General features: G+C 74.6%; 54 protein-coding genes and 1 riboswitch (1 of these 55 cut by a window edge). Of the genes, 38 read left to right on the top strand and 16 right to left on the bottom strand.

The features are described 5' to 3' along the window. From ABD363_RS12755 to sucD, 5 genes are all read left to right on the top strand, one after another. Window positions 1-1,207: the 3' end of a DUF5682 family protein gene (locus ABD363_RS12755; RefSeq protein ID WP_344602685.1), read on the top strand. The gene continues 1,421 nt to the left of window position 1, outside the view; only the last 1,207 of its 2,628 coding nucleotides appear in the window; its start codon lies off the left edge, out of view; it ends in the stop codon at window positions 1,205-1,207. 115 nt (window positions 1,208-1,322) lie between these two features. Beyond that, window positions 1,323-2,486 carry a VWA domain-containing protein gene (locus tag ABD363_RS12750; RefSeq protein WP_344602683.1) on the top strand — a complete coding sequence of 388 codons (1,164 nt, stop codon included), beginning with the start codon at window positions 1,323-1,325 and terminating at the stop codon, window positions 2,484-2,486. 825 nt (window positions 2,487-3,311) lie between these two features. Next, window positions 3,312-4,028 carry a hypothetical protein gene (locus ABD363_RS12745; protein ID WP_344602682.1) on the top strand — a complete coding sequence of 239 codons (717 nt, stop codon included), beginning with the start codon at window positions 3,312-3,314 and terminating at the stop codon, window positions 4,026-4,028. An 881-nt stretch (window positions 4,029-4,909) separates the two neighbouring features. Further along, window positions 4,910-6,091: an ADP-forming succinate--CoA ligase subunit beta gene (sucC, locus tag ABD363_RS12740; protein ID WP_344602680.1), complete on the top strand. Its 1,182-nt coding sequence runs from the start codon at window positions 4,910-4,912 to the stop codon at window positions 6,089-6,091. Window positions 6,092-6,112: 21 nt separating this feature from the next. After that, a complete protein-coding gene (sucD, locus tag ABD363_RS12735) occupies window positions 6,113-6,997 on the top strand; it encodes a succinate--CoA ligase subunit alpha (RefSeq protein WP_344602678.1) in 885 nt (294 codons plus the stop codon). A 64-nt stretch (window positions 6,998-7,061) separates the two neighbouring features. Here sucD and ABD363_RS12730 read toward each other — a convergent pair whose 3' ends face one another. Next, a complete protein-coding gene (locus ABD363_RS12730) occupies window positions 7,062-8,198 on the bottom strand; it encodes a helix-turn-helix domain-containing protein (protein ID WP_344602676.1) in 1,137 nt (378 codons plus the stop codon). A 104-nt stretch (window positions 8,199-8,302) separates the two neighbouring features. Between ABD363_RS12730 and ABD363_RS12725 the strand changes: the two genes are divergently transcribed. Next, a complete protein-coding gene (locus tag ABD363_RS12725) occupies window positions 8,303-9,997 on the top strand; it encodes a cell division protein PerM (protein ID WP_344602674.1) in 1,695 nt (564 codons plus the stop codon). An 89-nt stretch (window positions 9,998-10,086) separates the two neighbouring features. Here ABD363_RS12725 and ABD363_RS12720 read toward each other — a convergent pair whose 3' ends face one another. Beyond that, entirely contained in the window at window positions 10,087-10,875 is a 789-nt protein-coding gene (locus tag ABD363_RS12720; protein WP_344602672.1) for a hypothetical protein, read from the bottom strand. A gap of 350 nt (window positions 10,876-11,225) precedes the next feature. Between ABD363_RS12720 and purN the strand changes: the two genes are divergently transcribed. Then, on the top strand, window positions 11,226-11,855 hold the full coding sequence (gene purN, locus ABD363_RS12715) for a phosphoribosylglycinamide formyltransferase (RefSeq protein WP_344602670.1): 630 nt from the start codon (window positions 11,226-11,228) through the stop codon (window positions 11,853-11,855). Continuing rightward, window positions 11,852-13,420, top strand: coding sequence for a bifunctional phosphoribosylaminoimidazolecarboxamide formyltransferase/IMP cyclohydrolase (gene purH, locus ABD363_RS12710; protein WP_344602668.1), 1,569 nt, complete (start codon window positions 11,852-11,854; stop codon window positions 13,418-13,420). The genes purN and purH overlap by 4 nt, the downstream gene beginning before the upstream one ends. 406 nt (window positions 13,421-13,826) lie before the next feature. Here purH and ABD363_RS12705 read toward each other — a convergent pair whose 3' ends face one another. Then, window positions 13,827-14,399: a hypothetical protein gene (locus ABD363_RS12705; RefSeq protein ID WP_344602666.1), complete on the bottom strand. Its 573-nt coding sequence runs from the start codon at window positions 14,397-14,399 to the stop codon at window positions 13,827-13,829. Between the two features lie 271 nt (window positions 14,400-14,670). On the opposite strand from ABD363_RS12705, the gene ABD363_RS12700 reads away from it, so the two are divergent. The 9 genes from ABD363_RS12700 (at window position 14,671) to ABD363_RS12660 (ending at window position 26,634) form a co-directional block, all read left to right on the top strand. Continuing rightward, window positions 14,671-15,525, top strand: coding sequence for a bifunctional methylenetetrahydrofolate dehydrogenase/methenyltetrahydrofolate cyclohydrolase (locus ABD363_RS12700; protein WP_344602664.1), 855 nt, complete (start codon window positions 14,671-14,673; stop codon window positions 15,523-15,525). Then, window positions 15,515-15,991 (top strand): DUF3017 domain-containing protein, encoded by a 477-nt coding sequence (locus ABD363_RS12695; RefSeq protein ID WP_344602662.1) that lies wholly within the window; start codon window positions 15,515-15,517, stop codon window positions 15,989-15,991. The genes ABD363_RS12700 and ABD363_RS12695 overlap by 11 nt, the downstream gene beginning before the upstream one ends. A gap of 569 nt (window positions 15,992-16,560) precedes the next feature. Then, on the top strand, window positions 16,561-17,625 hold the full coding sequence (locus ABD363_RS12690) for a helix-turn-helix domain-containing protein (protein WP_344602661.1): 1,065 nt from the start codon (window positions 16,561-16,563) through the stop codon (window positions 17,623-17,625). Between the two features lie 428 nt (window positions 17,626-18,053). Next, entirely contained in the window at window positions 18,054-19,043 is a 990-nt protein-coding gene (locus tag ABD363_RS12685) for a malate dehydrogenase (RefSeq protein WP_344602659.1), read from the top strand. A gap of 456 nt (window positions 19,044-19,499) precedes the next feature. Then, a complete protein-coding gene (locus tag ABD363_RS12680; protein ID WP_344602657.1) occupies window positions 19,500-21,020 on the top strand; it encodes an aldehyde dehydrogenase family protein in 1,521 nt (506 codons plus the stop codon). Between the two features lie 98 nt (window positions 21,021-21,118). Then, window positions 21,119-22,651 carry a GMC family oxidoreductase gene (locus tag ABD363_RS12675; protein ID WP_344602655.1) on the top strand — a complete coding sequence of 511 codons (1,533 nt, stop codon included), beginning with the start codon at window positions 21,119-21,121 and terminating at the stop codon, window positions 22,649-22,651. After that, entirely contained in the window at window positions 22,648-23,739 is a 1,092-nt protein-coding gene (locus ABD363_RS12670; RefSeq protein WP_344602653.1) for a quaternary amine ABC transporter ATP-binding protein, read from the top strand. The genes ABD363_RS12675 and ABD363_RS12670 overlap by 4 nt, the downstream gene beginning before the upstream one ends. Further along, window positions 23,739-25,682, top strand: coding sequence for an ABC transporter permease subunit (locus ABD363_RS12665; RefSeq protein ID WP_344602651.1), 1,944 nt, complete (start codon window positions 23,739-23,741; stop codon window positions 25,680-25,682). Before ABD363_RS12670 ends, ABD363_RS12665 begins: the two co-directional genes overlap by 1 nt. Before the next feature lies 1 nt (window position 25,683). Next, window positions 25,684-26,634 (top strand): ABC transporter substrate-binding protein, encoded by a 951-nt coding sequence (locus tag ABD363_RS12660; protein WP_344602649.1) that lies wholly within the window; start codon window positions 25,684-25,686, stop codon window positions 26,632-26,634. A gap of 6 nt (window positions 26,635-26,640) precedes the next feature. Here the strand turns inward: ABD363_RS12660 and ABD363_RS12655 are convergent, their stop codons facing one another. Genes ABD363_RS12655 through ABD363_RS12645 form a run of 3 tightly spaced genes read right to left on the bottom strand, consistent with a single transcriptional unit; the run spans window position 26,641 to window position 28,309 of the window. Beyond that, on the bottom strand, window positions 26,641-27,360 hold the full coding sequence (locus ABD363_RS12655; RefSeq protein ID WP_344602748.1) for an isocitrate lyase/PEP mutase family protein: 720 nt from the start codon (window positions 27,358-27,360) through the stop codon (window positions 26,641-26,643). Beyond that, entirely contained in the window at window positions 27,357-27,803 is a 447-nt protein-coding gene (locus ABD363_RS12650; protein ID WP_344602647.1) for a carboxymuconolactone decarboxylase family protein, read from the bottom strand. Before ABD363_RS12650 ends, ABD363_RS12655 begins: the two co-directional genes overlap by 4 nt. Further along, a complete protein-coding gene (locus ABD363_RS12645) occupies window positions 27,800-28,309 on the bottom strand; it encodes a carboxymuconolactone decarboxylase family protein (protein WP_344602645.1) in 510 nt (169 codons plus the stop codon). The genes ABD363_RS12650 and ABD363_RS12645 overlap by 4 nt, the downstream gene beginning before the upstream one ends. A gap of 47 nt (window positions 28,310-28,356) precedes the next feature. Here ABD363_RS12645 and pdxR point away from each other — a divergent pair, with 47 nt between their 5' ends. The 6 genes from pdxR to ABD363_RS12615 all read left to right on the top strand — a co-directional run bounded on the left by pdxR (window position 28,357) and on the right by ABD363_RS12615 (window position 35,009). Beyond that, window positions 28,357-29,751 carry a MocR-like pyridoxine biosynthesis transcription factor PdxR gene (gene pdxR, locus ABD363_RS12640; RefSeq protein WP_344602643.1) on the top strand — a complete coding sequence of 465 codons (1,395 nt, stop codon included), beginning with the start codon at window positions 28,357-28,359 and terminating at the stop codon, window positions 29,749-29,751. A gap of 77 nt (window positions 29,752-29,828) precedes the next feature. After that, window positions 29,829-30,161 carry a hypothetical protein gene (locus ABD363_RS12635; RefSeq protein WP_344602641.1) on the top strand — a complete coding sequence of 111 codons (333 nt, stop codon included), beginning with the start codon at window positions 29,829-29,831 and terminating at the stop codon, window positions 30,159-30,161. A 17-nt stretch (window positions 30,162-30,178) separates the two neighbouring features. Then, window positions 30,179-31,363 carry a glutathionylspermidine synthase family protein gene (locus tag ABD363_RS12630; RefSeq protein WP_344602639.1) on the top strand — a complete coding sequence of 395 codons (1,185 nt, stop codon included), beginning with the start codon at window positions 30,179-30,181 and terminating at the stop codon, window positions 31,361-31,363. Window positions 31,364-31,500: 137 nt separating this feature from the next. Then, window positions 31,501-31,598, top strand: a riboswitch (ZMP/ZTP riboswitch). Window positions 31,599-31,631: 33 nt separating this feature from the next. After that, window positions 31,632-33,080: a glycine hydroxymethyltransferase gene (locus ABD363_RS12625; protein WP_344602637.1), complete on the top strand. Its 1,449-nt coding sequence runs from the start codon at window positions 31,632-31,634 to the stop codon at window positions 33,078-33,080. Between the two features lie 94 nt (window positions 33,081-33,174). Further along, a complete protein-coding gene (gene trpS, locus ABD363_RS12620; protein WP_425577978.1) occupies window positions 33,175-34,239 on the top strand; it encodes a tryptophan--tRNA ligase in 1,065 nt (354 codons plus the stop codon). A 191-nt stretch (window positions 34,240-34,430) separates the two neighbouring features. Then, the gene (locus ABD363_RS12615; protein WP_344602633.1) at window positions 34,431-35,009 is read left to right on the top strand and encodes a 2'-5' RNA ligase family protein; all 579 of its coding nucleotides are present in this window, start codon (window positions 34,431-34,433) and stop codon (window positions 35,007-35,009) included. Here ABD363_RS12615 and dprE2 read toward each other — a convergent pair whose 3' ends face one another. Then, on the bottom strand, window positions 35,010-35,765 hold the full coding sequence (gene dprE2, locus ABD363_RS12610; protein WP_344602631.1) for a decaprenylphospho-beta-D-erythro-pentofuranosid-2-ulose 2-reductase: 756 nt from the start codon (window positions 35,763-35,765) through the stop codon (window positions 35,010-35,012). It lies immediately after the preceding gene. A 53-nt stretch (window positions 35,766-35,818) separates the two neighbouring features. Further along, window positions 35,819-37,198 carry a decaprenylphosphoryl-beta-D-ribose oxidase gene (gene dprE1 / locus ABD363_RS12605; RefSeq protein WP_344602629.1) on the bottom strand — a complete coding sequence of 460 codons (1,380 nt, stop codon included), beginning with the start codon at window positions 37,196-37,198 and terminating at the stop codon, window positions 35,819-35,821. 133 nt (window positions 37,199-37,331) lie between these two features. On the opposite strand from dprE1, the gene ABD363_RS12600 reads away from it, so the two are divergent. Genes ABD363_RS12600 through ABD363_RS12585 form a run of 4 tightly spaced genes read left to right on the top strand, consistent with a single transcriptional unit; the run spans window position 37,332 to window position 40,144 of the window. Further along, window positions 37,332-37,868 (top strand): phosphatase PAP2 family protein, encoded by a 537-nt coding sequence (locus ABD363_RS12600; protein WP_344602627.1) that lies wholly within the window; start codon window positions 37,332-37,334, stop codon window positions 37,866-37,868. Beyond that, on the top strand, window positions 37,861-38,805 hold the full coding sequence (locus ABD363_RS12595) for a decaprenyl-phosphate phosphoribosyltransferase (RefSeq protein ID WP_344602625.1): 945 nt from the start codon (window positions 37,861-37,863) through the stop codon (window positions 38,803-38,805). The genes ABD363_RS12600 and ABD363_RS12595 overlap by 8 nt, the downstream gene beginning before the upstream one ends. Next, the gene (locus ABD363_RS12590) at window positions 38,802-39,254 is read left to right on the top strand and encodes a GtrA family protein (RefSeq protein WP_344602623.1); all 453 of its coding nucleotides are present in this window, start codon (window positions 38,802-38,804) and stop codon (window positions 39,252-39,254) included. The genes ABD363_RS12595 and ABD363_RS12590 overlap by 4 nt, the downstream gene beginning before the upstream one ends. Then, window positions 39,242-40,144, top strand: coding sequence for a YihY/virulence factor BrkB family protein (locus tag ABD363_RS12585; protein ID WP_344602621.1), 903 nt, complete (start codon window positions 39,242-39,244; stop codon window positions 40,142-40,144). Before ABD363_RS12590 ends, ABD363_RS12585 begins: the two co-directional genes overlap by 13 nt. Here ABD363_RS12585 and ABD363_RS12580 read toward each other — a convergent pair. Further along, on the bottom strand, window positions 40,098-41,375 hold the full coding sequence (locus ABD363_RS12580) for a D-alanyl-D-alanine carboxypeptidase family protein (RefSeq protein WP_344602619.1): 1,278 nt from the start codon (window positions 41,373-41,375) through the stop codon (window positions 40,098-40,100). The two genes, ABD363_RS12585 and ABD363_RS12580, sit on opposite strands and share 47 nt — an antisense overlap. Before the next feature lie 172 nt (window positions 41,376-41,547). Here ABD363_RS12580 and ABD363_RS12575 point away from each other — a divergent pair, with 172 nt between their 5' ends. The 3 genes from ABD363_RS12575 (at window position 41,548) to ABD363_RS12565 (ending at window position 43,813) form a co-directional block, all read left to right on the top strand. Next, window positions 41,548-41,787 (top strand): SCO4848 family membrane protein, encoded by a 240-nt coding sequence (locus tag ABD363_RS12575; protein ID WP_344602617.1) that lies wholly within the window; start codon window positions 41,548-41,550, stop codon window positions 41,785-41,787. 43 nt (window positions 41,788-41,830) lie between these two features. Beyond that, window positions 41,831-43,183 carry a metallophosphoesterase gene (locus ABD363_RS12570; RefSeq protein ID WP_344602615.1) on the top strand — a complete coding sequence of 451 codons (1,353 nt, stop codon included), beginning with the start codon at window positions 41,831-41,833 and terminating at the stop codon, window positions 43,181-43,183. Window positions 43,184-43,411: 228 nt separating this feature from the next. Then, window positions 43,412-43,813, top strand: a complete 402-nt coding sequence (locus ABD363_RS12565; protein WP_344602613.1) for an ATP-binding protein — start codon at window positions 43,412-43,414, stop codon at window positions 43,811-43,813. Window positions 43,814-43,845: 32 nt separating this feature from the next. Here the strand turns inward: ABD363_RS12565 and ABD363_RS12560 are convergent, their stop codons facing one another. The 7 genes from ABD363_RS12560 to ABD363_RS12530 form a co-directional block, all read right to left on the bottom strand. After that, window positions 43,846-44,586, bottom strand: a complete 741-nt coding sequence (locus ABD363_RS12560) for a TetR/AcrR family transcriptional regulator (protein WP_344602611.1) — start codon at window positions 44,584-44,586, stop codon at window positions 43,846-43,848. A 40-nt stretch (window positions 44,587-44,626) separates the two neighbouring features. Then, window positions 44,627-45,037 (bottom strand): VOC family protein, encoded by a 411-nt coding sequence (locus tag ABD363_RS12555; RefSeq protein WP_344602609.1) that lies wholly within the window; start codon window positions 45,035-45,037, stop codon window positions 44,627-44,629. Window positions 45,038-45,208: 171 nt separating this feature from the next. Beyond that, a complete protein-coding gene (locus ABD363_RS12550) occupies window positions 45,209-45,970 on the bottom strand; it encodes a succinate dehydrogenase iron-sulfur subunit (RefSeq protein ID WP_344602608.1) in 762 nt (253 codons plus the stop codon). Next, window positions 45,970-47,724: a succinate dehydrogenase flavoprotein subunit gene (gene sdhA, locus ABD363_RS12545; protein WP_344602606.1), complete on the bottom strand. Its 1,755-nt coding sequence runs from the start codon at window positions 47,722-47,724 to the stop codon at window positions 45,970-45,972. The genes ABD363_RS12550 and sdhA overlap by 1 nt, the downstream gene beginning before the upstream one ends. Before the next feature lie 19 nt (window positions 47,725-47,743). Further along, window positions 47,744-48,226, bottom strand: coding sequence for a succinate dehydrogenase hydrophobic membrane anchor subunit (locus ABD363_RS12540; protein WP_344602604.1), 483 nt, complete (start codon window positions 48,224-48,226; stop codon window positions 47,744-47,746). 5 nt (window positions 48,227-48,231) lie between these two features. Then, window positions 48,232-48,612, bottom strand: a complete 381-nt coding sequence (sdhC, locus tag ABD363_RS12535; RefSeq protein WP_344602602.1) for a succinate dehydrogenase, cytochrome b556 subunit — start codon at window positions 48,610-48,612, stop codon at window positions 48,232-48,234. Window positions 48,613-48,804: 192 nt separating this feature from the next. Continuing rightward, window positions 48,805-49,341: a 2-oxo-4-hydroxy-4-carboxy-5-ureidoimidazoline decarboxylase gene (locus tag ABD363_RS12530; protein WP_425577980.1), complete on the bottom strand. Its 537-nt coding sequence runs from the start codon at window positions 49,339-49,341 to the stop codon at window positions 48,805-48,807. A 203-nt stretch (window positions 49,342-49,544) separates the two neighbouring features. On the opposite strand from ABD363_RS12530, the gene ABD363_RS12525 reads away from it, so the two are divergent. The 8 genes from ABD363_RS12525 to ABD363_RS12490 all read left to right on the top strand — a co-directional run. Beyond that, window positions 49,545-51,167 carry a beta-N-acetylhexosaminidase gene (locus ABD363_RS12525; protein ID WP_344602600.1) on the top strand — a complete coding sequence of 541 codons (1,623 nt, stop codon included), beginning with the start codon at window positions 49,545-49,547 and terminating at the stop codon, window positions 51,165-51,167. A gap of 105 nt (window positions 51,168-51,272) precedes the next feature. Beyond that, window positions 51,273-51,776 (top strand): hypothetical protein, encoded by a 504-nt coding sequence (locus ABD363_RS12520; RefSeq protein ID WP_344602598.1) that lies wholly within the window; start codon window positions 51,273-51,275, stop codon window positions 51,774-51,776. A gap of 156 nt (window positions 51,777-51,932) precedes the next feature. Beyond that, the gene (locus ABD363_RS12515; protein WP_344602597.1) at window positions 51,933-52,328 is read left to right on the top strand and encodes a hypothetical protein; all 396 of its coding nucleotides are present in this window, start codon (window positions 51,933-51,935) and stop codon (window positions 52,326-52,328) included. A gap of 166 nt (window positions 52,329-52,494) precedes the next feature. Further along, window positions 52,495-52,944, top strand: a complete 450-nt coding sequence (locus tag ABD363_RS12510; RefSeq protein WP_344602595.1) for a hypothetical protein — start codon at window positions 52,495-52,497, stop codon at window positions 52,942-52,944. Window positions 52,945-53,107: 163 nt separating this feature from the next. Further along, complete coding sequence (locus tag ABD363_RS12505; RefSeq protein WP_344602593.1) at window positions 53,108-53,725, top strand: RNA polymerase sigma factor; 618 nt, start codon at window positions 53,108-53,110, stop codon at window positions 53,723-53,725. A gap of 87 nt (window positions 53,726-53,812) precedes the next feature. Next, window positions 53,813-54,760 (top strand): hypothetical protein, encoded by a 948-nt coding sequence (locus tag ABD363_RS12500; RefSeq protein ID WP_344602591.1) that lies wholly within the window; start codon window positions 53,813-53,815, stop codon window positions 54,758-54,760. A 436-nt stretch (window positions 54,761-55,196) separates the two neighbouring features. Beyond that, window positions 55,197-55,859, top strand: coding sequence for an RNA polymerase sigma factor (locus ABD363_RS12495; RefSeq protein WP_344602589.1), 663 nt, complete (start codon window positions 55,197-55,199; stop codon window positions 55,857-55,859). Further along, window positions 55,859-56,824, top strand: a 966-nt coding sequence (locus ABD363_RS12490; protein ID WP_344602587.1) for a hypothetical protein, incomplete at its 3' end; no start/stop codon positions are given. The genes ABD363_RS12495 and ABD363_RS12490, both read left to right, overlap by 1 nt.

Genomic DNA, 56,824 nt, shown 5'->3' with positions numbered 1-56,824 from the left:
CTGGGGCGAGCCGGCCGCCTCGCGCGGGAGCACGGGCACCTTCCGGGAGACCTGGCGGCTGCGCTGGGAGCCGGAGCTGTCCGTGCGGGTCGCCGAGGCCGGGGTGTGGGGGACGACCGTGCCGGCCGCCGCGACCGCCAAGGCCGAGGCGGACGCCCTCGCCGCGCCGGACCTGGCCGGGGTCACCGCACTCGCCGAGCGGTGCCTGCGGGCGGAACTGCCGGACGCGCTGCCCACGGTGATGCGGGCCCTCGCCGAACGGGCGGCGCTCGACTCGGACGTCGGCCGTCTCGCCCGGGCCCTGCCGGCGCTGGTCCGCTCCCTGCGCTACGGCGACGTGCGCGGCACGGACACCCGGGCGCTGGCCGAGGTCGCCGCGGGTCTCGCCGAGCGGATCTTCGTCGGCCTGCCCCCGGCCTGCACCGCGCTGGACGCGGACGCGGCCGAGGAGATGCGGCGCCACGTCGACGCGGTGCACCGGGCGGTGGGCCTGCTCGGCGACGACCCCGCGCCGGTCCGCGGTGACCTGCGGATCCGCTGGCGGGCGGTGCTGCGCGCGCTGTCCGCGCGGGACACCGTGCCCGGCGTCATCCGGGGACGGGCCGTACGGCTGCTCCTGGACGACGGGGAGCTGGCGCAGGGCGAGGCGGCGCGGCTGATGGGACTGGTGCTGTCGCCGGGGACGCCGCCGGCGGACGCGGCGGCGTGGATCGAGGGCTTCGTCGGGGGCGGCGCCGGCGGCGGGATGCTCCTGGTTCACGACGAGCGACTGCTCGGACTGGTCGACGCCTGGCTGACCGGGGTGCCGGCGGAGGCGTTCACGGACGTGCTGCCGCTGCTGCGGCGCACCTTCTCGGCGTACGAGCCGGGCGTGCGCCGCACCCTCGGCGAACTGGTCCGGCGCGGCCCGGGACAGCGGGGGAGCGGCGCGGTGACCGGTTCGGACAGACCGGGGTTCGCGCCCGGCCTCGACACCGGGCGCGCGGACGCCGTGCTGCCGGTGGTGCGGCTGCTGCTGGGCCTGGACGGCGGCCGGGACGGAGCGGGCCAGGACGCCGGAGACGGCGAGGACTCCAGGAACGACGAGATGACCGAGGGCGGTGAGGTCTGTGCGGACGTCGGGGTCTTCGAGGGCGTCGAGGTGACCGGGGACGGTGAGAGGGCCGGAGGCGGCGAGGACACCGGTCTCGTCGGGGTGACGCGATGACGGCCGGGGCGAGGGGAAGGGGCGGCGTGCGGATGCCGTACAGGGCCGGGCGCGTGCCGAACGAGCCGGTGGACGGGTCCGGGTGCCGGACCGGCGAGCGGGCGGGGGTGGGCGTGTGACGGCCGGATCTGCGGACCCGGCGCAGGAGCGGCTGCGGCGGTGGCGGCTGGTGCTCGGCGGCGACGCGGCCGACGGCACCGGGTGCGCCCTGGCCGGGCGGGACGCGGCGATGGACGGGGCGCTCGCCGCGCTCTACGGGAAGGGGGGCGGAGCGCAGCCGGGGCGGGACCGCGCGGCGGGGCTGGGAGCCTCGGCGCCGTCCGTGGCGCGGTGGCTGGGTGACATCCGGACGTACTTCCCCTCCTCCGTCGTGCAGGTCATGCAGCGCGACGCCATCGACCGGCTCGGGCTGGCCACCCTCCTGCTGGAGCCGGAGATGCTGGAGGCGGTGGAGGCCGACGTGCACCTGGTCGGCACGCTGCTGTCGCTGAACAAGGCCATGCCGGAGACGACGAAGGAGACGGCGCGGGCCGTCGTGCGCAAGGTCGTCGAGGACCTGGAGAAGCGCCTCGCCACCCGCACCCGGTCCGCCCTCACCGGCGCCCTCGACCGCAGCGCCCGCGTCAGCCGGCCCCGCCACCACGACATCGACTGGAACCGCACGATCGCGGCCAACCTCAAGCACTACCTGCCGGAGCACCGGACGATCGTGCCCGAGCGGCTCGTCGGCCACGGACGCGCCTCCCGGTCGGTGATGAAGGACGTCGTCCTCTGCGTCGACCAGTCCGGGTCGATGGCGGCGTCCGTCGTGTACGCGTCGGTGTTCGGGGCGGTGCTGGCGTCCATGCGGTCGATCAGCACCCGGCTCGTCGTCTTCGACACGGCGGTCGTCGATCTCACCGACCAGCTCGACGACCCGGTGGACGTGCTCTTCGGCACCCGGTTGGGCGGCGGCACGGACATCAACCGGGCGCTGGCGTACTGCCAGGCGCGGATCACCCGGCCCACGGAGACGGTGGTGGTGCTGATCAGCGACCTGTACGAAGGCGGGATACGGAACGAGATGCTGAAGCGGGTCGCGGCGATGAAGGCGTCGGGGGTGCAGTTCGTGACGCTGCTCGCGCTGTCGGACGAGGGCGCGCCCGCGTACGACCGGGAACACGCGGCCGCGCTCGCCGCGCTGGGCGCACCGGCGTTCGCCTGCACGCCCGACCTGTTCCCCGAGGTGATGGCGGCGGCGATCGAGAAACGGCCGCTTCCGGTACCGGAGACGCCGTGACGTCCCGGGACCGGCGGCGCCGGGCCGGGCGGCGGCGGTCGGGCCGGGCGGCGGGCCGGGCCGGACCCCGGCTGCCGGATACGGCCGCCGGGTCGTGCGCGGGAGGCCGGTGCGGGCGACGGCGCCCGCCGACGATGCGCCGGCCCGCCGACCTGCCGGACCGCCGCTCCGCCGGACCGCCGGCCCGGCGGAGCCGGCCCGTCCGGATGCGGCCGGCGAAAACGGACATGACTACCCATCGGTAACGAGGGGCTTGCGCGATCTCGGGAGCCCCGTGCGAGGATCGACGTCCCGGTGGCGCGGCGCCGCGCTCCGCAGGCCCGTGCCTGTCGTGCGGACCCGTCGCCGTAAGCCGTGACGCGTCGACCGCCCTCACACGCCGGCCGTCGCCACACGTCACCCGTTCCGCCGCACGGGAGGAACATCCCCGCCTTGATCCGGCAAGCAGCCCCGGCCGACGCCGCTGTACGCGTGCTGCGCACAGCGGCCGGACGGTGCGCCCTCCGGGCCGTTCTCCTGGTGGGCGGGGTGTTCGCGGCCGGACTCCTGTGCGGAGGACCGGCCCAGGCCGCCGAAGGCCGGACACCAGAGGCCCCGATGACGGCCCCGGCGCCCGCGGTGGCCCCGGTGACCGTGCCGGCTTCTGCGCAGGACGCGCGGCCGTCGACGGGAAGCACGGCCGGGAAGCCGGCCGGGGCTCCGGCCGGCGACCGCGTGCCCGCGGCGGAGCAGGACAGCGGATCCGGCCCGCGCACCGCCCCGGGCCGGCAGCGGACCTCTTCCGGCGGCCTCCTCCGCCCGGTCGTCGAGGGCGTCGTCCCTTCCGTGGACGCACGTGTCGTGCGGCCGGCCGGCGGCCTGGTGCGGACGGTGACCGAGGGACTGGCCGAAAGGATTCCCGAACTGTCCCCCGGCCCGTCGGCGGAGCTGCCCCGCCTCCCCGGTCCGCCGACACTGCCCGGCACCCCCGGTTCGCCCGGCGTTCCGGATCTGCCCGGTGAGCCCTCGGTGCCGGCACTCCCGGACGTACCGGGGGCGCCGGAGCTGCCGGAGCTGCCCGACGTGCCCGCTGCTCCCGCGGTGCCGGGACACCCGCTGCCCACACTCGTCACCCCGGCCCCGCAGCCGGGCTCCCCGGCCCCGCAGCCGGGCTCCCCGGCCCCGCAGCCGGCCTCCCCGGCCGTCCCGTCGGCCGGCGATGGCCACACCCCCGACAGGCGGGGCGGCGCGGTGGCGGGAACCGATGTCCACGGGCCGCGCGCCGACGTCGTACCGGAGGCGTCGGCGCACGGCGGCGCGCACCGGCAGCGTGCCGCGTCGCCCAGCGATCACGTTCCCGTCCACCGGGCGCCCGCCGGTGAGCCGGACGGGGCGCTGGGCAACCGGTCGGCGGCCGACAGCGGCACCTCGCGCCACGGCGACGTCCAGGCCGTCACCCCGGACCACCGGGCTGCGCCGCGGTTCGTGCCCGGCACCACCGTGTCCGCCGACGCGGCCGGGATCCAGGACCGGTACCGGGACGTCCCCGTCTCCCCCGCATAGGGCAGGCCCTCCTCCGCCGTGGATCCGGCCGCAGGACGGAAGGGGCCTGCCCGTCCGTCCGGCCCCCTCCGTTCCCCGGACGGAGGCCGCCGAAGCCGTGACCGGGTCCGCGGTCCCCGCCCGGAGACCTGCCGTTCTCCAGGAATCTCCCGCCCCAGGGGTCTCCCGCGCTCAGCGGGTCTCCTGCTCCCAGGAGGTCCCCCGCGCTCAGGAACCTCCTGCTCGCGGGACCCCTGGGCAGAGGGCTCTCCGCTTCGGGGACCGCGGCACCGGCCGACCGCCGCCCGGCGGGCCGACCGCCGTGATCCCGCACCGGCCGCAATCACCGCAAGTCCTGAGACCCCCAAGCCTCGATCCCCCAGTCCCAAGCCCCGACTCCAGCCCCCAGCCCTCCCAGCTCCCACACCCCGGAACTCTCCGCCACACCCCGGGCGGAGCCGACTCCGCGGAGTCCGAGGCCCGGACGGCCGAAAGCCGTCGGCCTGTTCGGGCGGAGGCCCGCGGACGGGGGCGGCGGGTCCCCGATGGGGTGGGGACCCGCCGCCCGCGGCCCGGAGAGCGGACGGAGCAGGGCGTCACGGCCCTTCCGCCGCCCTTCAGGGCTGTTCCACGGCCTCACCGGGCCAACCCCAACCCGGTGAGGCCCCCCACCCCCGGCACTCCGTGCCGGAGAACCCGGCATCATGTGACAGGTATCACCGCTCACGTGTGAGATGTGATTTAGAGAGCCCTGCCCGGCGGCGATAACCTGCGAGACGGACATGCCGCGCGCTCGGACACCGTGTGCGCCTCCCTTGTGACACATGCGGTCGTCACGTTGCCCTTCGCGGCACGCCCACGCATCCAACGAACCGCTAGATCACTGATAGGGACGGAAGCGCGTGGACCTGTTCGAGTACCAGGCGAGGGACCTCTTCGCCAAGCACGGTGTACCGGTGCTGGCCGGTGAAGTCATCGACACGCCTGAGGCGGCGCGCGAGATCACCGAGCGGCTGGGCGGCAAGTCGGTCGTCAAGGCCCAGGTGAAGGTCGGTGGTCGCGGCAAGGCCGGTGGCGTCAAGCTGGCCGCCACCCCGGACGAGGCCGTCGCCCGTGCGACGGACATCCTCGGCATGGACATCAAGGGCCACACGGTCCACAAGGTCATGATCGCCGAGACGGCTCCGGAGATCGTCGAGGAGTACTACGTCTCCTTCCTCCTCGACCGTGCCAACCGCACCTTCCTCTCCATCGCCTCCGTCGAGGGCGGCATGGAGATCGAGGAGGTCGCGGCGACCCGCCCCGAGGCCGTCGCCAAGATCGCGATCGACGCGATCGACGGTGTGGACGAGGCCAAGGCCCGCGAGATCGTCGAGGCCGCCAAGTTCCCGGCCGAGGTCGCCGACCAGGTCGTGAACGTCCTCGTCAGGCTGTGGGAGGTGTTCGTCGAGGAGGACGCCCTCCTGGTCGAGGTGAACCCGCTGGCCAAGGTCGCCTCCGGTGACGTCATCGCCCTCGACGGCAAGGTGTCCCTGGACGACAACGCCGAGTTCCGCCACCCCGAGTTCGAGGAGCTCCACGACAAGGCCGCGGCCAACCCGCTGGAGGCCGCCGCCAAGGCCAAGGGCCTGAACTACGTGAAGCTGGACGGCGAGGTCGGCATCATCGGCAACGGCGCCGGCCTGGTCATGTCCACCCTGGACGTCGTCGCCTACGCCGGTGAGAAGCACTCCGGCGTCAAGCCCGCCAACTTCCTCGACATCGGCGGCGGCGCCTCCGCCGAGGTCATGGCGAACGGCCTGGAGATCATCCTCGGCGACCCGGACGTCAAGTCCGTCTTCGTCAACGTCTTCGGCGGCATCACCGCCTGCGACGCCGTCGCCAACGGCATCGTGCAGGCCCTGGAACTCCTGGAGTCCCGGGGCGAAGAGGTCACCAAGCCGCTGGTCGTGCGCCTCGACGGCAACAACGCCGAGCTGGGCCGCAAGATCCTCGACGACCGCAACCACCCGCTCGTGCAGCGCGTGGACACCATGGACGGCGCGGCCGACAAGGCCGCCGAGCTGGCTGCTGCCGCGAAGTAAGGGACGAGGTCACAGAACACCATGGCTATCTTCCTCACCAAGGAATCCAAGGTCATCGTCCAGGGCATGACCGGCTCGGAGGGTCAGAAGCACACCCGCCGCATGCTGGCGTCCGGCACGAACATCGTCGGCGGCGTGAACCCGCGCAAGGCGGGCACCAGCGTCGACTTCGACGGCACCGAAGTACCGGTCTTCGGCACCGTCAAGGAGGCCATCGAGAAGACCGGCGCCGATGTCACGGTCATCTTCGTCCCGGAGAAGTTCACCAAGGACGCGGTCGTCGAGGCCATCGACGCCGAGATCCCGCTCGCGGTCGTCATCACCGAGGGCATCGCGGTGCACGACACGGCGTCCTTCTGGGCGTACGCCGGCAAGAAGGGCAACAAGACCCGCATCATCGGCCCGAACTGCCCCGGCCTGATCACCCCCGGCCAGTCCAACGCCGGCATCATCCCGGCCGACATCACCAAGCCGGGCCGCATCGGCCTGGTGTCGAAGTCCGGCACGCTGACGTACCAGATGATGTACGAGCTGCGCGACATCGGCTTCTCCACCTGCGTCGGCATCGGCGGCGACCCGATCATCGGCACCACCCACATCGACGCGCTGAAGGCGTTCCAGGACGACCCCGACACCGACCTGATCGTCATGATCGGTGAGATCGGCGGCGACGCCGAGGAGCGGGCCGCGGCCTTCATCAAGGAGAACGTGACCAAGCCGGTCGTCGGCTACGTCGCGGGCTTCACCGCGCCCGAGGGCAAGACCATGGGCCACGCCGGCGCCATCGTCTCCGGCTCCTCCGGCACCGCCCAGGCCAAGAAGGAGGCCCTGGAGGCCGCCGGCGTCAAGGTCGGCAAGACGCCGACCGAGACGGCGAAGCTGGCCCGGGAGATCCTGGCCGGCTGAACGGCCTGACGGCACCGGTGGGCCCGCTCCCCGCACGGGGGGCGGGCCCACGGTCCTGTCCGGCCTAGCCCGGCCGCGGCGCCAGCCGCTCCGGGCCGTGGGCCGGCTCCTGGCGCAGCTTGGTCCGCAGTTCGAGCTCCTCCTCCGACAGCGGCCCGGGCGCCGTCCGCGGCGGCACCCCCCGTACCGTCGCCCCCGGCGGCACCGGCGGTTCGTAGTGCGTCGGAGCGGTCCGCAGCGTCAGGACCGTGCTGCCGATCAGAGCCGCCGTGAAGGCGATGGCGGCCCGGGTCCAGAAACGCGCCCGGCGTTCGCAGCCCCGGCGCACCGCCCCCGGCTCGGCCGCGCGCAGCCGCTCGGCGACGGCCGGTCCGGCCAGCCGCTCGCGGAGCACGGCCGGGTCGGCCAGCTCGGGCAGCCGCGCGGCCATGGCCTCGCGCGCGTGCAGCAGCCGGTTCGCCGCCGCCGGAGTGCTCGCCTCCGTCTCCGCCGCCGTCTCCGGCAGGCCGAGGCCCACCCCGTCGTACAGCAGCAGCGTGCGGCGGTAGGGCGGCGGCAGGGCCAGCAGGGCGCCCAGCAGCGCGCGGTCCGCCGCGTCACCGGGCGGCGGCTCCGGATGCCGGTACCGCCGGCGGAACCGGTGCCAGGGGGACAGGGCGGCGTCGTACGCCGCCGCCCGCACCCAGCCCGCCGGGTCGCGGTCGCGGGCCACCTCGGGCCAGCGCTCCCAGGCGAGCCGGAAGGCCCGCTCGACCGACTCGCGCGCCAGCTCACGGCGGCCGGTGAGCAGGTAGGCCTGCCGCAGCAGGCCGGGGGCGCAGGAGGCGTACAGCGCGTCGAAGGCCTGAGCGGGCGCCGGGCGGGCGGACGGGCGCGAGCCGGAGGGCTGCCCCTCGGGACGTACGGCGGTGCCGGCGTCCGCGGCCGCGGCGGGGACCGGGGCCGTGCGGGCCGCCGCCTTCCGCCGCGGCGAAGTCCTCCCGCGGCGCGGCCGCGTCTCCGCCGCGAAGCCGGCGAGCAGTTCCGCGTACGCCTCCCGTTCCCGGCCGTGCGGAGTCCGCCGGCCGGTCTCCCACGCCCGTACCGTCTCACGGCTGACGCCCATCCGCTCCGCGAGCTGATCCCGTGTCAGCGAGGCCCGCTCGCGCAGGCGCCGGCGCTTCCTGGGGGGCGGGAGGGGGGTGGCAGGGCGCTGCGTCACGAGAAGCCCCTTCGCACGAAAAAGCACATAACCGTATATTGATCGACACAACGGTGCTTCTCCTGTTACGACGGGAAAGCGCGTGTCGTTGGGAGCATGGCGGCGTGACCGAGACACCCGCCCGCCGGCCCCCGTCATCGCCTTCGCCCACGCGCCTGCGGGGCCGGTCGCCCGGCCTGGCCACCGGACTGCTGGACGGCGCGGTCGCGGCGGCGCTGGGGCTCGGCGCGTCCGCCGTGCTCGCGGTGATGCTGTGGATCAGTTCGCCGTACCCCGACAGCGGGCCGGACGGCGCGCTGCACGTCGCGGCGGCGCTGTGGCTGCTGGCGCACGGGGCCGAGCTGGTCCGCACGGACACGCTGTCCGGCGTCCCCGCGCCCGTGGGCGTCACCCCGCTGCTGCCGCTCGCGCTGCCGGTGTGGCTGGTGCACCGGGCGGCGCGGGACGCGACGGACGGCGGCGAGGACGCTGTCACGCCGCTGGTCTCCGCCCGCACCGCCTGGACGGGCGTCGTCCTCGGCTACCTCGCGGTGGCCGCCCCCGCCGCGCTGTACGCCGCGGGAGGCGGACTGCGGCCGGCGTGGGGATGGGCGGGGGTGTGCGTGCCGCTGGTCGCGGCGGTGGGGGCGGGATCGGGGGTGTGGGCGGCGTACGGCCGGCCGGCCTGCCTGGTGGAGCGGGCGCTCGACAGGACGCCGGCCGGGGTGCGGGGGCTGGTCGTCGGTCCCCGCGAGCGGCTGGGGGCCGCCGTACGGGCCGCGGCCGCGGGGACCGCCGTGCTGGCCGGGGGCGGGGCCCTGCTGTCGGCGGTGTCGCTGCTGTGGCACGGCGGGGCGGCGTGGGACTCCCTGCTGGGCCTGACGGAGGGCTGGTCGGGGCGGTTCGCGGTGCTGCTGCTGTGCCTGGCGCTGATGCCGAACGCGGCGGTGTGGGGGGCCGCGTACGCGCTGGGGCCGGGGTTCGCGCTCGGCGCGGGGCATGCCGTGACACCGCTCTCGTCGGCGCCGGCGTCGGTGGTGCCGCCGTTCCCGCTGCTGGCGGCCGTGCCGGAGGCCGGGCCCGGGAGCCTGCTGAACTGGGCGGCCCTGGGCGTGCCGATGGCGGCCGGGGCGACGGTGGGGTGGTGGGTCGCGGTGGCCGCGACCGCGGGGGAGCGGGGCGAGGCGTGGTCCGCGGGACGCACCGCCGGCGTCGCCGGATGGGCGGGCGCGCTGTGCGCGGTGGCGGTCGGCGGGCTGGCCGGGGCGGCGGGGGGACCGCTGGGGACCGGGGTGCTGGAGCGGTTCGGGCCGGTGTGGTGGCAGGCGGGGGGCGCGGCGGCGGCATGGGCCGTGGCGGTGGGGGTCCCCGTGGCGCTGGGGGTGCGCGGGTGGAGGTGCCGGGGAGCGCGGGAGGAACCGGGGGACGGGAGGGGGACACCGGGGGCGGGGAAAGGGGACTCCCCGGCAGAGGAAGCCGCGCAGGGCGCACGGGACGCCTCGGCAGGGAGGTCCCCGCAGGGCGCGCGGGACGTCCCGGCGGAAATGGTGCCGGAAGGTTCGCGGGACGCCCCGGCGGGGGAGCCCCCGGAAGGCACCCGCGACATCCGGGCAGGGGAGCCCCCGGAAGGCGCCCGCGACATCCCGGCGTGGAGGATGCCGGAGGGCGCCCGGGACGCCCGGTCGCCGGAGGGGCCGTACGGCCACGACGGCCCGCACGGGCGGCGGGGAGGGGGCGAGGGCGGGCCGTTCGAGGCCTACGACCTGCTGCCGGAGCAGCGGGAGGGGCCGGAGGGGTCCGAGGTGACCAGGACGTCCTGAGCCGTGCCCGGCGCCCGGACGGACCCGGGCCGGGCGGACCCGCCCGGCGGGGGACCCGCGTGCCCGACGGGTGCCGGGGAACGCCGGCCTCAGCCGTTCGTCCCCAGCACCCCCCGCAGTTCCTTCGGCAGCAGCTGGCCGCAGGACTGCTTCGCCTCGTTCGTGAGGGCGTCGTTCACGCACGTGTAGTAGTCGCGGTAGACCAGCTGGGCCGTGAAGGACACGGCGACCAGGGCGAGCGCCAGGGACGCGGTGACCAGGCCGCTGACCACGGCCGTCGTCTGGGGGCGGGCGCCCGTGCCGGGGGCCGGGGTGCCCGCGGCGGCGTCGGTGCGGGGCTTGGCGCGCAGGGCGCTGACACCCCAGTAGAGGGCCAGCGCGCCGAGCGGCAGGGCCAGGTACGGCCAGCTGAACAGGGCGAAGAAGAAGGCCCACATGCCGCACAGCAGGGAGTAGCGGGCGTGCCGCTGGGCGGGGTCGGTGGGATCCCAGCGCAGGGCCGGGCCGGGGCCGCCCGCTCCCTGGGGCCCGGAGCCGGGACCGCCGGGGCGCTCGCCGAAGCCGCCGGGGGAACGTCCGGGCTGCCGGTCGCTCCAGCCGCGGCCCCACGGACCGCGCTCACCCTCGTCCGGGGAGCCGCCGCCGCTCTGGCCGCCCGAGGGGTGCCGCGGCTGCCAGGGGCGGTCCGGGGCGTTCTCCGGCGGCGGGGCGAACGGGTTGTCCTCCTGGGTCGCGCCGCCCCGCTCGTCGCCGTTCTTCCCGCCCGAGGGCGCGTCGGGCGGCGAGGCGGGGCGCTCCCGCAGCAACACGCCGCTGCGCTCCCCTCCCTGCACCGACTGCTGGGGGAGCGTGAGGAGTCGCAGGCTGCGGTCCGGCATCAAGTGAGCGTCTTCCCCTTGGTGAATACGACGTGCTGAGTACGGCGTGCTGAGTGCGGCCGGTCCGGGGCGTCCGGTGGAAGCGCCCGGGGTCCGGCCCCCGTCACCCCGTGAACGTGCGACGCGCGGGAGGCGTTCCCGGACCTTCCCGGTCCGGCTCCCCCCAGACGCTACCTTCCGGCCACGCCCCCGTCCCGAGGGGGCCGTCAGGTGTGCCGGTATCGTTGCTGACGGTCGGCCGCTTCGTAGACTTCCCCGTATCCGGGGGCGCGAAGCATTCGTACGACCGTACAAAGCGGCCGTACGGACCCGGCCGCGCAAGAACGCTTCCCCGAGAAAGGGCCCCCACCGTGGCCGCCAAGCCCGTGGTCAAGCGCCTCGTCGTGCTGGTCTCCGGATCCGGCACCAACCTGCAGGCGCTGCTGGACGCCATCGAGACGACCGGGCCCGAGGCCTACGGCGCCGAGATCGTGGCCGTCGGCGCCGACCGCGAGGGCATCGAAGGGCTCGCGCGGGCCGAGCGGGCCGGACTGCCGACCTTCGTGCGGAAGGTGCGGGACTACGCCGACCGCGAGGAGTGGGACGCCGCGCTCGCCGAGGCCGTCGCCGCCCACGAGCCCGACCTCGTGATCTCGGCCGGGTTCATGAGGATCGTGGGGAAGGCGTTCCTCGCGCGGTTCGGCGGGCGGTTCGTCAACACGCACCCCGCGCTGCTGCCCAGTTTTCCCGGAGCCCACGGCGTGCGGGACGCGCTCGCGTACGGCGCCAAGGTCACCGGCTGCACCGTCCACTTCGTCGACGACGGCGTCGACACCGGGCCGATCATCGCTCAGGGCGTGGTGGAGGTCCGGGACGAGGACGACGAGAGCGCTCTGCACGAGCGCATCAAGGAAGTCGAGCGAAGGCTGCTCGTCGATGTCGTGGGGCGGCTCGCCCGCCACGGCTACCGCATTGAGGGACGAAAGGTAGTTATCCAGTGACCGCCACCGCCGAGAGCAACAAGCGGGCCATCCGCCGCGCGCTCGTCAGCGTCTACGACAAGACCGGGCTCGAGGAGCTCGCGCGCGGGCTGCACGAGGCCGGTGTGGAGCTGGTCTCCACCGGGTCCACGGCCGCGCGGATCGCCGCCGCCGGTGTCCCCGTCACCAAGGTCGAGGAGCTCACCGGCTTCCCCGAGTGTCTGGACGGCCGGGTCAAGACCCTGCACCCGAAGGTGCACGCCGGCATCCTCGCCGACCTGCGCCTGGAGGACCACCGGCGGCAGCTCGCCGAGCTGGGCGTCGAGCCGTTCGACCTCGTCGTCGTCAACCTGTACCCGTTCCGCGAGACCGTCGCCTCGGGCGCGACGCCCGACGAGTGCGTCGAGCAGATCGACATCGGCGGCCCCTCGATGGTGCGCGCCGCCGCCAAGAACCACCCCTCCGTGGCCGTCGTCACCAGCCCGGCCCGCTACGCCGACGTCCTCGCCGCGGTGCGGGACGGCGGCTTCGACCTGGCCGCCCGCAAGCGCCTGGCCGCCGAGGCCTTCCAGCACACGGCCGCGTACGACGTGGCGGTCGCCTCCTGGTTCGCCTCCGAGTACGCCCCCGTCGACGAGTCGGGCCTGCCCGCCTTCCTCGGCGCCACCTGGGAACGCCGGCACACCCTGCGCTACGGCGAGAACCCGCACCAGCCCGCCGCCCTGTACGTGTCGGGCACGGGCGGCCTCGCCGAGGCCGAGCAGCTGCACGGCAAGGAGATGTCGTACAACAACTACACGGACACGGACGCCGCCCGCCGTGCCGCGTACGACCACGACGAGCCGTGCGTGGCGATCATCAAGCACGCCAACCCGTGCGGCATCGCGATCGGCAAGGACGTCGCCGAGGCGCACCGCAAGGCGCACGCCTGCGACCCGCTGTCCGCGTTCGGCGGCGTGATCGCCGTGAACCGGCCGGTCAGCAAGGAGATGGCCGAGCAGGTCGCGGAGATCTTCACCGAGGTCATCGTGGCGCCCGACTACGAGGAGGGCGCCCTGGAGGCGCTCACCAGGAAGAAGAACATCCGGGTGCTGCGCTGCCCCGACGCCCCGTCGAACCCCGTCGAGGTCAGGCCGGTCGACGGCGGCGCGCTGCTCCAGGTCACCGACCGCCTCCAGGCCCAGGGCGACGACCCGGCCACCTGGACGCTGGCCAGCGGCGAGGCGCTGTCCGAGGCGGAGCTGGCCGAGCTGGCGTTCGCCTGGAGGGCCTGCCGGGCCGTGAAGTCCAACGCGATCCTGCTCGCCAAGGACGGCGCCTCGGTCGGCGTCGGCATGGGCCAGGTCAACCGCGTCGACTCCTGCAAGCTGGCCGTGGAGCGGGCGGGCGCCGAGCGGGCCCGTGGCTCCTACGCCGCCTCCGACGCGTTCTTCCCGTTCCCGGACGGCCCCGAGATCCTGATCGAGGCCGGGGTCCGCGCCATCGTCCAGCCCGGCGGGTCGATCCGTGACGAGCAGGTCGTCGAGGCCGCGAAGAAGGCCGGCGTCACCATGTACCTCACCGGGGCGCGCCACTTCTTCCACTGACGTCCCACCGGTCCGCGGCCCCCGGTCCTCCCCCGACGGGACCGGGGGCCGCGGTCGTGCCGCGGCGGGCGACTCCGCTCCGACGCCCCCGGGAGCGGAGCGGCACCTCGGACCCGCGAGGGGCACGTCCCGCCGGGCGGTGTGTACTCCCGGAGGCAGCGGGCGACGCGGGCGGCGTAGTCACGCCACTCCGGGGGCCCCGCCCGCGTCGTCCACCTTGTCGTACGACGTCCGGTAGGCGGCGGCCGGCACCCGCCGGTCGCCGGGCGCGAGGCGGAGCTGGGCGCGCCGGGCCGGGGGGACGCGGCAGGGCCGTGTCCCCCTCGAACGGGTGAGACACGGCCCTGCGGCGTGACGGGCGGGCACTGTTCGGCGGGCGCGGGCCGCCCGGGCGCGCGGGGCGCGGTCAGTAACGCGGCCGGTTGAACCAGGCGGAGCCGTTGGAGTTGCCGACGAACACCGCGACCAGGACGGCGAGCACGGTGTGCACCAGGCCCACCAGGATGAACGGGTAGATGCCGAGGATCGCGGTGATGACCGCGAAGACCAGCGTGGTGATCCGGACGCCGTTGCCGCCGGTGTTGAACTTCAGCGCCAGCACGATCGCGAACACCGCCCAGGCCAGCGAGAACACCACGAGGGCCCACAGCATGCCGGCCGAGTAGTCGGCCAGCTGCTGGAAGGCGTCGTCCTCCTGGAGTGCGGCGTCGTTCTTGGCGGCGTTCACGCCGACGGCGGCGAAGGCGAACAGGGCGACGCCGATGATCTGCAGGCCGACGATGACCCAGAGCATCACGCGCGCGGCGCTCACCGAGCCGGGCATCGTCGTCGGCGCCGGGGCGCCGCCGTACGGGCCGACGGGCGGGGCCTGCGGGTAGCCGTAGCCGGGCGCCTGCCCCTGCTGCTGCGGGTAGCCGTAGCCCGGCTGCTGTCCCTGCTGCGGGGCGCCGTAGGGGTTGTTCGGGTCGCCGAAGCTCATGACGGTCTCTTCCTCCGTTGTTCCACGTGCGGGGACGGCGCGCGGCACGCACGGAGGAGAGTTCTTCAGATGCGGTCCGTCCCCCCGTCGAGCTGCCCGCGGCACTGTCCCGCCATCGTTCTTCACCATCGAAAGCTTGTCCAGCGACATGTCCCAGACGTTGTGCAAGTGCAACATCACCGATCATGGACGGATACGGCGGGACGGTCCCGCGCCGCCCGGATCGCGAGCGGATTGGAACCGGGGCCGGGTCATCCGCGAGGATGGGGCCATGACCGCCCAGATTCTCGATGGCAAGGCCACCGCAGCCGCGATCAAGTCCGATCTGACCGCCCGCGTGGCGGCGCTGAAGGAGAAGGGCGTCACGCCCGGCCTCGGCACGATCCTGGTCGGGGACGACCCCGGCAGCCAGAAGTACGTCGCCGGCAAGCACCGCGACTGCGCCCAGGTCGGCATCGCCTCCATCCAGCGCGAACTGCCCGCCACGGCGACGCAGGAGGAGATCGAGGCGGTCGTCCGCGAACTGAACGAGGACCCGGCCTGCACCGGCTACATCGTCCAGCTGCCGCTGCCCCGGGGCATCGACGAGAACCGCGTCCTGGAGCTGATGGACCCGGCCAAGGACGCCGACGGCCTGCACCCGATGAACCTCGGCCGCCTGGTCCTCAACGAGCCCGCCCCGCTGCCCTGCACCCCCAACGGCATCCTCACCCTGCTGCGCCGCTACGGCGTGGAGATCAAGGGCGCCGAGGTCGTGGTCGTCGGCCGCGGCGTGACCATCGGCCGCCCGATGCCGCTGCTGCTGACCCGGCGCAGCGAGAACGCCACCGTGACCCAGTGCCACACCGGCACCCGGGACCTGGCCGCCCACCTGCGGCGGGCCGACATCGTCATCGCCGCGGCCGGCTCCCCGCACCTGGTGCGGCCCGAGGACGTCAAGCCCGGCGCGGCCGTCCTCGACGTCGGGGTCTCCCGCAACGCCGAGGGCAAGATCGTCGGCGATGTCCACCCGGACGTGGCCGAGGTGGCCGGATTCATCTCCCCCAACCCCGGCGGGGTCGGCCCGATGACTCGCGCGCAGCTGCTCGTCAACGTGGTCGAGGCGGCGGAGCGCAGTGCCGGCTGAGGACGCGACCGGGAGCCCCGAGGAGATCACGGTCCGGGACGCGGTCAGCGCGCCCGACGCCGAGGGCAGGCCGCGGCGCGCCACGCGCCGCTTCCCGCTGTTCACCCGGGACACCGCGCGCCCCGAGGGCGGCGGCCGGGCCGCGCCCGGCGACGCCCCGGCGCCCGCCCGGCAGTGGCCGGTCCTCGCCGTGCTGGCCCTGGTCGGGCTGGGCCTGCTGCTGACCGCGCTGGACGTGTTCCGGTACGGGACGCTGCTGATCGGCGCCGCGCTGCTGACCGGCGCGCTGCTGCGCTGGCTGCTGCCCGACGTCGGCATGCTCGCGGTGCGTTCCCGTTTCACGGACATCGCCACCTACGGCGTGCTGGGCACCGCGATCGTCCTGCTGGCGATGATGGCGCAGCCGCACCCGTGGCTGGAGATCCCGTTCCTGAAGGACACGCTGCACTTCACGGTCAGCGGGTAGCGGGCAGCGGCCGGTGATCGGCGCCGGCTTCCGGCGGCGGACTTCCGGACGGGCGGCGGTCCGTCCCCTCCCCGCTCCCGGGGACGCACCGCCGGGCCCGTCCTCCCGCGCCGTGAACGGGCCGTTCGGCGCCGCCCGCGCACCGGGGCACGGAAGTGACCGTTCCGCCACGGGGCGCGGGACGGGCGTGACACGCGCGCCGTCCGTGACCGCGCGTGTGCGGTCCGTGTGACGATGTGCCGACAAGTTCACGGATGTGCGGTCGAGTCCCCCCAGAAGGGGGCTAGCGTGGTCGATCGGGACGGCCCGGGGTGTCCCGCGCGCGGCCGGGGCCGGCCCGGCGTGGGGGACGCCGGTGGGACACCGGGCCGCGGCCTCGCGGACGTGCGACGGTGCACGCCCGCGGTCACCAGGGCTCCCGTGCGCCCCCACCCCGGGAACTGAGATCCTGACCGGGCGCACCCCTGTGGGCGGCCGGGACGGGACTCGGCCAGGGGCGTCACGCGCGGGGAGAACCATCAGCACGAACCGGGGGGAAGAGGGGGGTAGCAATGCCTCGTTGGAGAGCCTTGCCGGATGAACTCGATCCGCAGATCAAGGAGTTCACCGGGCAGCTGCGGGGGCTCGTGGACCGCAGCGGGCTGAGCATCGCGGCCGTGGCGGACCGCACCGGCTACAGCAAGACGTCCTGGGAGCGTTACCTGAACGGCCGGCTGCTCGCGCCCAAGGGCGCGATCGTGGCCCTGGCCGAGGTCACCGGGACCAATCCCGTCCACCTGACCACCCTGTGGGAGCTGGCCGAGCGGGCCTGGAGCCGCTCGGAGATGCGGCACGACATGACCATGGAGGCCATCCGGATCTCCCAGGCGCGCGCCGCGCTCGGGGAGCTCGCGGCGCCGCCCGCGGACACCCGCAGGGCGGCCCGCAAGGGCGGCGGCGCGGCCACGCCGGGCGCCGCGGGACCGGCCGGGGCGGTGCCGGCGGTGCCGGCGCAGCCGACGGCCGCCGAGAGCCCGGACGCGGTCGGCGGCAACTCGTGGCGGATCGCCGGGTACCAGGGGCCCGCGCCGAGCGGCAGACGCCCGGCCGCGGGCGCGTCCGGCGAGCCGCCGCGCCGGTCCGCGGGATCTCGCGGCGCCCCGGGAGGCGGCCGGCGGGCGGCGATGTTCGTCGCGGGCGCGGTCGGCGCCGTGGGCGTGATCGCCGGGGCGTTCCTCCTGCTCGGCGGCGGCGACCGGGGCGACGAGGGCGCGGCCGCCCCGCCCTCGCCGTCCGCCGGCCCGTCCACCGCTCTGCCCGCCGGGGTGAAGTGCGGCGGCGCCGCCTGCACCGGCAAGGACGCGGAGGCCATGGGGTGCAGCGGCGACCTGGTGACCACCGCGCGGAGCGCGACCGTCGGCACGACCGTCGTCGAGGTCCGCTACAGCAGGACCTGCGGCGCCGCCTGGGGCCGGATCACCGGGGCCGCGCAGGGCGACGAGGTGGAGGTGTCCGCGGGCCGGGCGAAACAGACCGGCGCGGTCACCGACGCCGGCGACACGATCGCGTACACCCCGATGGTGGCGGTCGCGGGCGCGGACGACGCGACGGCCTGCGTGACGCTGGCGTCCGGGCAGAAAGGCTGCACACGGTAGGGACGGCCGGGGCCGGCGGCCGTGCCTGGGGAGACCGGGAAAAGAATCCGCGCCGGCAGGAATGGCGGCCCGGAACGAGGGCACGCGAACAGTACCCCCACGGGAGTCCGGCAACGGTACCCCCCCCTCACGGCGGCCGCCTCGGTCCCCCCTCTCCCGGACCGGCGGCCGCCGCTCCACGCCCGCCCGGGGCCGGGCGCCGGAACCCACCGGACCGGGCGCCGGGACTTGTGGGCCGGGCCACACCGACCCGGCCGTCCGGGATGCCGGATGCGCGATAGCCTGACCGCTGGATCTCTCTTGACGCCAAGAGATCGATCGAACGTATCCGTGATCGATCCGCGGCAGGCGCCGGTCACGAACCGGGGCGGGGATCCCGCACCCCGGGGCAGGGACGCCCCACCGCCAGCTGTCATACGGAGAACGCCATGACCCGCACTCCCGTGAACGTCACCGTCACCGGCGCGGCCGGCCAGATCGGTTACGCCCTGCTCTTCCGCATCGCCTCCGGCCAGCTGCTCGGCGCGGACGTGCCGGTCAAGCTGCGCCTGCTGGAGATCACCCCGGCGCTGAAGGCGGCCGAGGGCACGGCCATGGAGCTCGACGACTGCGCGTTCCCGCTGCTCCAGGGCATCGACATCACCGACGACCCGAACGTCGCCTTCGACGGCGCCAACGTCGCCCTCCTCGTCGGCGCCCGCCCCCGCACCAAGGGCATGGAGCGCGGTGACCTCCTGGAGGCCAACGGCGGCATCTTCAAGCCGCAGGGCAAGGCCATCAACGACCACGCCGCGGACGACATCAAGGTCCTCGTCGTCGGCAACCCGGCCAACACCAACGCGCTCATCGCGCAGGCCGCCGCGCCCGACGTACCGGCCGAGCGGTTCACCGCCATGACCCGCCTGGACCACAACCGCGCCCTGACCCAGCTGTCGAAGAAGACCGGCGTCCCGGTCTCCGAGATCAGGAAGCTGACGATCTGGGGCAACCACTCCGCCACCCAGTACCCGGACATCTTCCACGCCACCGTCGCCGGCAAGAACGCCGCCGAGGTCGTCAACGACGAGAAGTGGCTGGCCGAGGACTTCATCCCGACCGTCGCCAAGCGCGGCGCCGCCATCATCGAGGCCCGCGGCGCCTCGTCGGCCGCCTCCGCCGCCAACGCCGCCATCGACCACGTCTACTCCTGGGTCAACGGCACCCCGGAGGGCGACTGGGTCTCCATGGGCATCCCGTCGGACGGCTCCTACGGCGTCCCCGAGGGCCTGATCTCCTCCTTCCCGGTCACCTGCAAGGACGGCAAGTACGAGATCGTCCAGGGCCTGGAGATCAACGAGTTCTCCCGCGCCCGCATCGACGCCTCCGTCAAGGAGCTGGAGGAGGAGCGCGAGGCGGTCCGCGGCCTCGGCCTCATCTGACCCCTGTCGGCACCCTTTGCCCGACGGCGATCCCCGGGCGGCCACGGCCGCCCGGGGATCGCCGCGTTTCGCGGCCGCCGTCCGCACGCCGATCGGGGAACCGCCCGCGCCCGGTGAGCACCGCGCGCTTGCCGCGCCGCCGACAGCCGCGACGGTGACGGCCGCGCCGCCGACGGCCGCGGCGGCGAACGCGGGCTGCTGGAGGCCGCCTTCCCCCTTCCGCCCGCCCCGTTTCCGTCCGCCCGGCGCGCTCCGCGGAGCGGACGCCGGTCCCCGCCGGTTCCCGGTTCGCCGGATGTATGCCCCTGTTTGCCGTGATGTTCAGTGACGCAGCGCACTTTCGGCCACCGATTTCGCATGTCCGAGTGAAGACAGGGGCAGGCGCTCACGGTCCCCGGAGGGTGACACCGATGTGACTCACCGGCACCGAACAGGAACGGAAGGCAGCACCGGATCATGGCGGACAGTACGGAACTGCGAGCGCGGCGGACCATCCACGCGGGAGGGGAGTGGCGCGAAGCCGTCTCCGGCGCCACGCGCGAGATCGTCGACCCCGCGGACGCGACCGCGTTCGCCGTGGTCGCGGAGGGCGACGAGAAGGACACCGACCTGGCGGTCGCCGCCGCCCGGCGCGCCTTCGACGAGGGCGACTGGCCGCGCACCCCCGTCGCCGAGCGCGCCGCGCTGCTGCGCCGCGTCGCCGGACTGCTGGCGCGCGACCGGGAGAAGCTGGGCCTGCTGGAGAGCCGCGACGCGGGCAAGACCGTCGAGGAGGGCCGCGTCGACGTGGACTGCGTCGCCGACGCGTTCCGCTACTTCGCGGACCTGGTCGCCGCCGAGGCGCCCGGCCGGGTGGTCGACGCGGGCACGCCCGACGTCCACAGCGTCGTCGTGCACGAGCCGGTCGGCGTCTGCGCGCTGATCACGCCCTGGAACTACCCGCTGCTCCAGGCCAGTTGGAAGATCGCGCCCGCGCTCGCGGCCGGCAACACCTTCGTCGTCAAGCCGAGCGAGATCACCCCGCTGACGACCGTCGCGCTCATCGACCTGCTGCTGGAGGCGGGGCTCCCGGCGGGGGTCGCCAACCTCGTCACCGGGCCCGGCCACACCGTCGGCGCCCGGCTCGCCGAGCACCCCGACGTCGACCTGGTCTCCTTCACCGGCGGCCTGGCCAGCGGCACCAAGGTGGCGCAGGCCGCCGCCCCGACCGTGAAGAAGGTCGCCCTCGAACTCGGCGGCAAGAACCCCAACGTCGTCTTCGCCGACGCCTGCGCCACCGACGAGGGCTTCGACACCGCCGTCGACCAGGCCCTCAACGCCGCCTTCCTGCACAGCGGCCAGGTCTGCTCGGCGGGCTCCCGCCTCATCGTCGAGGAGAGCGTCCGGGACCGCTTCGTCGCCGAACTCGCCCGCCGGGCGAGCCGGATCCGTCTCGGCCGCGGCACCGAGGACGGCGTCGAGTGCGGACCCCTGGTCTCGGAGCAGCAGCGCGCGAAGGTCGAGGCGTACGTCGCCTCCGCGCTGGAGGAGGGCGCGGTGCTGCGCGCCGGCGGCAAGCGCCCGGAGCCGTCGCCGCAGCGTCCGGAGAGCGGCTACTTCTACGAGCCGACCGTCCTCGACCACTGCCACCGCGAGATGCGCGTCGTCCGCGAGGAGGTCTTCGGCCCGGTCCTCACCGTGGAGACCTTCCGCACGGAGGACGAGGCCGTGTTCCTGGCCAACGACACCGAGTACGGGCTCGCGGGCGCCGTGTGGACCGCCGACGCGGGCCGGGCGCGCCGGGTCGCGGGCCGGCTGCGGCACGGCACCGTCTGGATCAACGACTTCCACCCCTATCTCCCGCAGGCGGAATGGGGCGGTTTCGGCAAGAGCGGGACCGGCCGTGAACTCGGCCCGGCCGGGCTCGCCGAGTACCGCGAGACCAAGCACGTCTACCAGAACCTCGCGCCCAGGCCGGTGCGCTGGTTCGCGGGCTGACCCGCGCCGTCGGAGCGCTCCGCCCCCACCCGCCGGACCCGGCGGGGAGCGCGCCGCGAAGGACACCTGTCCCGAATCCCCCCAGGAGTACCACGCCCATGCCCGATCACACCCACGAGTTCGACTACGTCGTCATCGGCGGCGGCACCGCCGGTTCCGTCATCGCCTCCCGGCTGACCGAGGACCCGGACGTCACCGTCGCCGTCATCGAGGGCGGCCCCAGCGACGTGGACCGCGAGGACGTACTGACCCTGCGCCGCTGGATGGGCCTGCTCGGCGGCGAGCTGGACTACGACTACCCGACCACCGAACAGCCCCGCGGCAACTCGCACATCCGGCACAGCCGCGCCCGCGTCCTCGGCGGCTGCTCCTCGCACAACACGCTGATCGCGTTCAAGCCGCTGCCGTCCGACTGGGACGAGTGGGAGGCGGCCGGCGCCAAGGGCTGGGGCGCGGCGCAGATGGAGCCGTACTACGCCCGTCTGCTGAACAACATCGTCCCGGTCGACGAGAAGGACCGCAACGCCATCGCCCGCGACTTCGTCGACGCCGCCCGGGCGGCGCTCGGCGTGCCGCGCGTCGAGGGCTTCAACGCCGAACCGTTCACCGAGGGCGTCGGCTTCTTCGACCTCGCCTACCACCCGGAGAACAACAAGCGCTCGTCGGCGTCGGTGGCCTACCTGCACCCGGTGATGGACGAGCGGCCCAACCTCCGCCTGTTCCTGGAGACCTGGGCGTACCGGCTGGAGCTGGACGGCACCCGGGTCCGGGGCGTCCGCGTCCGCGCCAAGGACGGCGCGGACCTGCTGATCCGGGCCCGCACCGAGGTGCTGCTGTGCGCGGGCGCGATCGACTCGCCCCGCCTGCTGCTGCACTCCGGCATCGGCCCCCGGAAGGACCTGGCGGCCCTCGGCATCCCCGTCGTCCACGACCTGCCGGGAGTCGGGGAGAACCTGCTCGACCACCCCGAGTCGGTGATCGTCTGGGAGACCCACGGACCGATCCCGGACAACTCCGCGATGGACTCCGACGCGGGCCTGTTCGTGCGCCGCGACCCCCACCACGCGGGACCCGACCTGATGTTCCACTTCTACCAGATCCCGTTCACGGACCACCCGGAGCGCCTGGGCTACGAACGGCCCCCCCACGGCGTGTCGATGACCCCGAACATCCCCAAGCCCAAAAGCCGCGGCCGGCTCTACCTGACCAGCGCCGACCCGTCGGTCAAGCCCGCGCTGGACTTCCGCTACTTCACCGACGAGGACGACTACGACGGCCGCACCCTGGTCGACGGCATCCGCATCGCCCGCGAGATCGCGCGGACCGAACCGCTGGCGCACTGGCTCAAGCGCGAGGTGTGCCCCGGCCCGGACATCACGAGCGACGAGGAGCTCGGCGAGTACGCCCGCCGGGTCGCGCACACCGTCTACCACCCGGCGGGCACCTGCAGGATGGGCTCCGCGGACGACGAACTGGCCGTGGTGGACCCCGAGTTGCGGATCCGCGGGCTGGACGGCATCCGTGTCGCCGACGCCTCCGTGTTCCCGACCATGACCGCGGTGAACCCGATGATCGGGGTGCTCATGGTCGGGGAGAAGGCCGCCGAGCTGATCGGGGGCGGTGCGCGATGAGCACGGCCACCGGAACCGCCGCGGGCACGCCCGTGTTCTCCGTCCAGGGCCTGTGGAAGGTCTTCGGCCCGAAAGCCGGCCGGGTCCCCGGCGACCCCGAGCTGACCGCCCTCGGCCCCGCCGAGCTGCGCGCCCGCACCGGCTGCACGGCCGCCGTCCGGGACGTCTCCTTCGACGTGCGCAAGGGCGAGGTCTTCGTCGTCATGGGCCTGTCCGGCTCCGGCAAGTCCACCCTGGTGCGCTGCCTGACCCGGCTGGTCGAGCCGACCGCCGGCACCATCGCCATCGACGGCGAGGACGTCCGCGCCATGGACAAGACCCGGCTGCGTGAACTGCGCCGCCACCGCGCCGCGATGGTCTTCCAGCACTTCGGCCTGCTGCCGCACCGCACGGTCCTGGACAACGTGGCCTACGGCCTGGAGATCCAGGGCATGGGCCGCGCCGAACGCCGCGCGCGGGCCGCCGAGATGGTCGCCAAGGTCGGCCTGGCGGGCATGGAGCAGCGCAGGCCGGGCCAGCTCTCCGGCGGCCAGCGGCAGCGCGTCGGCCTCGCCCGCGCGCTCGCCGTCGACCCCGAGGTCCTCCTCTTCGACGAGCCGTTCAGCGCGCTCGACCCCCTCATCCGGCGCGACATGCAGGAGGAGGTGGTGCGGCTGCACCGCGAGGAGGGCCGCACCATGGTCTTCATCACCCACGACCTCGGCGAGGCCCTGAAACTGGGCGACCGCATCGCCCTGATGCGCGACGGCCGCGTCGTGCAGCTCGGCACGCCCGAGGAGATCGTCGGCTCGCCCGCCGACGACTACGTCCGCGCGTTCGTCCGCGACGTCCCGCGCGAGCAGGTCATGACCGTCCGCACGGCCATGCGCCGCGCCTTCCCGGACGAGACCGGCAGCGGCCCGGCGGTCCGCCCGGACGCCACGGTGTCCGAGGCCATCGAGGCGGTGGCCCGGGCCGGGGCCCCGGCCCGCGTGGTGGACGGCGAGCGGTGCCTGGGCGTCGTCGACTCCGACGCGCTCCTCGGCGTGGTCGCCGGGACGAGGACGCCCGCCGGCGCCGCGGCGGAGCGGCCCGAGGAGGCGGTCTGATGGCGACGCTCACCGCATCCGCCCCCCGCCCGGCCCTCCCCGGCGCGCTCAAGCGCCCGGCCGTGCGCAAACTGCTGCTGCTCGCGGTCGCCGCCGCGGTCCTCGTGCCGCCGGCGAGCGCCCGCTGGGCGAGCGGCGGCTGGCCGGCCGCCCTCACCGTCGACGTGTCCGCGCCGCTGGAGCGGGCCGGCGACTGGATCGTCGACCACCGGGACAGCCACCCGCTGTTCCTGTACGGCCTCGGCCACGTCAGCAACGCCGTCGTCCTCGCCGTGCGCGCCGTCTACCTCACCCTGCTCGCCGCGGGCTGGGCCGGCGTCACGGCGCTCGGCGCCCTCGTCGCCTGGCGCGTCGCCGGGGTCCGGCTCGCGCTCGGCACCGCCGCCGCCTTCCTGGCCTGCGGCGCGCTCGGCATGTGGGTGCCGGCCATGCAGACCCTCGCCCTGATGGTCGTGGCGGTCGTCGCGTCCGTGGCCGCGGGCGCCCTGCTGGGTCTCGCGGCCGGCCTGTCGGACCGGATGGACCGCGCGCTGCGCCCGGTCCTGGACACCATGCAGGTGCTGCCGGCCTTCGCCTACCTGCTCCCCGTGGTGCTGGTCTTCGGCATCGGCGTCCCCGCCGCCGTCCTCGCCACCGTCGTCTACGCCGCCCCGCCCATGGCCCGGCTCACCGCCCTCGGTCTGCGCGGCGCCGACCAGGAGGTGCTGGAGGCGGTCGAGTCGCTGGGCGCCACCGCCCGGCAGCGCCTGCTGACCGCCCGCATCCCGCTGGCCCGCACGCAGCTGCTGCTCGGCGTCAACCAGACGATCATGATGGCGCTGTCCATGGCGGTCATCGCGTCGGTGATCGGCGCGGGCGGCCTCGGCGACCGCGTCTACCAGGCGCTCGCCTCGGTCGACGTGGGCGCGGCGCTGGCGGCGGGCATCCCGATCGTGCTGCTGGCCGTCGTCCTGGACCGGGTGACGGGCGCGGCGGGGGAGAGGACCGGCGCCGCCCGGAGGGCCCCGGCGGCCTGGGCGCTCGCGCTGCTCGCCGCCGTCGCCGCGGTGGTGGCCGGACGTCTGGCGGGCCGGCCGGACTGGCCCGACGCCTGGACCGCGGACATCGCCGGGCCGGTCAACCGGGCCGTCGGCTGGATGACCGCCCACCTGTACTCGGGCGTGCCCGTCGTCGGCGGCACCGCCGACTGGGCGGGCCGCTTCACCACCTGGGTGCTCGACCCGCTCCGGGCCGGCCTGCAGGGGCTGCCCTGGTGGTCGGTGCTGCTGGCCGTCGCCGCCGCGGCCTGGCTGATCGGCACCTGGCGCACCGCGCTCACCGCCGTCTGCGCCATGGCCGCGACCGGCGTGCTCGGCGTGTGGCGGCCGTCGCTGGACACGCTCTCGCAGGTCCTGGCGGCCGTCGCGGTCACCCTCGTCGCCGGCTTCGCCACCGGCGTCGCCGCCGCGCGCAGCGACCGCTTCGAGCGGCTGCTCCGGCCGGTCCTGGACGTCTTCCAGACGATGCCGCAGTTCGTGTACCTGATCCCGGTCGTCGCCCTCTTCGGCGTCGGCCGCGCCCCCGCCGTGGCCGCCGCGGTCGTCTACGCCCTGCCGGCCGTCGTCCGCATCACCGCCCAGGGCCTGCGCCAGGTCGACCCGGCCGCCCTGGAGTCCGCCCGCTCGCTCGGCGCGAGCGGCTTCCAGCAGCTGCGGCAGGTCCAGCTGCCGCTCGCCCGGCCGGCGCTGCTGCTCGCCGTCAACCAGGGCGTCGTCCTGGTCCTCGCGGTCGTCGTCATCGGCGGCCTGGTCGGCGGCGGCGCGCTCGGCTACGACGTCGTCTTCGGCCTCGCCCAGGGCGACCTGGCGACCGGCCTGGTGGCCGGCGCGGCGATCGTCTGCCTCGGCCTGATGCTCGACCGGGTGACGCAGCCGACGCGGCGCCGCCCGCGGAAGGGGGCCTGAGATGTTCCGCGGACGCATCACGGCGGTGCTGGCGGTGCTGGCGCTGACCACCGGCTGCGGCGCCGCCGACATGACCCGGCAGGCGTCGCCGTTCGCGAACGCCCAGGGCGCGCGGACGGTCACCCTGTCCGTGCCGTCCTGGGTCGGCGCCCAGGCCAACGTGGCCGTCGCCCAGTACCTGCTGGAGCACGAACTCGGCTACCACGTCGACACCGTGCAGATGGACGAGGTCCCCGCCTGGGACGCGCTCAGCCAGGGCCGCATCGACGCGCTCCTGGAGGACTGGGGCCACCCCGAGCAGGAACAGCGGTACGTCGAGGAGAAGCGGACCGTCGTCCGCGGCGGCGACCTCGGCGTCACCGGGCACATCGGCTGGTTCGTCCCGTCCTACTTCGCCGAGCGGCACCCGGACGTGACGCACTGGAAGAACCTGAACAAGTACGCCGACCGGCTCCGCACCGCGGAGAGCGGCGGCAAGGGACAGCTCCTGGACGGCTCACCGGCGTACGTCACCAACGACAAGGCGCTGGTGAAGAACCTGAAGCTGGACTACCAGGTGGTCTTCGCCGGCTCCGAGGCCGCGCAGATCACCCAGATCAAGCAGTTCGCCAAGGAGCAGAAGCCCTTCCTCACCTACTGGTACACCCCGCAGTGGCTGTTCGAGAAGGTGCCGATGACCGAGGTGAGGCTGCCGCCCCGCACGGAGGGCTGCGACGCCGACCCGGAGAAGGTCGCCTGCGCCTACCCGCACACCCCGCTGCAGAAGTACCTCAACGCGGACTTCGCGAAGCGGGGCGGCGAGGCGGCGGCCTTCCTGAAGAGGTTCAGGTGGACGACCGAGGACCAGAACGAGGTCTCCCTGCTGATCGCCGACCGGAAGCTGACGCCGGAGCAGGCGGCGGAGAAGTGGGTGGACGGCCACCGGTCCACGTGGAAGCGGTGGCTGCCCTGACGCCCCCTACCGCACCCGGGCCGCGATCTCCCGCAGCGCCGCGGCCGCCCGGCGCTGCAGGCCCGGCCCGAAGGTGACCCGGGTGGCCCCTCGCGCGCCCAGCTCGGCGGGCGAGGGGCCCTCGCCGTCCAGCCGGGCGAACACGTTGAGGGGCCCTCGGATCCCGGCCCGCAGCAGCGGCAGCACCTCCGGCGGGGCGCCGATCGGGTACACGCAGTCGGCGCCCGCGGCCACGTACAGCGCGGCCCGTTCGACGGCCCGTTCCGGATCGGCGACCCCCCGGACGAAGGTGTCGACGCGCGCGTTGACGAAGAGCCCGCCGGCGGCCTCGGCCCGCACCTCGGCGAGCCGGTCCGCGTGCTCGTGCGGGTCCTTGAGCACCCCGCCGGCGGAGTCCTCCAGGTTGCAGCCGACGGCCCCCGCCTCCAGCAGCCGCTCCACCAGCTCCTTCGGCGCCAGCCCGTACCCGTCCTCCACGTCCGCCGACACCGGCACGTCCACCGCCCGCACGATCCGGGCCACCGCCGCGAACATCTCGTCGGCCGGCGTCCGCCCGTCCTCGTAGCCGAGGGAGGCGGCGATCCCGGCACTGGGCGTCGCCAGCGCCGGGAACCCGGCCTCCTCGAACACCCGGGCGCTGGCCGCGTCCCACGGGCCGGGCAGCACGAGGGGGTCGTCCGGGGCCGGCCGCCGGTGCAGCGCGCGGAAGACCTCGGCCTTGTTCACCACCGGCTGCTCCCCGGGGGGATCCGCCGGCTGACCATCAGCCGGTTCCAGCTGTTGATGACGGTGATCAGCGCGATGAGACGGGCGAGCCGGTCCTCCTCGAAGTGCTTCGCGGCCCGCTCGTACACCTCGTCCGGCACGAAGCCGTCCGTGAGCACGGTCACCGCCTCGGTCAGCGCCAGCGCGGCCCGCTCCCGCTCGTCGAAGACGTCCCCGGCCTCCTCCCAGACGGCCACCAGGTCGAGCCGGCGGTCGCTCACCCCCTGCTTCCGGGCGATCTCCAGATGCATGTCCAGGCAGAACGCGCACCGGTTGAGCTGCGAGGCGCGGATCTGGACCAGCTCGGCGAGCGCCGGGTCGCCCAGGTCCCGCTTGGCGGCGGCGCTCAGCGCCAGCATGGCGGAGCGGACCTCGGCGTCCAGGTGCGTCGTACGGGCCGTCACGGGCGCTGTCCCGGCCGGGGGGTGCCCGGCACCCGGCGGCAGGTCACTCCGAACCGGTTCCAGGCGTTGATCACCGTGATCGCGGCGATCAGCTGCGCCAGCTCCGCCTCCTCGAAGTGCTTCGCGGCCCGCTCGTACACCTCGTCCGGCACGAAGCCGTCCGTGAGCACGGTCACCGCCTCGGTCAGCTCCAGCGCCGCGAGCTCCTTCTCGGTGTAGAAGTGCCGCGCCTCCTCCCAGGCGCTCAGCTGCACGATCCGCTCCACGCTCTCGCCCGCCGCGAGCGCGTCCCTGGTGTGCATGTCGAGGCAGAACGCGCACCGGTTGAGCTGCGAGGCGCGGATCTTCACCAGTTCGCGCAGGGCCGGATCCAGCCCGCGCCCGGCCGCCGCGTCGAGCCGGACCATCGCCTTGAAGACGTCCGGGGCGAGCCGGGCCCAGTCCAGCCGGGGGACGGGCGCGGCGGCGTACTCCACGACCGGGTTCTCAGGTGCGTTCGTCGTCATGTCCCCGACCCTAGAAGCGAAGCAGCCCAGGGGTATGGTCCATTTCCATGCCGGAACAGTGGGCCACTTTGGGCATCGACCTGCACCTGGAGCCAACCGGTCCGGGCCTGCGCCGGGGCCTGACCGACGCGCTGCGCGAGGCCGTCCGCTCCGGCCGCCTCGCGCCCGGCACCCGGCTGCCCTCCTCCCGGGCGCTCGCCGCCGACCTCGGCATCGCCCGCAACACCGTCGCCGACGCCTACGCCGACCTCGTCGCCGAGGGCTGGCTGACCGCCCGGCAGGGCTCGGGCACCCGGGTGGCGGACCGCACCGTCGTGCCCCCGGCCGGCCCGGCGGGCCCGGCCGCCCGCCCCCGGCACCGCGCCCGCCCCGCCCACGACCTGCGCCCCGGCACCCCCGACCTGGCCTCCTTCCCGCGCGCCGAGTGGCTCAGGGCCGCCCGCCGCGCCCTCGCCGCCGCCCCCCACGACGCCCTCGGCTACGGCGACCCCCGCGGCCGTCCGGAACTGCGCACCGCGCTCGCCGGCTACCTGGGCCGTGTGCGGGGCGTGCGCGCCGATCCCGAACGGATCGTCGTCTGCTCCGGGTTCGCGCACGGCCTGAGACTGCTCGGCGGGGTCCTGCGGGAGCGCGGCGTGCGCACGGTCGCCGTCGAGTCCTACGGCCTGCCCACGCACCGCGACCTGCTGGCCGCGGCCGGCCTGCGCACCGTCCCGCTGCCCTTCGACGAACGGGGCACCGACCCGTCGGCCCCGCCCGACGCGGGCGCCGTCCTGCTCACCCCCGCCCACCAGTTCCCGATGGGCGTGCCCCTGCACCCCGACCGGCGGGCGGCCGTGGTGGACTGGGCGCGCCGCACCGGCGGCCTGGTCCTGGAGGACGACTACGACGGCGAGTTCCGCTACGACCGCCAGCCCGTCGGCGCCCTGCAGGGCCTCGACCCCGACCGCGTCGTCTACCTGGGCACCGTCAGCAAGTCCCTCGCCCCCGGCCTGCGGCTGGCCTGGGCGGTGCTGCCGCCCGCCCTCGCCGGGCAGGCCGCCGCGGCCAAGGGCGACGCCGACACCTGCGGCGTGCTGGACCAGCTGACCCTGGCCGAGTTCCTCGCCTCCGGCACCCACGACCGGCACGTGCGCTCCGCCCGCCTGCGCTACCGCCGCCGCAGGGACGCCCTGGTCGCCGCCCTCGCCGCCCACGCCCCCGAGGTGCGCGCCACCGGCATCGCGGCCGGTCTGCACGCCGTCCTGCGCCTGCCCCCGGGCACCGAGCAAGCGGTGCTCCGGGCCGCCGCCTGGCACGGACTGGCCCTGCACGGCCTGTCCTTCTTCCGCCACCCGGCCGCCGTGACCGAGCCCCTGGACGCCCTCGTCGTCGGCTACGGAACACCGCCCGACCACGCCTGGGCGGGGGCGCTGGACACCCTGTGCCGGGTGCTGCCGTAAAGTCCACCCCCGGCGACGGCCGCACACCCGATCCGCGAACGGCCGTTCAACGACACGAACGAGGGGGAGACGAGGACATGGCTGAGACACGGCGACGGCTGCGGTCGAGCACGGTGGTGCTCGGCGGTATGGGCGTTCTGGCGACGGCCCTGACGTCGTGCGGCTCCGAGCCCGACCGCCGCTGCGTGGACCGCGACAGCTACACCTACGGCGACGGCTACCGGATCATCGCCGACCGGAACTGCAAGTCGCCGAGTTCCTCGGTCGCCTCCGTCGGCGGTGTCGACGCCGCCTGGTACTACGACGCCGAGGTCAGCGGCGGCTACGCCGAGGACGGCACCTTCAGCCGCAGCGAGGCCGTGGACCGCAACGGCTTCGGCTGCTCGGGCAGCGGCAGCGGCGGCGGCTGAACCGGAGGCAGCGCACGATGGAACGCCGCACGATCGAGCCCCGCCCCGGCTGGCAGCAGACCGTCGAGGACCAGGGGCTCGTCTACCCCCTCACCCGTCACCCCGACGGCTCCCTGCGCCCCTACTGGGACGAGAGCGCCTACTACGTCTTCTCGCTGCCCGAGGTGGAGGCGCTGGAGGAGGTCGTCGAGGAACTGCACCGCATGTGCCTGGCGGCGGCGGACCACATCGTCTCCGCCGGCCGCTTCGCCGACCTCGGCATCACCGACCCGCGCGTGGCCCGGGCGGTCGCCGAGGCCTGGCACCGCCGCGCCGAACTCCCCTCCGTCTACGGCCGGTTCGACCTGCGCTACGACGGCACGGGCCCGGCCAAGCTGCTGGAGTACAACGCCGACACCCCCACCTCCCTGGTCGAGGCCGCCTCGCCCCAGTGGTTCTGGATGGAGGAGCGCTTCCCCGGCGCCGACCAGTGGAACTCCCTGCACGAACGCCTCGTCGACGCCTGGCGCAAGCAGGCCGGCCTCCTCCCGCCGGGCAGCCCCCTGTACTTCGCGCACTCCACCGCCGACGAACTCGGCGAGGACCTCATGACGGTCGCCTACCTCAAGGAGACCGCCGAGCAGGCCGGCCTGGACACCGACTGGATCTCCATGGAGGAGATCGGCTGGGACCGCCTCTCCGGCCGCTTCGTCGACACCAAACTGCGCTTCATCCGCAGCATCTTCAAGCTCTACCCCTGGGAGTGGCTCACCACCGACCGCTTCGCCGGGCACGTCCTGGACACCCTCGACAACGGCGGCGGCACCGGCACCACCCTGTGGATCGAGCCGGCCTGGAAGATGCTGCTGAGCAACAAGGCCCTGCTGGCGATCCTGTGGGAGCTGTACCCCGGCCACCCCAACCTCCTCCCCGCCTACCTGGACGGGCCCCGGGAGCTGGCCGCGGCCCACGGCTACGTCGCCAAGCCCCTCCTCGGCCGCGAGGGCGCCGGGGTGACGGTCCACCAGCCCGGCGCCGCCCCCGTGGTGCGCGACGAGCCCTGCTGCTACCAGCGGCTGGCCCCCCTGCCCGCCTTCGACGGCAACCACGTCGTCCTGGGCGCCTGGGTGGTGGAGGACGAGTCGGCGGGCCTCGGCATCCGCGAGTCCTCCGGCCTGGTGACGGACGAGTACGCCCGCTTCCTGCCGCACGTGATCCTCTGAACCCTCCCGCCCCGGGCGCGGACCGTCCCCGGCCGCGCCCCCGGCGGTCCCGCCGGCCCTGCCGGCCCCGGCACCCCCGCAGCCCCGGTCACATCGTGGACGCGGCCCTCCCGCGGTCCGGCGCGCCCGGTAGGCTGACCGCGGGCCGTGACTGGCGCGCTGGGATGGGACCGACCATCGGGGAGCGGCCCCTGGGCACCGCCCAGCACGAGTGCCGTGCGCCTGGGCCGTACCGTGAACGCTGAACGCATCGTCCCGGAGGTCCCCCATGTCAGCCGAGCCCCTCTCCACCGCTTCCACCGCCTACCGCGCCGCCCTCGACGTGATCCGCGCCGTCGAGCCCCGCGTCGCCGACGCCATCGGCCAGGAGGTCGCCGACCAGCGCGAGATGCTCAAGCTGATCGCCTCCGAGAACTACGCCTCCCCGGCCACCCTCCTGGCCATGGGCAACTGGTTCAGCGACAAGTACGCCGAGGGCACCGTCGGCCGCCGCTTCTACGCCGGCTGCCGCAACGTCGACACGGTGGAGGCGCTGGCGGCGGAGCACGCGCGCGAACTCTTCGGCGCCCGCCACGCCTACGTCCAGCCGCACTCCGGCATCGACGCCAACCTCGTCGCCTTCTGGGCCGTCCTCGCCGACCGCGTCGAGGCCCCGTTCCTGCAGAAGGCCGGCGTCCGCCAGATCAACGACCTCACCGAGGCCGACTGGGCCGAGCTGCGCCAGGCCTTCGGCAACCAGCGCATGCTCGGCATGTCCCTGGACGCCGGCGGCCACCTCACCCACGGCTTCCGCCCGAACATCTCCGGCAAGATGTTCGACCAGCGTTCCTACGGCACCGACCCGGCCACCGGCCTGATCGACTACGACGCCCTGCGCGCCCAGGCCCGCGAGTTCAAGCCGCTGATCATCGTCGCCGGCTACTCCGCCTACCCCCGCCTGGTCAACTTCCGGATCATGCGGGAGATCGCCGACGAGGTCGGCGCCACGCTCATGGTCGACATGGCGCACTTCGCCGGCCTGGTCGCCGGCAAGGTCCTCACCGGCGACTTCGACCCGGTCCCGCACGCCCAGATCGTGACGACGACCACCCACAAGTCGCTGCGCGGCCCCCGCGGCGGCATGGTCCTGTGCGACGACTCCCTCAAGGACCAGGTCGACCGCGGCTGCCCGATGGTCCTCGGCGGCCCGCTCCCGCACGTGATGGCCGCCAAGGCCGTCGCCTTCGCCGAGGCCCGGCAGCCCGCCTTCCAGGACTACGCCCGGCGCGTCGTCGACAACTCCCGGGCGCTGGCCGAGGGCCTGCTGCGCCGGGGCGCCACCCTGGTCACCGGCGGCACCGACAACCACCTCAACCTGATCGACGTCGCCACCTCCTACGGCCTCACCGGCCGCCAGGCCGAGGCCGCGCTGCTGGAGTCCGGCATCGTCACCAACCGCAACTCCATCCCGGCCGACCCCAACGGCGCCTGGTACACCTCCGGCATCCGCGTCGGCACCCCCGCGCTGACCACCCGGGGCCTGGGCACCGCCGAGATGGACGAGGTCGCGGGCCTGATCGACCGCGTGCTGACCAGCACCGAGCCCGGCACCACCAAGTCGGGGGCCCCGTCCAAGGCCGCCCACGTCCTGGACCCGAAGATCGCGCAGGAGATCTCCCAGCGGGCGACGGACCTGGTGGCGGCGTTCCCGCTGTACCCGGAGATCGACCTCGGCTGACCGGCCCGCGCGGCGCTCGGGCGCGGGGCCGCATTCCCGTGCGGCCCCACCTCGGGGACCGATCCCGCCCCCGCCCTCTGAGACAATGGTGAGCATGGCCACCGATCGCCCATCCGTCGACCACCACCGTCCCCAGGGGAACGGCTCCGCCGGACAGCGTCCGCGCGTGCTCTCCGGAATCCAGCCCACCGCGGGCTCGTTCCACCTCGGCAACTATCTCGGCGCCGTCCGCCAGTGGGTGGCCCTGCAGGAGACCCACGACGCGTTCTACATGGTCGTCGACCTGCACGCGATCACGGTCCCGCAGGACCCGAGGGAACTGCGCGCCAACACCCGGCTCGCCGCCGCGCAGCTGCTGGCCGCCGGGCTCGACCCCGAGCGCTGCACGCTCTTCGTGCAGAGCCACGTCCCCGAGCACGCCCAGCTCGCCTGGGTCATGAACTGCCTCACCGGCTTCGGCGAGGCCTCCCGCATGACCCAGTTCAAGGACAAGTCCGCCAAGCAGGGCGCCGACCGCGCGTCCGTCGGCCTGTTCACCTACCCGATCCTCCAGGTCGCCGACATCCTGCTGTACCAGGCCCACGAGGTGCCGGTCGGCGAGGACCAGCGCCAGCACATCGAGCTCACCCGCGACCTCGCCGAGCGCTTCAACGGCCGCTTCGGCCAGACCTTCACCGTCCCGAAGCCGTACATCCTCAAGGAGACGGCGAAGATCTACGACCTGCAGGAACCGTCGATCAAGATGAGCAAGTCGGCGTCCACGCCGAAGGGCCTGATCAACCTGCTGGACGAGCCGAAGGCGACCGCGAAGAAGGTCAGGAGCGCGGTCACCGACACCGAGACGGTCATCCGCTACGACACCGAGAACAAGCCCGGCGTCAGCAACCTGCTCACCATCTACTCGACCCTCACCGGAACGGGGATCGCGGAACTGGAGCAGAGGTACGAGGGCAAGGGCTACGGCGCGCTCAAGACGGACCTCGCCGAGATCATGGTCGAGTTCGTGACGCCCTTCCGGGAGCGGACCCAGCAGTACCTGGACGACCCGGAGAGCCTGGACGCGATCCTGGCCGAGGGCGCGGAGAAGGCCCGCGCCGTCGCCGCGGAGACCCTCGCGCAGGCGTACGACCGGGTCGGCTTCCTGCCCGCCAAGCACTGACCCACGCCGCGCGGTGGTACGCCCTGCCGCCGTGCGGCGCCGCACATCACCACGGTTGCGCCTGCCCCCGGCGCCGCCGTGGCCGTACAGTCGATAGCCGAGCGGCCGTATCCGCGGCCGCTCCCGTCCGCCACCGGCGCGTCCGCCCACCGACCGGGCGAGCCGCACCGCACACAACGACAGGAGACGACGTGGGGACCGTAACGATCGGCGTGTCGATCGCGGTCCCGGAGCCTCACGGCAGCCGGCTGCAGCAGCTGCGCGCGGGCTTCGGCGACGCCGCGGCTCACGGCATCCCCACGCACGTCACCCTGCTGCCGCCGACGGAGGTCGACGAGGCCGCGCTGCCGGCCGTGGAGTCCCATCTGGCCGAGGTCGCCGCGGCCGGCCGGCCGTTCCCCATGCGGCTGTCCGGCACCGGCACGTTCCGCCCGCTGTCGCCCGTGGTCTACGTCCGGATCGTGGAGGGCGCCGAGGCGTGCACCTGGCTGCAGAAGCAGGTCCGGGACGCCTCCGGGCCCGTGGCACGCGAACTGCAGTTCCCGTACCACCCGCACGTCACGGTGGCGCACGGCATCGACGAGGCGGCGATGGACCGCGCCTTCGAGGAACTCGCCGACTACGAGGCCGAGTGGCCCTGCACCGGCTTCGCGCTGTACGAGCAGGGCCCCGACGGGGTGTGGCGCAAGCTGCGCGAGTTCCCGTTCGGCGGCCCGGTCGTCCCCCCGCAGACGGGGAGCGTGGAGCAGGACTCGCTGCCGACGCGCTGACTACCACGGCAGCCGGCGGAACACCCCCCGCGGCAGGTGCCGCAGCGCCGACATCACCAGCCGCAGCGTCCCCGGCACCCACACCGTCTCCGAGCGCCGCCGCAGGCCCAGCTCGATGGCCGCCGCCACGGCCCCGGGCGTCGTCGCGAGCGGCGCCTCCGTCCGCCCGGCGGTCATCCGCGACCGGACGAAGCCGGGCCGTACGACCATCACGTGCACGCCGGTGCCGTACAGCGCGTCGCCCAGGCCCTGCGCGAAGACGTCCAGGCCCGCCTTGCTGGAGCCGTAGATGAAGTTGGCGCGGCGCGCCCGCTCGCCGGCGACGGAGGAGAGCACCACCAGGGAGCCGTGCCCCTGGGCCTGCAACGCGCGGGCGCTGACCAGGCCGGCCGACACCGCGCCCGTGTAGTTGGTCTGCGCGACGCGCACCGCGCCGGCCGGATCCCGCTCGTCGTGCGCCTGGTCGCCGAGGACGCCGAAGGCGAGCAGCACCAGGTCGACGTCGCCCTCGGCGAAGACCTTGCCGAGCACCGTCTCGTGGGAGTCGGTCGCGAGCGCGTCGAAGGCCACGACGCGCACCTCGGCCCCCAGGCCGCGCAGCTCGTCGGCGGCCCGGTCCAGGGCGGGGCAGGGGCGGCCCGCCAGCCACACCGTGCGGGTGCGGCGGGCGATCAGACGGCGCGCGGTGGCCAGCGCGATCTCGGACGTACCGCCGAGGACGAGCAGGGACTGGGGGAGGCCGAAGGCGTCCTTCACAGCAGCTCCTCAAGGTTGCCTGGAGACGGGGGCGCCCGCCGGGGCGCCGGGGCCTAGAGCCGGAGGCGGCGGGCCAGGTCGGACATGAACACCCCGCGCGGGTCCAGCTCCGCGCGCAGCGCGCGGAAGTCGCCGAGGCGCGGGTACATCGCGGCGAGCAGGTCGGGCCGCAGCCGGGAGTCCTTGGCGAGGTACACGCGCCCGCCGGCGGCGGCGACCTCCTCGTCCAGTTCGTCGAGGAGGGCGCCGAGCCCGGGCAGGGCCGCCGGGACGTCCAGGGCCAGCGTCCAGCCGGGCACGGGGAAGGACAGCCAGCCCGGGTCGGCGTCCCCGAACCGCTTGAGGACGGCCAGGAAGGACGGGCAGCGGTGCTGCGAGACGCGCCGCACGATCCGGCGCAGGGCCTCCTCCTGCCCGTACCCGACGGCGAACTGGTACTGCACGAGGCCGCAGCGGCCGTAGACCCGGTTCCAGTGCGGCACGCCGTCCAGGGGGTGGAAGAAGGCGGAGAGCCGCTGCAGCCGGCCGGTCCGGGCGCGGGGGGCCTTGCGGTACCAGAACTCGTTGAACAGGCCCACGGTCGTCCGGCCGAGCAGGCCCTCCGGGACGAAGGCGGGGGCGGCCGGGAGGCGGGAGGTGCGGAAGGCCAGGGGGTCCCTCCGCGCGCGGGCGCCCTTCGGCAGCGCCTCCAGGGGGGCGTGGTCGCCGCGGGTGAGGACCGCGCGGCCGGTCGCGGCGCCGCGGGCCAGCAGGTCGATCCAGGCGACCGAGTAGCGGTAGCGGTGGTCGGTGGCGGCGAGGCGGGCCAGCAGGTCGTCCAGGTCCCGCGCGCGCTCGGTGTCGACCGACATCAGGGACGTCTCGACCGGCTGGAGCCGGATCGTCGCCGTCAGGATCACGCCGGTCAGGCCCATGCCGCCCGCCGTGGCGTCGAACAGGGGCGTGCCGGGGCGCACCGTGCGGATCGCGCCGTCCGCGGTGAGCAGTTCCAGCGCCAGGACGTGCCGGGAGAAGGAGCCCGAGACGTGGTGGTTCTTGCCGTGGATGTCCGCGCCGATCGCCCCGCCGACGGTCACCTGGCGGGTGCCGGGCGTCACCGGCACGAACCAGCCGAGCGGCAGCAGCACCTGCATCAGCCGGTGCAGGGAGACGCCCGCGTCGCACAGCACGGTCCCGCCGTCGGCGTCGATCGCGTGGACGCGGTCCAGGCCGGTCATGTCCAGCACGGCCCCGCCGGCGTTCTGCGCCGCGTCCCCGTAGGCCCGTCCCAGGCCCCGCGGGATGCCGCCGCGGGCCCCGCAGTCCCGGACGGCGGCCACGGCCTCCTCGTACGTCCGCGGGCGGACCAGGCGGGCCGCGGTGGGCGCGGTGCGGCCCCACCCCGTGACGGTGGCGCGGTCCCGGTCCGTGGCGGAAGCGGCGTCGGCAGACATGTCGGCGACCGTACCGCCGCTGTGTGACCGATTGTTTGCGAAACTTCCGAGCTCTCCCCGAAATGGGTGATTAATGGTATGTCGCTCGATATTGCCGGGCCGGCGGCGGTCTCCCGGTGAACAGTGGGTCCACATGGACCACATCCCCGACCTCGACGTCCCCGGCGACCCGCGCGGCCTGGACCACCGGATCGTCTCGGCGCTCAGGGAGCGCGGCGCCGACCCGCGCGTGGCCGGCGCCGCGCGCGCCCTGTCCCGGGCGGGGGAGCACGCGGCACTGTGGCTCGCGGCGGGGCTCGCGGGGGCCGCCGTGGACGGTGCGCGGCGCGGCGCCTGGCTGCGCGGCGCGGCGCTCACCGCGGGCGCGCACCTGGCCAGCACCGGCGTGAAACAGGTCGTGCGCCGGCCGCGCCCCGCACATGTCGAGCCGCTGGTGCGCACCGTCGGCCGGCACTCCTTCCCCAGCTCCCACGCCGCCTCCGCCGCGGCCGCCGCCGTCGCCTACGGCACGCTCGGCGCGTACGCCGTTCCGCCGCTCGCCGCCGCGATGTGCCTGTCGCGGCTGGTCGCCGGCGTCCACTACCCCTCGGACGTGGCGGCGGGCGCGGCCCTGGGCGCGCTCACGGCCCGGCTCGGCGCCCGCTGGATCAAGGGAGGCGCCCGTGGCTGACACGGCCGTCCTGCGGCAGCACGCGCGCCCCCCGCGGTCCGCGCCGCCCCGCGCAAGGCGCATCCTGGGCGGCCTCGTCAGGGCCGCACGCCCCCGGCAGTGGGTGAAGAACGTCCTGGTCGTCGCCGCCCCGGCCGCCGCCGGCGAACTGTTCTCGCGCCACGCCCCGGCCCGGCTCGCCCTGCTCTTCGCCCTGTTCACCGCCTGCGCCGCCGCCGTCTACCTGGTCAACGACGCCCGCGACGCCGACGCCGACCGCGCCCACCCCGTCAAACGGCACCGCCCGGTCGCCGCCGGACAGGTCCCCGTACCCGTCGCGTACGCCGTCGGCGGCGTCCTCGGCGTCCTCGCGCCCGCCGCCGCGGCCTGGCTGTGCCCGCCGGCCGTGTGCGTCCTGCTGATCGCCTACCTCGGCATGCAACTGGCGTACTGCCTCTGCCTCAAGCACGTCCTCGTCGTCGACCTCGCCGTCGTCACGACCGGGTTCCTGATGCGGGCGACGGCCGGCGGACTCGCCCTCGGCATCCCGCTGTCGCGCTGGTTCCTGATCACCACCGGGTTCGGCGCGCTGTTCATGGTCGCGGCCAAGCGCTACTCCGAGGCCGTGCAGATGGCCGGGGAGAACGGTGCCACGCGCGCGCTGCTCACCGAGTACACCACCGGCTACCTCCGCTTCGTCTGGCAGCTCGCGGCCGGCGTCGCCGTCCTCGGCTACTGCCTGTGGGCGCTGGAGGAGGGCGGGGTGCCGCACACCGGCGTGCTGCCCTGGCGGCAGCTGTCCGTGGTCGCCTTCGTCCTCGCGATCCTGCGCTACGCCGTCTTCGCCGACCGCGGCACGGCCGGCGAACCCGAGGACGTCGTCCTGCGCGACCGCGCCCTCGCCCTCATCGGCGCGGTGTGGCTGGCGATGTACGGCCTGGCGGTGGCCGACTGGTGAGCCCGCCCGCCCGTCCCGGCCGGGGCGCCCCCCTGGGCCGGGAACTGCTCGGCTTCGCCGTGACCGGGCTGTTCGCCTACGCCACCGACCTGGCCCTGTTCACCTGCCTGCGCGGCCCGGCCGGGCTGGACCCGCTCACCGCCAAGGCGCTGTCCTTCGTCGCGGGCTGCTCGGTGGCGTACGCGGGCAACGCGCTGGGCACCTACCGGCACGCCCGGCCCCGGGGCCCGCGCCCGTACGCCGTGTTCTTCGCGGTGAACCTCGCCGGCGCCGCCGTGCAGCTGCTGTGCCTGGCCGTCAGCCACTACGGCCTCGGCCTCACCTCGCAGCGCGCCGACACCGTCTCCGGCGCCGGGGTCGGCATGGCGCTCGCCACCGTCCTGCGTTTCTGGGGCACCCGGACATGGGTGTTCCGGGACGAGGGCAGGAACGGATCATGGACTGGCTGAAAAAGCTCCCGGTCGTGGGGCCGTCGGCCGAGCGGCTGATGGCCACGCACGCGTGGCGGTCGTACGAGCGGCTGGACCGGGTGAAGTGGACGCGGCTGGCCGCCGCGATGACGTTCACCAGCTTCGTGGCGCTCTTCCCGCTGCTGACGGTGGCCGCCGCGATCGGCGCCGCCACGCTCGGCGCCGAGCAGCGGAACACGCTGGAGGCCAAGGTCGCCGAGCAGGTGCCCGGCATCTCCGACCAGCTGGACATCGACGGCCTGGTGCAGAACGCCGGCACCGTCGGCGTCATCGCGGGCGCCGCCCTGCTGTTCACCGGCGTCGGCTGGGTCGCCTCGACGCGCGACTGCCTGCGCGCGGTGTGGGAGCTGCCGGACGAGGAGAACCCCGTCCTGGCCCGGGTCAAGGACGCCGGCATCCTGGTCGGCCTCGGCGGCGCCGTCCTCGTCACGCTCGCCGCCTCCGCCGTCGCCTCCGCGCTGGCCGGCCGGATCATCCGGCAGAGCGGCCTGGCCGAGGGCGGCGCCGGCTCGGTCCTGCTGCACGCCGCCGCGTTCGCCGTCGCCGTCCTCGCCGACTTCCTCGTCCTGCTGTACGTGCTGACGCTGCTGCCCGGCGTGGAGCCGGCGCGGCGCCGGCTGCTGGTGGCCGCGCTGACCGGCGCCGTCGGTTTCGAACTGCTGAAGCTGCTGCTCAGCGGCTATCTGCAGGGCGTGGCCACGAAGAGCGTGTACGGCGCGTTCGGCGTGCCCGTCGCCCTGCTGCTGTGGATCAACTTCACCTCGAAGCTGGTGCTGTTCTGCGCCGCCTGGACGGCGACGCCGGGCAAGGACGCCGGTGCGGTCAGGGCCGGCGGCGCGCCAGATCAGGCAGCGGCCAGCGGCGGTTGACCAGCCACGCGCCGCCCGCCAGCAGCGCCAGCAGCCCGCCGGTGACCGCCAGCGCCACCCCCATGCCGTCGGAGCCGTCCGCGGCCGGGGCGCTCGCCACCGGCTCGGTCCCGGCCGCGCCGCCCTGCCCGGTGCCGCCGGCCTCGCCGGAGGCGCCGGCGCCCGGCCGGGGGCTCGCCCCGGTGGCGCTCCTCGGCGGCACCAGCTCGCCCACCGGCCGCACCTTGCCGGCCGCCTGGAAGCCCCAGTCGAACAGGCGGGCGGTCTCCTTGTAGACCTCGTTGTGCCCGGCCTTCTCCGGGTGCATGACGGTGACCAGCAGCACCCTGCCGTCCCGTTCGGCGACGCCGGTGAAGGTGGCGCCCGCCTCGGTGGTGTTGCCGTTCTTCACGCCGGCTATGCCCTGGTACTGGGAGATGTCGTAGTCGCCGGTCAGCAGCCGGTTGGTGTTCTGGATCTCGAAGGACTCGCGGACCGTCTCGCCCTTCTTGTTCTTCTTCGTCTCGCCCGGGAACTTCGCGGTGACGGTCGAGCAGTATTCGCGGAAGTCCTTCTTCTGCAGCCCGGAGCGGGCGATCAGCGTCAGGTCGTACGCGGAGGAGACCTGTCCCGCGGCGTCGTAGCCGTCGGGGCTGACGGCGTGCGTGTCGAGGGCCTGGAGCTCCTCGGCGTGCTCGTTCATCTCGGCGACGGTCTTCTCGACGCCGCCGTTCATCGCGGACAGCACGTGCACGGCGTCGTTGCCGGAGCGCAGGAAGACCCCGAGCCACAGGTCGTGGACGGTGTAGGTCTCGTTCTCCTTGATGCCGACCATGCTGGAGCCGGCGCCGACGCCCGCCAGGTCGGAGGGGGCGACCTTGTGCTTCGCGGTCCCGGGGAACTTCGGCAGCACGGTGTCGGCGAACAGCATCTTCAGGGTGCTCGCCGGGGCGAGGCGCCAGTGCGCGTTGTGCGCGGCGAGCACCTCGCCGGACTCGGCGTCGGCGACGATCCAGGACCGCGCGGTGACGTCCTCGGGCAGCACCGGCACACCGCGCGCGAGCTCCACCTGCGTCCCCGGCAGTCCGAGCCGGGCGCCGCCCACGGTCGACATCTTCGCCGGGGGAGCGGCCGACGGACTGGCCGAGGGGCTCGGCGCCGCGTGGGCGGCGGGCGCGGTCAGCGCGAGCGACGACAGGACGGCTGAGGTGACCAGCAGGGCTCGCCTGGTGGTCTGCGTGGGTGCGGGCACGACGGAGAACGTACCTGCCCCGCCCCGGGAAGTCCCGCCCCGGTCCCCACCCCGCGGACGGAACCGGACACGGGCCGGTGATACTGGACCCATGCTGTGCCCGTCCGGGGGGCAACTCCCGGACTCCCGGCCGACTGCGGGCGCACAGCGCTGCGATGAAAGGTCTGTTTCCGTGAAGCTCAGCCGCCCCGTCTCCTGGTTCCTGCTCGCTTTCGGGGTGTGGAGCTGGGTCATCTGGATCACTTTCGTCAAAAACCTGATCAAGGACAGCAGCGGGCTCGCGTTCGACGACGGGCACCCGACGGCGTACTTCTGGGTGCACCTGCTGCTCGCCGTCGTCTCCTTCGTACTGGGGACGGTCGTCGGGGTCATCGGGTTGCGCGGACTGCGCGCACTGCGCCGCACGTCATAGGAATCCGGACACACCCGGGTCACAACGAAGGGGATACGACGGCATGGTGGTCGTCTTCGCGCTCGTCGCGCTCGCCGTGGTGGGCGTGCTGGTGGCGGGCAACTGGTACGTGTGGCGGCGCCTGTTCCGCGACACGACCCGGGGTCCGGGCGCGGTCCGCCGCACGGGCGCCGTGGTGATCGCGGCCGGCTGGGCGCTGTTCGTCGGCGCCATGGTCGCCGAGCGCGGCGGCGCCCCCTTCTGGCTCCAGCGCGTCCTGGGCTGGCCGGGCTTCCTGTGGCTGGTGCTGTCGCTGTACCTGCTGCTGGCCGTGGCGGCCGGTGAGCTGCTGCGTCCGGTGCTGCGGTGGCTGCTGGAGCGGCGGGCCGCCGCGCGGGCGGCCGCGGCGGAGGCCGAGCCGGTGGCGGCGGGGGCGCCGGCGCGGCCCCGGGACGCGGAAGCGGTCCCGGCGGGGACCCCGCCGGAGCCCGCCCCCCTCGGCGCCGGGGCCGCGCAGCCGCAGGCTCCGAAGCCGGCGGGCCCGGAGTCCGCGGGCCCGGAGTCCGGGGCCGGGCCGCGCCCGCCCGCCGCTCCCTCGCGCCGCCTGTTCGTCTCCCGGGTCGTCGCCGGCGCCGCCGCGGCGGCCGCCGTCGGCACGGTCGGCCACGGCACGTACGGCGTGCTGCGCGGCCCGCGGGTGAAGCGGGTCACCGTGCCGCTGGCCAAGCTCCCGCGGGCGGCGCACGGTTACCGCATCGCGGTGGTCAGCGACATCCACCTGGGCCCGGTCCTGGGCCGGGGCTTCGCGCAGAAGGTCGTCGACACGGTCAACGCGACCCGGCCCGACCTCATCGCGGTCGTCGGCGACCTGGTCGACGGCAGCGTCGAGGACCTCGGCCCGGCCGCCGCCCCGCTCGCCCAGCTCACCGCCCGGCACGGCGCCTACTTCGTCACCGGCAACCACGAGTACTTCTCCGGCGCCGAGCAGTGGGTCGAGGAGGTGCGCGGCCTCGGCCTGCGCCCCCTGGAGAACGCCCGCACCGAGCTGGCGCACTTCGACCTGGCCGGGGTGAACGACGTGGCGGGCGAGGAGGAGGGCCAGGGCCCCGACTACGTCCGGGCCCTCGGCGACCGGGACCGGAGCCGCGCGTGCGTGCTCCTGGCCCACCAGCCGGTGCAGATCCACCAGGCCGTCGAACACGGCGTCGACCTCCAGCTCTCCGGCCACACCCACGGCGGCCAGCTCTGGCCCGGCAGCCTCGTCGCCGCCGCCGCGAACCCGACCGTCGCGGGCCTGGAGCGCTACGGCGACACCCAGCTGTACGTCAGCCGCGGCGCCGGCGCCTGGGGCCCGCCCACCCGCGTGGGCGCCCCCTCGGACATCACGGTGATCGAACTGGCGTCCCGTCAGGCCTGAGCGGCGCACGGGGGAAGGAACCGGGCCGTCCGCGCGCGCCCGCGCACCCGCGGCTCACCGGACGCGTGTGCGCGCACGGCCCGCCGACGCCTTCCGGCGACCGGGTCCCGGCCGGGCCCGGTGCGCACCCGGTCCGCTCCACTGCCCCCGACATGCGCCCCCGGTGCCGCGGGGCAGGCGTTCTGCGCGGACCCCCGGACGCAGGCGGGTGCGGGACGAGGAGCAGACGTGGTGCGACGCAACTCCTTCCGGCTGCCCGGGCATCCGGTCTCCGTCGGCCTCGCCCGGCGCCGGGTGCGGGACCACCTGGCGGCCTGGGGACACGGCCCGCGGGACCGGACGCTGGAGCACGCGGTGCTGCTCGTCTCCGAGCTGGCCACCAACGCCGTCCGGCACGGCTCCTCGGCCCGGGCGGGATTCGAGGTGGCGGTGACCGCGCTCGCCGACGGGTCCTGCCTCGTCGAGGTGTCGGACGGGAGCCGGTCCGAGCCCCGGCCGGGGAGAGCGGCCGAGGACGAGGAGACCGGCCGCGGCCTGCACCTGGTGGAGCACCTGGCCACGGCCTGGGGCGTGTGGGGCGGGGACCGCCACGGCAAGACGGTCTGGGCCCTGATCCCGGCCGGCCCCTGACGGCGCACCGCCCCGCCGGGGCGCGGAGGCCTTCAGGGAGCCGGCGGGCGGGCCGACGGATCGGGCAGCGCCTTCGCCATCCCGGGCAGGAAGTCCGTGAACAGCTCGTGCACCTCCCGCACGAGCGGCCGCAGCGCGCGGAAGCGGGCCAGCGCGACGCCCCGCGCGGTGAGCCGGGCGCCGCGCTCGGCCAGCCGGTAGCTGCGCTCCCGCCCCTCGGTCCGGTCGAAGATCCAGTACAGCACGAGCCCCATCTGCGCGAGCCACATCAGCTCGGGCAGGGCGTCCTTCAGGTCCTCCGGCACCTTCGTCCGCGTCCCCGCCAGCACCTGACGGTGGATGCCGACGGCCTCCTCGCGCGCGGGGGCCGACTCGGGGGAGAAGGGGCTGAGGGGGCTGTCCGGGTCGGCGGCGTTCTTGAAGAACTGCACCGCGAACTCGTGGTACGGCGCGGCGATGTCCAGCCACGCCTTCAGCACGCCCGCGAGCCGCGCCTCCAGGTCGGTCTCCCGCGCCAGGATCTCCCGGACCGCCACTTGGTGCTCGGCGGCGATCCGGTCGTAGAAGCCCTGGATCAGGTGTTCCTTGCCCTCGAAGTAGTAGTACGCGTTGCCGACGGAGACCCCGGCCTCCCGGGCGATGGCCCGCATCGTCGTCCGGTCGTAGCCGTGCTCCTGGAACAGCCGCATGGCCGTCTCCAGGATCAGGGCGCGGGTCTGCTCGGATTTGCTGGGGGTGGCTCCGTCGCCGGGGCCGTCGTTCTTGGCGGGCACGGGCTGAGCCTAACGGGACGGGGCGCGGGCGCAGCGGCGGTCAGCGGCTCCGTCCGAGCTCCGGCCGCCTGGAGTAGTCGGTGAGCCCGAGGACGTTCCCCCAGGGGTCGGCGAACTCGACGGTCCAGCCGGTGGCGACGGGGCAGGGCTCGTCGAGCAGGGCGATGCCCGCGGCGCGCAGGGCGTCGGCGGCCCGGCGGGCGTCCGGCACCTCCAGCCACACCCGAGGCGACGGCCACGGCGGCGTCCGGTGCCCCAGCTCCTCCTCCACGCGGAGCACGATGCCCGGCGTCTCCCCGCCGACCTTCAGCAGCGCGATGCCGGCCGCGTCCAGCCGGAGTCCCGGGGTGAACCCGGCCCGCTCGTAGAACCCCACGGCCTGGCCGAGGTCGCCGACGGGCAGCAGCACGTTGTCGAACCCGAGCAGTTCGTACGACTCGTCACCTGACATGACGTCAGGTTAGAACGCCCGTCCCGGCGCGGCGGCGCCGTGACACGGCGCGGGCGGACCGCAGCGCTCGTCCGGACCGGGCCCTTCCCGATCGCTTCACCCGATGGCGCGGCACATGCCGGAGGGCCCCGTCTCCGCCGGAGACGGGGCCCTCCGGGCAGGCGGGCGACCTCAGTAGCGGCGCGTGATCAGCGCCCGCTTCACCTCGGCGATCGCCTTCGTGACCTCGATGCCGCGCGGGCAGGCGTCCGTGCAGTTGAAGGTCGTGCGGCAGCGCCAGACGCCCTCGCGGTCGTTGAGGATCTCCAGGCGCTGCTCGCCGGCGTCGTCACGGCTGTCGAAGATGAAGCGGTGCGCGTTGACGATGGCGGCCGGGCCGAAGTACTGGCCGTCGTTCCAGAAGACCGGGCACGACGTGGTGCAGGCGGCGCACAGGATGCACTTCGTGGTGTCGTCGAAGCGCTCCCGGTCCTCCGCCGACTGCAGACGCTCGCGCGTCGGCTCGTTCGTGTCCTTGGTGATCAGGAACGGCATCACGTCCCGGTACGCCTGGAAGAACGGCTCCATGTCCACGACCAGGTCCTTCAGGACCGTCAGGCCCTTGATGGGCTCGATCGTGATCGGCTTCTCGGGGTTGATGTCCTTGATCAGCGTCTTGCACGCCAGGCGGTTCTTGCCGTTGATCCGCATGGCGTCCGAGCCGCAGATGCCGTGGGCGCAGGAGCGGCGGAAGGTCAGCGTGCCGTCCAGGTCCCACTTGATCTTGTGGAGGCCGTCGAGGACGCGCTCCTTGGGGTCGATCTCCAGCTGGAAGTCTTCCCAGGTGGCCTCGGCGGAGACCTCCGGGTTGAAGCGGCGGACCCGGAAGGTGACGGTGATGTACGGCGAGGCCGTGGACGTCGCTTCCGCCTTGTCCAGAACAGGGGTAGCCATCAGTACTTACGCTCCATCGGCTGGTAGCGGGTCTGGACGACCGGCTTGTAGTCGAGACGGATGGACTCGGTGCCGTCGGCGCCGACCTCGCGGTACGCCATGGTGTGGCGCATGAAGTTGACGTCGTCGCGGTTCGGGTAGTCCTCGCGGTAGTGACCGCCGCGGGACTCCTTGCGGGCCAGTGCCGACACGGCCATGACCTCGGCCAGGTCCAGCAGGTTGCCCAGCTCGATGGCCTCCAGCAGGTCGGTGTTGTACCGCTTGCCCTTGTCCTGGATCGCGACGTTCTTGTAGCGCTCGCGCAGCTCGGCGATCTTCTCGACCGCCGTCTTGATCGTCTGCTCGGTGCGGAACACCATGACGTTCGCGTCCATGGTCTCCTGCAGCTCCCGGCGCAGGGTGGCGACCCGCTCGTTGCCGGTGGAGGAGCGCAGCCGCTCGATCTGCCCGACGACGAACGCCTCCGGGTCCTCGGGCAGCTCGACGAAGTCCGCCTTCTGCGAGTACTCCGCCGCCGCGATGCCGGCCCGCTTGCCGAAGACGTTGATGTCCAGCAGCGAGTTGGTGCCGAGGCGGTTGGCGCCGTGCACGGACACGCAGGCGACCTCGCCGGCCGCGTACAGACCCGGCACCACGGTGGTGTTGTCGGCGAGCACCTCGCCCATCACGTTGGTCGGGATGCCGCCCATCGCGTAGTGCGCGGTCGGCTGGATCGGGATCGGGTCCGTGTACGGCTCGATGCCGAGGTAGGTGCGGGCGAACTCGGTGATGTCCGGCAGCTTGGCGTCCAGCTGCTCCGGCGGGAGGTGGGTGAGGTCCAGGTAGACGTGGTCGCCCTCGGGGCCGCAGCCGCGGCCTTCGCGGATCTCCGTGTAGATGGACCGGGACACGACGTCACGGGACGCCAGGTCCTTCATCACCGGCGCGTACTTCTCCATGAAGCGCTCGCCGTCCTTGTTGCGGAGGATGCCGCCCTCACCGCGGGCGCCCTCGGTCAGGAGGATGCCCATGCGCCAGATGCCGGTCGGGTGGAACTGGAAGAACTCCATGTCCTCCAGCGGGATGCCCCGCCGGTACACGGCCGCCTGGCCGTCGCCGGTCAGCGTGTGCGCGTTCGACGTCACCTTGAAGAACTTGCCGCAGCCGCCGGAGGCGTAGATCACGGCCTTCGCCTGGAAGATGTGGATCTCGCCGGTCGCCAGCTCGTACGCCACGACACCGGCCGAGCGCTTGACGCCGTCGACCTCGGTGATCAGCTGGTCGAGGACGTAGAACTCGTTGAAGAACTCCACGCCCTCCTTGACGCAGTTCTGGTACAGCGTCTGGAGGATCATGTGGCCGGTGCGGTCGGCCGCGTAGCAGGACCGGCGGACCGGGGCCTCGCCGTGGTTGCGGCTGTGACCGCCGAAGCGGCGCTGGTCGATGGTGCCGTTCGGGGTGCGGTTGAACGGCAGGCCCATCTTCTCCAGGTCGAGGACGGAGTCGATGGCCTCCTTCGCCAGGATCTCGGCGGCGTCCTGGTCGACCAGGTAGTCACCGCCCTTGACCGTGTCGAAGGTGTGCCACTCCCAGTTGTCCTCCTCCACGTTGGCCAGCGCGGCGGCCATGCCGCCCTGCGCGGCGCCCGTGTGGGAGCGGGTCGGGTAGAGCTTGGTGAGCACGGCGGTGCGGCTGCGCTTGGTCGCCTCGATGGCGGCACGCATACCGGCGCCGCCGGCGCCGACGATGACGGTGTCGTACTTGTGGATCTTCATGTTTCTCGCAGCCCCGTGCCTAGCGGATGTTCGGGTCGAAGGTGAAGATCACCAGCGTGCCCAGCAGGATGGTGAACACCGTGGCGGTGTAGAGCAGGCTCTTCAGCCACAGACGGGTGCTCGCGTGCTCGGAGTAGTCGTTGATGACCGTGCGCAGGCCGTTGGCGCCGTGCAGCATCGCCAGCCACAGCATCAGCAGGTCCCAGACCTGCCAGAACGGCGAGGCCCAGCGGCCCGCCACGAAGGCGAAGCCGATCTTGGAGACACCGCCGTCCAGCACGAGCTGGATCAGCAGGTGGCCGATGACCAGGACCACCAGCACCACGCCGGACAGGCGCATGAACAGCCAGGCGGCCATCTCGAAGTTGCCCCGCGTGGACCTCGGGGTCTTCTTGGTGCGCTTGCGCGGGGCCTCGATGAGGGGCGCGGGGTTGTCGACGTTGTACACGGCGCCGCCCTCGACGGGGCCGACACCGGCAGCGGTCTTCTCAGTCGTGGACATGGACGTCAGCTCCCGAACAGTTCACGAGCGGCGTGGCCGAGGACGGGGTAGACCGCCCCGAGCATCAGCACGAGCCACAGGCCGACGACGGTCCAGAGCATCTGCTTCTGGTAGCGCGCGCCCTTGATCCAGAAGTCGACGGCGATGACGCGCAGGCCGTTGAGCGCGTGGAAGAGGATGGCGGCGACGAGGCCGTACTCCAGCAGCGCGACGACCGGCGTCTTGTAGGTGGCCACGACCTCGTCGTAGGCCTCGGGGGACACCCGCACGAGTGCGGTGTCCAGCACGTGAACGAACAGGAAGAAGAAAATGAGGACGCCGGTGACTCGGTGAGCCACCCAGGACCACATTCCTTCCCGGCCGCGGTACAGCGTTCCAGCCGGCACGGAAGAACCCTCCGGGAGCGGGACGATAAGGGCCGCGCCGGCTTCGGTGTCGGTCGGGCCCGGCCGGGTACGGTCCACCGGCCCCCAGCATCGTAGCCACGTGGGCCTGCGGTACTCAGCCGGGGGCTGCCGGTGTGATCAACCTGGCACGCGGGCGGGGCGGGCCGGGCGGGTTTTGGGCGTCATGTCCCGCTATCGCCCGCCTGTAGACGTGTTGTGGCTGGTCACGCCCCTGGGGCGGAGCCGTGCGCCGTACCGCGGCCCCGCGCTCGCGAGGGTTCTGGCCAGTCTGCCCCGGGCGAGGCGGCGGAGCTCCTCCGCGGTCACCGCCCGCTCCTCCTCCGGATCGTTGGCCAAACGTGACCGGATGGCCGCCAAGAGGTGATTCAGGACCTCGTCCCCGGCCAGGCCGTCCAGGCAGATGACGAAAACATGTCCGAATCGCGCCTCGTAGGCCGCGTTCGCCGCGCTCAGCGCCGTGTGGGCCGCGGAGTAGGTGCCGGCCGGCAGCCTCGGCAGGGACTCGGCCGCCAGGGCCTGCGCCAGGTCCGCGGCGGCCAGGTCGTACGCCGCCTCGTCGGCCGCGGCCAGGAGGGTGTCCAGGTCGGGGTAGGGGCGGTGGGCGGTGACGCGGTCGGCCCAGGCCCGGCTGTGCAGGCAGGTGAGGAGGACGCGTCGGGCCTCCTCGGCGGGGGCGGCGTTGAAGTGCTCCAGCGGAGTGGACAGCAGCGTGGGTCCTCGGCGGTGGGAGTCGGTGGCGCCCCTGTGGGCGTCGCGTGTGTGTCGGCAGTGGATGATGTGAGAGCTGTGATGGTCACGTTATCGAGTGACGGCAGGACACGTCCGACCGATGTCCGAATTTCACTCGGAAGGGAGAGTTTCAGAACGTGTGGTGGACGGTGGCCGAGGGTGACGGGTCGTAGGTTGGCGCAGTGAGTCAGCACAGACGCCGGCCCCCGGCGCGCAAGGTGAAGCAGCGGCGGCTGGTGACCGCGGCGGTGGCCGCCCTGGCGGTCGCGGCCGGAGTGGGCATCGCCCTCCGGGCGGCCGACGGCGACGGCCCGGCGGGCTCGGTGGCGCAGCCCTCCGGCGGCACGTCCGAGGCCTCGCCCGGCCCCACGCGCAGCTACCCCCTGTCCCGTGCCCCCCGCACGATCCCCGCCGTGCGCTCGCACACCCCGGCGCGCGGGCCGGGCTGGAAGCCGGCGCCCGGGCACCGGGTGGTGGTGGACGACGCCCGCCTGGCCGACGAGGGGCGGCTGATCGCCGACGAGCTGGGGCTGACCTACGCGGGCGAGCGGGACGACGTGCGGACCGGGGACGTACGGCTGGCGCTGAACAGGGGCGGGGGCGCGGACCCGGAGTCGTACACCATGACCGTGCGCGGCGGGCGGGTGGACATCAGCGGGCCCGCCGACGCGGGCGTCTTCTACGGCACGCGCACCCTGAAGCAGGCGGTGCGCGGGGACGGCGCGGCGCCGGAGGGCGTCGTGCGGGACGCGCCGGCCAAGCCGCGGCGCGGGCTGATGCTGGACATCGCCCGCAAGCACTTCACGGCCGGCTGGATCGAGGACCGGATCCGCGAGCTGGGCGACCTGAAGTTCAACGAGCTGGGGCTGCACTTCTCCGACGACCAGGGGTTCCGCATCGAGTCCGACTCCCACCCGGAGGTCGTGTCCGCGCAGCACCTGACGAAGGCGCAGGTCAAGAGGATCGTCGAGCTGGCCGGGAGCCGGCACATCACGGTCGTGCCCGAGATCGACTCGCCCGGCCACCTCGGCGCGGTGATCGCCGCCCACCCCGACCTGCAGCTGCGCAACGCCGGCGGCGTGGCCACCCGCGGCGCGATCGACATCTCGAAGGACGCCTCCGCCGAGATCGTCGACGACCTGCTGGACGAGTACGCCGGCCTCTTCCCCGGCAGCCAGTGGCACCTGGGCGGCGACGAGTACCAGGCGCTGACCGTGGCGGACCCGGAGGCGTCCTACCCGCAGCTGGCCGCCGCCGCCCGGAAGGCGTACGGCGCCGGCGGGACCGTCGCCGACCTGGCCACCGGCTGGCTCAACGACCGGGCCGACACCGTCCGGGCCCACGGCAGGGCGCCGCGGGCCTGGAACGACGGCTTCTTCCGGGACACCTCCGTACGGCCCGCCGGGGACCTCCAGGTCGCCTACTGGACCGGCAAGGAGATCGGCGCCCGGCAGCCGGCGGAGTACCTGAGCGCCGGGCGGAAGGTGCTGAACTACAACGACGAGTACCTGTACTACGTCCTCGGCGAGCCGCAGACCTTCGTCTACCCCACCGGGCAGCGGATCTACGAGCAGTGGACCCCGCGCGTGCTGCGCGGCAGCACGGCCGTGCCGGCGTCCTACGACGACCAGATCCTCGGCGGGTCCTTCGCCGTCTGGTGCGACCTGTCGGGCTCCCAGACCCAGGACCAGGTCGCGGCCGGGATCCGGCTGCCGCTGCGGGCGACGGTCCAGAAGCTGTGGGACCCGCGCGAGCCGGAGCTGTCCTGGACGGAGTTCACGGCCCTGGCGGACCGGCTCGGCTGACGCCCGGCCGCCCGCCCCGGCGCGGATCGCCCGGTTCGGCTGCGGACCGCCGCACCGCTGTGGTGTATTCGGCCCGAGCCGAACCGACGCGCCGGGGGGACGGACATGGGCTACTGGGGGTACTTCGTCGTGGGCCGCTGCGCACGGCCGCTCACGGAGGCGGCGGGGCTGCCGGCCGCCGAGGGCGTGCGGCTGTACCGGTCGGCGCCGGACGGGTGGCAGGTGTGGGAGTACCCGGGCGGCGACGGCGACGTCGGCAACATGAACGACCTGGCCCGCGCGACCGGGGCGCCCGCGCTCTTCGGGTACGTCATGGGCGGCGACTGCGTGGTGGTGGAGGCGGCGGCGCCGGGGAGCGGGGCGTGGACGACCTGCCTGGCGCGGGCGGCGACGGCCAGGTACCTGGACGCCGGCCGGGAGGGGCTGACGCTGGAGGACTACTTCCTGGAGCCGCGCGACGCCGCCGGGCGGGCCGTCGCCTGGGCCGCCGAGGCCGGGCGCACCGCGGACGCCGGCGAACTGCTCGACGTGCTCACCGCCGACCCCGGCCCCCTGGCCGAGGACCTGCTGTTCCGGCTCCTCGACCGGCTGGGCGTCGTCCCCCTGTGACCCGCCCGGGGCGCCGGGCGGCCGCTCCCGGACGGAACCCCGCCGCTGGAAGGGTCCTGTGACCGTCCTGCGACGGAGGTGGGGCGGTCCTGCGCCGGTTGCGGGCACCGGCCGGATCCGGGTGACGAAACGCGCCACGACCGCGCTCTTCCGGATGTGACGACGACACAGCAGGAGACCAGGCCCCAGGCGGCGGCGAAGCCGGTGCGCTGGGCGGCGGACGCGGTGGCCACGATGCGCGAGGGAGCACGGCTGCGCCTCGACTACTCGGTGCAGAGCCTGTGGCGCGTCGACCGGATGATCGAGAGCATCCGGCGGGAGGGGGCGCCGTACGCCGCCGTCGAGACGGTGCTGCGCGGACTCGGCGCGTACGCCGGCGAGGTGATCATCCGCCGGACGGGCGCCGAGTGGTGGGCGGCGGGCGGCGACCACTGGGTGCGCACCCCCGACGGCCGTCTGTGGGACCCGATCGACGAGGCCCGCCGCTGCTTCGCCGGCGACGGCTCGCTGCGGCTGCTGTGCCGGGACGCGACGGACGGGGCCCGGCCCTGAGGAGCGGGCGGCGGGGCGGCGCGACCGGTGTGCTCGCGCGGCGCGGCCGCCGGCCCGTCCCCGGCCCGTTCCCGGCGCGTGACGTTCACCGCGCCGCATCCGCTGGTTCAGCGAAGGAGCCGTGCGGGAGGCGTTCCGCGGGCCGGGAGAAGGGGCGGGGCCGGGGATGGGCGAGACGGACGGGCGGGCGCCGGGCGCGCGCGGGATGCGGACGTACGCGACGGGGTTCGTCACCCGGGTCACCGCCCGCCACCGGCTGCCGCTGGACTACTCCGTGGCCAGCCTGCGCGTCGTCGACTTCCTGATCGACGGGCTGCGCAAGGGCGGCGCCGACGGGGAGCGGGCGCAGGCCGTCCTCTTCGGCCTCGGGGCGTACGTCGGCGAGGTGCTGGTGCGCCGCGCGGGGGCGGTCTGGGTGGACCTCGACGCCGACCAGCGGGCCTGCTTCGGCCAGCCGGTCGGCGTGCGGATGCCGGACGGGCGGGTCTGGAACCCGATCGGCAAGGTCCACAACCGCTTCCGGACCGGCGGCCCGGAGGAGTCGTTGCGGACCTTCTACCTGACGCTGCACGGGCGGGCGCGGCGGACCGCGGTGCGGGGGGCGCGCACGGGGTGACGCCGGGCCGCGACGTGCTCCCGGACCCGCGGGGCGGCGGGCGACTGTGACATTTCCGTGCGAGCCGACGCTGATGACCTTGGAGGCGTGGCGCGGCCTGCCGTGCCACACGGTGCGGGCTCACCGGGGCTCGCCGGTGACTCGGTACGGACGAGGACGTTTCTTGGGCCACGGAGGGGAACCCCGCCGCACGCAGGCGTACGACGGGGAATTGGGCGCGGCCGTCGCGCGGGCCCAGGACGGTGACGAGGCCGCGTTCGCGGTCGCCTACCGGATCGTGCAGCCCGGCCTGCTGGGCTATCTGCGCGGGCTGGTGGGCGACGACGCCGAGGACGTGGCGTCCGACGCCTGGCTGGAGATCGCCCGGGACCTCGGGCGGTTCAAGGGCGACGGCGCCGGCTTCCGCGGCTGGACGGCGACCATCGCCCGGCACCGGGCGCTGGACCATCTGCGCCGCCGGAAGGTGCGGCCCCGCTCGGCGGCGCTGGAACAGGACGTCCTGGACATGCCGGGCCCGCACAGCACCCACGACCAGGCGCTGGAGGCCATGTCCACCGAGCGCGCCCTCGAACTGGTCCGCGGGCTGCCGCGCGACCAGGCCGAGGCCGTGCTGCTGCGGGTCGTGGTCGGCCTCGACGGCCCGGCCGCCGCGCGCGTCCTCGGCAAGCGGCCCGGAGCGGTCCGCACGGCCGCGTACCGGGGGCTGAAGCGCCTGGCCAGGCAACTGGGCGCCGAAGGTGTGACGGATGAGGCGCCGAGGACGCTGGGTGAGTCGAAGTGAACGGTGTCGGCCACGGGCCGCGGGGCCGGGCGGACGGACCCACCGGAGCGAGCGGGCCCGGCGGGCCGGACAGGGACGGAAGCGAACATGGGTGAACGGCGAAGCGACGGCAACCCCGGAGGCCGTCGGTGTGCGCACCCCGGCCGCGTCGCCTCCGGCCCCCGCAGCACCGCCGACACCGCCGGACTGGAGGCGCTGCTCGCCGCCGTGATGCGCGCGGACGAGATCGACGCCGAGGCCGAGCAGCGCGCCGTGGCCGCGTTCCGCGCCGCCCGGGCCGCGGGGGCGCACCCGACGCGCACCCGCCGCCGGGACGACTGGCGGCCCCGGGAGCGGTGGCGGGCGGGCCGCCCGCCGCGGGTCACGTTCTCCGTGCTCCTCGCGGGCCTCGCCCTGGGCGGCGTCGCGTTCGCCGCGGTCGGCACGGCGGGCTCCGCCCCGGACGCCGGTGACGACGCGCCCCGCCCCCGCCCCGCGACGAGCGCCCCGCCCCACCGGATCCCGGACCCCGCCGCCACGGCCTTCGGCGCCCCTTCCGCCACGGCCTCCGGCGCCCCCGCCGCCACGGTCTCCGGCGCCCCTTCCGCCACGGCCTCCGGCGCCCCCGCCGCCACGGCCTCCGGCACCCCCTCCGGCGGGCCGGGCCGTCCGGGGACGGCCCGGGAAACCGAGGCGCACTGCCGCGCCTACGAGCGGGTCGGGGGCCGGGGCGGGGCGCTGGACGCGCGTGCCTGGCAGCGGCTCGTCGAGATGGCGGGCGGTGCGGACGAGGTCGCCGCGTACTGCGCCGGGCGACCGGCGGAAGGGACGGGCGGAACCGGCCCCGGCACCGGTGACGGCACCCCCGGTCCGGCCAACGGCGGTGCGGGCGAGGCAGGCAGCGGTGCGGGCAACGGCAACGGCAGCGCGAGTACGGGCGCGGGCAGCAGCCGCGGCAGCGCGAGTACGGGCGCGGGCAGCAGTCGCGGCAGCGCGAGTACGGGCGCGGGCGGCGCGGGCGCCGGTGCGGGCGAGGCCGCCTCCAGGAACCCGTGACCCGGCGGAGCTCGTGCGCGTCCGCCGTCGTCCGCTTCCCCCCGGCGACGGTGACGCCCCGACGGATCCCGCGGTCCTCGCCGCCGAGGCAACGGCCGGGGCCGCCACCCCCCACAGGAGAGGCCCCGGCCGTCGCGCGGTACGGGCCGCGCGGCGGCCCGTACTCCCTACAGCGCCGCGCCCGCCGTTTGTGTCACACCCCCCTGCGTCACGGGTTAGTTGCATCTTCTACAAACATGGACGGGGAGCGGTTTGACGACGTAACGTGCCTTTCGCGCCGAACTGCGGAGGGCATCCGTCCCCCGCTGCCACCTGCGGTGACCACCGCAACCACCCGCGGCCGTACGGACGGCCGCACCCATCGGACGAGCAACCACGACGGCGAGAACCCGGTGCGCGAGAGCGGCGCCGGTCAAGGTGCAGAAGGGCGCGCGCGGTGCTGGGGGACGACGCGGAGCTGACGGCCGCGGTGCGTGCGGCACAGGACGGGGACGAGACCGCGTTCCGGACGGTGTACCGCGCGGTGCATCCACGGCTGCTGGGGTACGTACGGACGCTGGTCGGCGACCCGGACGCGGAGGACGTGACCTCCGAGGCATGGCTGCAGATAGCCCGTGACCTGGGGCGGTTCAGCGGTGACGCGGACCGGTTCCGCGGCTGGGCCGCCCGGATCGCCCGCAACCGCGCCCTCGACCACATCCGGATGCGGGGGCGCCGGCCCGCGATCGGCGGCGACGAGACCGAGCTGACCGGCAAGCCCGCCGAGTCCGACACCGCGGGCGAGGCCATCGAGGCCCTGGCCACCGACAGTACGCTCTCCTTGATCGCCCGGCTGCCGCAGGACCAGGCCGAGGCCGTCGTCCTGCGGGTGGTCGTGGGCCTCGACGCCAAGACCGCCGCCGAGACCCTGGGCAAGCGTCCGGGTGCCGTACGGACCGCGGCGCACCGCGGTCTCAGGCGCCTGGCCGAGCTGCTCGGCGACGATCCGGAATCGGCCGGCGTGCTCGGCGCACTGCCCGCTCAGCGAGAACCGCGCGGCCGTGCGGTGACGTCCGCCGGTGTGACGCACGCGCGGACGCGGACGCAGAAGGACATGTGATGGCCGACGAGCAGTACAAGTGGCTGGACCGCGAAACGGCGGAGCTCTTACTGCGCGGAGAGTCCCTCGAAGCCGTCGACGCCGCCCATCGCGACGAGGCCGAGCGGCTCGCCGAAGCCCTCGGCGCCCTGTCCGTGACACCCTCGCCGACCAGCGAGGAACTCCCCGGCGAGGCCGCCGCCCTGGCTGCCTTCCGCAAGGCCCGCGCGGAGCGGGACGCCGAGCGCGCCGACCTCGGCTGGCCCGCCGGAGCCCAGCCTTCCGCCGCCGGGCCGGTGCGGGCCGGCGGCCGGGACGGCGCGGGCCGGCGCCCCCGCTGGGGCCGTCCGGTACGCCTGGCGCTGGCCGCCGCCCTGACCGTCGGCGCGGTCGGCGGGATCGCGGTCGCGGCCGGAACCGGAGTCCTCCCGATGCCGTTCGACGGCGAACCGGAGCCCGCCGCGTCCACCGCGACCCCCGACCGCCCGTCGGCGTCGCCCTCGCCCTGGGGCACCACCCGGGACGAGACCGAGCCCGAGGGCTCGGCGCGCGGGGAAGCCGGGGCCGAGGCGGGCGGTGACACGGCCACGGAGCGCGGCCCGGCCGCCGGGGACGGGCGGGAGGTCGTCGCCGCGTGCCGTGACGTCCGCGCCGGCGAGGAACTGACCGCCGCCCGCAAGCGCGTGCTGGAGGGCGCGGCGGGCAGCTCCTCCCGAGTGTGGGCGTACTGCGAGGGCGTCCTGGCCGACAGCGGCGACGGCGCCGGGACCGCCGAGGACACCGGAGCCACCGGAGCCACCGGCCGGAACGGCCAGGGCGACCAGAACGGCAAGTCCGGCGAATCCGCCGGGGCCGACGAGCCGAGCGGGAACGGCAGCGGCAACGGGAACGGCAGCGGCAACGGCGGCAACAGCGGCGGCAACGGGAACAGCAGCGGCAACAGCAACAAGAGCGGCAACGGGAACGCCAACGGCAACAACGGCAAC

The organism is Streptomyces glaucus, assembly GCF_039533365.1.
Taxonomy (GTDB): Bacteria; Actinomycetota; Actinomycetes; order Streptomycetales; family Streptomycetaceae; genus Streptomyces; species Streptomyces glaucus.
This window is presented reverse-complemented; position numbering and strand designations above follow the sequence as displayed.

Bases quoted from the DNA above. Each gene is read 5' to 3' on its own strand.
- sucD (WP_344602678.1), top strand. From the start codon at position 6,113: ATGGCTATCTTCCTCACCAAGGAATCCAAGGTCATCGTCCAGGGCATG.
- ABD363_RS12720 (WP_344602672.1), bottom strand. From the start codon at position 10,875: ATGCCGGACCGCAGCCTGCGACTCCTCACGCTCCCCCAGCAGTCGGTG.
- ABD363_RS12705 (WP_344602666.1), bottom strand. From the start codon at position 14,399: ATGAGCTTCGGCGACCCGAACAACCCCTACGGCGCCCCGCAGCAGGGA.
- ABD363_RS12700 (WP_344602664.1), top strand. From the start codon at position 14,671: ATGACCGCCCAGATTCTCGATGGCAAGGCCACCGCAGCCGCGATCAAG.
- ABD363_RS12685 (WP_344602659.1), top strand. From the start codon at position 18,054: ATGACCCGCACTCCCGTGAACGTCACCGTCACCGGCGCGGCCGGCCAG.
- ABD363_RS12680 (WP_344602657.1), top strand. From the start codon at position 19,500: ATGGCGGACAGTACGGAACTGCGAGCGCGGCGGACCATCCACGCGGGA.
- ABD363_RS12675 (WP_344602655.1), top strand. From the start codon at position 21,119: ATGCCCGATCACACCCACGAGTTCGACTACGTCGTCATCGGCGGCGGC.
- ABD363_RS12670 (WP_344602653.1), top strand. From the start codon at position 22,648: ATGAGCACGGCCACCGGAACCGCCGCGGGCACGCCCGTGTTCTCCGTC.
- ABD363_RS12665 (WP_344602651.1), top strand. From the start codon at position 23,739: ATGGCGACGCTCACCGCATCCGCCCCCCGCCCGGCCCTCCCCGGCGCG.
- ABD363_RS12660 (WP_344602649.1), top strand. From the start codon at position 25,684: ATGTTCCGCGGACGCATCACGGCGGTGCTGGCGGTGCTGGCGCTGACC.
- ABD363_RS12645 (WP_344602645.1), bottom strand. From the start codon at position 28,309: ATGACGACGAACGCACCTGAGAACCCGGTCGTGGAGTACGCCGCCGCG.
- pdxR (WP_344602643.1), top strand. From the start codon at position 28,357: ATGCCGGAACAGTGGGCCACTTTGGGCATCGACCTGCACCTGGAGCCA.
- ABD363_RS12635 (WP_344602641.1), top strand. From the start codon at position 29,829: ATGGCTGAGACACGGCGACGGCTGCGGTCGAGCACGGTGGTGCTCGGC.
- ABD363_RS12630 (WP_344602639.1), top strand. From the start codon at position 30,179: ATGGAACGCCGCACGATCGAGCCCCGCCCCGGCTGGCAGCAGACCGTC.
- ABD363_RS12625 (WP_344602637.1), top strand. From the start codon at position 31,632: ATGTCAGCCGAGCCCCTCTCCACCGCTTCCACCGCCTACCGCGCCGCC.
- trpS (WP_425577978.1), top strand. From the start codon at position 33,175: ATGGCCACCGATCGCCCATCCGTCGACCACCACCGTCCCCAGGGGAAC.
- dprE1 (WP_344602629.1), bottom strand. From the start codon at position 37,198: ATGTCTGCCGACGCCGCTTCCGCCACGGACCGGGACCGCGCCACCGTC.
- ABD363_RS12600 (WP_344602627.1), top strand. From the start codon at position 37,332: ATGGACCACATCCCCGACCTCGACGTCCCCGGCGACCCGCGCGGCCTG.
- ABD363_RS12585 (WP_344602621.1), top strand. From the start codon at position 39,242: ATGGACTGGCTGAAAAAGCTCCCGGTCGTGGGGCCGTCGGCCGAGCGG.
- ABD363_RS12570 (WP_344602615.1), top strand. From the start codon at position 41,831: ATGGTGGTCGTCTTCGCGCTCGTCGCGCTCGCCGTGGTGGGCGTGCTG.
- ABD363_RS12555 (WP_344602609.1), bottom strand. From the start codon at position 45,037: ATGTCAGGTGACGAGTCGTACGAACTGCTCGGGTTCGACAACGTGCTG.
- ABD363_RS12550 (WP_344602608.1), bottom strand. From the start codon at position 45,970: ATGGCTACCCCTGTTCTGGACAAGGCGGAAGCGACGTCCACGGCCTCG.
- sdhA (WP_344602606.1), bottom strand. From the start codon at position 47,724: ATGAAGATCCACAAGTACGACACCGTCATCGTCGGCGCCGGCGGCGCC.
- ABD363_RS12540 (WP_344602604.1), bottom strand. From the start codon at position 48,226: ATGTCCACGACTGAGAAGACCGCTGCCGGTGTCGGCCCCGTCGAGGGC.
- ABD363_RS12520 (WP_344602598.1), top strand. From the start codon at position 51,273: ATGGGCTACTGGGGGTACTTCGTCGTGGGCCGCTGCGCACGGCCGCTC.
- ABD363_RS12510 (WP_344602595.1), top strand. From the start codon at position 52,495: ATGGGCGAGACGGACGGGCGGGCGCCGGGCGCGCGCGGGATGCGGACG.
- ABD363_RS12500 (WP_344602591.1), top strand. From the start codon at position 53,813: ATGGGTGAACGGCGAAGCGACGGCAACCCCGGAGGCCGTCGGTGTGCG.